At 62.2% G+C, this 57671-nt stretch carries 46 protein-coding genes and 1 pseudogene (2 of these 47 only partly in view); 29 read left to right on the top strand and 18 right to left on the bottom strand.

Annotated elements, in window-relative coordinates; all coding sequences use genetic code 11:
- The 4 genes from MJP36_RS12955 to MJP36_RS12940 all read left to right on the top strand — a co-directional run.
- Nucleotides 1-468 carry the 3' portion of an ATP-binding cassette domain-containing protein gene (locus tag MJP36_RS12955; protein ID WP_244385494.1) on the top strand. It extends 273 nt beyond the left edge of the window, so only the last 468 of its 741 coding nucleotides appear in the window; its start codon lies beyond the left edge, outside the window; its stop codon occupies nucleotides 466-468.
- On the top strand, nucleotides 465-1256 hold the full coding sequence (locus MJP36_RS12950; RefSeq protein WP_244385493.1) for an ABC transporter permease: 792 nt from the start codon (nucleotides 465-467) through the stop codon (nucleotides 1254-1256). Before MJP36_RS12955 ends, MJP36_RS12950 begins: the two co-directional genes overlap by 4 nt.
- A 99-nt stretch (nucleotides 1257-1355) precedes the next feature.
- Nucleotides 1356-1895 carry a PQQ-dependent catabolism-associated CXXCW motif protein gene (locus tag MJP36_RS12945; protein ID WP_244385492.1) on the top strand — a complete coding sequence of 180 codons (540 nt, stop codon included), beginning with the start codon at nucleotides 1356-1358 and terminating at the stop codon, nucleotides 1893-1895.
- 23 nt (nucleotides 1896-1918) lie between these two features.
- Nucleotides 1919-2584 carry a response regulator transcription factor gene (locus tag MJP36_RS12940; RefSeq protein ID WP_244385491.1) on the top strand — a complete coding sequence of 222 codons (666 nt, stop codon included), beginning with the start codon at nucleotides 1919-1921 and terminating at the stop codon, nucleotides 2582-2584.
- Nucleotides 2585-2767: 183 nt separating this feature from the next.
- Here MJP36_RS12940 and MJP36_RS12935 read toward each other — a convergent pair.
- The 5 genes and pseudogenes from MJP36_RS12935 to MJP36_RS12915 all read right to left on the bottom strand — a co-directional run.
- Nucleotides 2768-4378: pseudogene (locus tag MJP36_RS12935) on the bottom strand (PAS domain-containing hybrid sensor histidine kinase/response regulator); the annotation flags it as partial.
- A gap of 277 nt (nucleotides 4379-4655) precedes the next feature.
- Nucleotides 4656-5798, bottom strand: a complete 1143-nt coding sequence (nosP, locus tag MJP36_RS12930) for a nitric oxide-sensing protein NosP (protein WP_244385490.1) — start codon at nucleotides 5796-5798, stop codon at nucleotides 4656-4658.
- Between the two features lie 201 nt (nucleotides 5799-5999).
- Nucleotides 6000-6812 carry a sulfite exporter TauE/SafE family protein gene (locus tag MJP36_RS12925; RefSeq protein WP_161549224.1) on the bottom strand — a complete coding sequence of 271 codons (813 nt, stop codon included), beginning with the start codon at nucleotides 6810-6812 and terminating at the stop codon, nucleotides 6000-6002.
- Nucleotides 6813-8057 carry an NAD(P)/FAD-dependent oxidoreductase gene (locus MJP36_RS12920; protein ID WP_244385489.1) on the bottom strand — a complete coding sequence of 415 codons (1245 nt, stop codon included), beginning with the start codon at nucleotides 8055-8057 and terminating at the stop codon, nucleotides 6813-6815.
- A gap of 50 nt (nucleotides 8058-8107) precedes the next feature.
- Nucleotides 8108-8443, bottom strand: coding sequence for an ArsR/SmtB family transcription factor (locus MJP36_RS12915; protein WP_060756802.1), 336 nt, complete (start codon nucleotides 8441-8443; stop codon nucleotides 8108-8110).
- 94 nt (nucleotides 8444-8537) lie between these two features.
- Here MJP36_RS12915 and MJP36_RS12910 point away from each other — a divergent pair, with 94 nt between their 5' ends.
- Nucleotides 8538-9401: an MBL fold metallo-hydrolase gene (locus MJP36_RS12910; protein WP_244385488.1), complete on the top strand. Its 864-nt coding sequence runs from the start codon at nucleotides 8538-8540 to the stop codon at nucleotides 9399-9401.
- Nucleotides 9402-9408: 7 nt separating this feature from the next.
- On the opposite strand, the gene MJP36_RS12905 is transcribed toward MJP36_RS12910, so the two are convergent.
- The 3 genes from MJP36_RS12905 to bkdR form a co-directional block, all read right to left on the bottom strand.
- Nucleotides 9409-10626 (bottom strand): HD-GYP domain-containing protein, encoded by a 1218-nt coding sequence (locus MJP36_RS12905; protein WP_244385487.1) that lies wholly within the window; start codon nucleotides 10624-10626, stop codon nucleotides 9409-9411.
- A 34-nt stretch (nucleotides 10627-10660) separates the two neighbouring features.
- Entirely contained in the window at nucleotides 10661-12286 is a 1626-nt protein-coding gene (locus MJP36_RS12900) for a methyl-accepting chemotaxis protein (RefSeq protein ID WP_161549227.1), read from the bottom strand.
- A gap of 177 nt (nucleotides 12287-12463) precedes the next feature.
- Nucleotides 12464-12946, bottom strand: a complete 483-nt coding sequence (bkdR, locus tag MJP36_RS12895) for a Bkd operon transcriptional regulator BkdR (RefSeq protein ID WP_060756806.1) — start codon at nucleotides 12944-12946, stop codon at nucleotides 12464-12466.
- Between the two features lie 195 nt (nucleotides 12947-13141).
- Between bkdR and MJP36_RS12890 the strand changes: the two genes are divergently transcribed.
- The 6 genes from MJP36_RS12890 to MJP36_RS12865 all read left to right on the top strand — a co-directional run bounded on the left by MJP36_RS12890 (nucleotide 13142) and on the right by MJP36_RS12865 (nucleotide 19749).
- Complete coding sequence (locus tag MJP36_RS12890) at nucleotides 13142-14377, top strand: 3-methyl-2-oxobutanoate dehydrogenase (2-methylpropanoyl-transferring) subunit alpha (RefSeq protein WP_060756807.1); 1236 nt, start codon at nucleotides 13142-13144, stop codon at nucleotides 14375-14377.
- A gap of 1 nt (nucleotide 14378) precedes the next feature.
- Nucleotides 14379-15437, top strand: coding sequence for an alpha-ketoacid dehydrogenase subunit beta (locus MJP36_RS12885; RefSeq protein WP_090370010.1), 1059 nt, complete (start codon nucleotides 14379-14381; stop codon nucleotides 15435-15437).
- Nucleotides 15438-16700: a dihydrolipoamide acetyltransferase family protein gene (locus MJP36_RS12880; protein ID WP_244385486.1), complete on the top strand. Its 1263-nt coding sequence runs from the start codon at nucleotides 15438-15440 to the stop codon at nucleotides 16698-16700.
- Between the two features lie 4 nt (nucleotides 16701-16704).
- Nucleotides 16705-18084 (top strand): dihydrolipoyl dehydrogenase, encoded by a 1380-nt coding sequence (gene lpdA / locus MJP36_RS12875; protein ID WP_244385485.1) that lies wholly within the window; start codon nucleotides 16705-16707, stop codon nucleotides 18082-18084.
- A gap of 194 nt (nucleotides 18085-18278) precedes the next feature.
- Entirely contained in the window at nucleotides 18279-19298 is a 1020-nt protein-coding gene (locus MJP36_RS12870; RefSeq protein WP_090370004.1) for a branched-chain amino acid aminotransferase, read from the top strand.
- A gap of 172 nt (nucleotides 19299-19470) precedes the next feature.
- Nucleotides 19471-19749, top strand: a complete 279-nt coding sequence (locus tag MJP36_RS12865; RefSeq protein ID WP_244385484.1) for a hypothetical protein — start codon at nucleotides 19471-19473, stop codon at nucleotides 19747-19749.
- Between the two features lie 40 nt (nucleotides 19750-19789).
- Here the strand turns inward: MJP36_RS12865 and MJP36_RS12860 are convergent, their stop codons facing one another.
- On the bottom strand, nucleotides 19790-20677 hold the full coding sequence (locus tag MJP36_RS12860; RefSeq protein WP_161549232.1) for a GNAT family acetyltransferase: 888 nt from the start codon (nucleotides 20675-20677) through the stop codon (nucleotides 19790-19792).
- A gap of 216 nt (nucleotides 20678-20893) precedes the next feature.
- Between MJP36_RS12860 and ctlX the strand changes: the two genes are divergently transcribed.
- The 7 genes from ctlX to MJP36_RS12825 all read left to right on the top strand — a co-directional run bounded on the left by ctlX (nucleotide 20894) and on the right by MJP36_RS12825 (nucleotide 26820).
- On the top strand, nucleotides 20894-21820 hold the full coding sequence (ctlX, locus tag MJP36_RS12855; RefSeq protein WP_104994232.1) for a citrulline utilization hydrolase CtlX: 927 nt from the start codon (nucleotides 20894-20896) through the stop codon (nucleotides 21818-21820).
- 11 nt (nucleotides 21821-21831) lie between these two features.
- Nucleotides 21832-22878, top strand: coding sequence for an ornithine cyclodeaminase (locus tag MJP36_RS12850; RefSeq protein ID WP_244385483.1), 1047 nt, complete (start codon nucleotides 21832-21834; stop codon nucleotides 22876-22878).
- 244 nt (nucleotides 22879-23122) lie between these two features.
- A complete protein-coding gene (locus MJP36_RS12845; protein WP_060756814.1) occupies nucleotides 23123-23902 on the top strand; it encodes an ABC transporter substrate-binding protein in 780 nt (259 codons plus the stop codon).
- A gap of 170 nt (nucleotides 23903-24072) precedes the next feature.
- A complete protein-coding gene (locus MJP36_RS12840; protein WP_244385482.1) occupies nucleotides 24073-24774 on the top strand; it encodes an ABC transporter permease in 702 nt (233 codons plus the stop codon).
- Complete coding sequence (locus tag MJP36_RS12835; protein ID WP_244385481.1) at nucleotides 24771-25484, top strand: ABC transporter permease; 714 nt, start codon at nucleotides 24771-24773, stop codon at nucleotides 25482-25484. The genes MJP36_RS12840 and MJP36_RS12835 overlap by 4 nt, the downstream gene beginning before the upstream one ends.
- Before the next feature lie 3 nt (nucleotides 25485-25487).
- Nucleotides 25488-26318 carry an ABC transporter ATP-binding protein gene (locus MJP36_RS12830; RefSeq protein WP_178126877.1) on the top strand — a complete coding sequence of 277 codons (831 nt, stop codon included), beginning with the start codon at nucleotides 25488-25490 and terminating at the stop codon, nucleotides 26316-26318.
- 4 nt (nucleotides 26319-26322) lie between these two features.
- On the top strand, nucleotides 26323-26820 hold the full coding sequence (locus tag MJP36_RS12825; RefSeq protein ID WP_060756818.1) for an Lrp/AsnC family transcriptional regulator: 498 nt from the start codon (nucleotides 26323-26325) through the stop codon (nucleotides 26818-26820).
- Between the two features lie 304 nt (nucleotides 26821-27124).
- Here MJP36_RS12825 and MJP36_RS12820 read toward each other — a convergent pair whose 3' ends face one another.
- The 4 genes from MJP36_RS12820 to MJP36_RS12805 all read right to left on the bottom strand — a co-directional run bounded on the left by MJP36_RS12820 (nucleotide 27125) and on the right by MJP36_RS12805 (nucleotide 31205).
- Nucleotides 27125-27949 (bottom strand): TIGR03915 family putative DNA repair protein, encoded by an 825-nt coding sequence (locus tag MJP36_RS12820; RefSeq protein WP_060756819.1) that lies wholly within the window; start codon nucleotides 27947-27949, stop codon nucleotides 27125-27127.
- Entirely contained in the window at nucleotides 27946-29166 is a 1221-nt protein-coding gene (locus MJP36_RS12815) for a putative DNA modification/repair radical SAM protein (RefSeq protein ID WP_060756820.1), read from the bottom strand. Before MJP36_RS12815 ends, MJP36_RS12820 begins: the two co-directional genes overlap by 4 nt.
- 100 nt (nucleotides 29167-29266) lie before the next feature.
- Nucleotides 29267-30604 carry a lysine N(6)-hydroxylase/L-ornithine N(5)-oxygenase family protein gene (locus MJP36_RS12810; RefSeq protein ID WP_244385480.1) on the bottom strand — a complete coding sequence of 446 codons (1338 nt, stop codon included), beginning with the start codon at nucleotides 30602-30604 and terminating at the stop codon, nucleotides 29267-29269.
- A gap of 118 nt (nucleotides 30605-30722) precedes the next feature.
- Nucleotides 30723-31205, bottom strand: coding sequence for a sigma-70 family RNA polymerase sigma factor (locus tag MJP36_RS12805; RefSeq protein ID WP_090369987.1), 483 nt, complete (start codon nucleotides 31203-31205; stop codon nucleotides 30723-30725).
- A gap of 253 nt (nucleotides 31206-31458) precedes the next feature.
- Between MJP36_RS12805 and MJP36_RS12800 the strand changes: the two genes are divergently transcribed.
- From MJP36_RS12800 to MJP36_RS12770, 7 genes are all read left to right on the top strand, one after another.
- Complete coding sequence (locus MJP36_RS12800) at nucleotides 31459-32631, top strand: efflux RND transporter periplasmic adaptor subunit (protein ID WP_060756823.1); 1173 nt, start codon at nucleotides 31459-31461, stop codon at nucleotides 32629-32631.
- A 1-nt stretch (nucleotide 32632) separates the two neighbouring features.
- Nucleotides 32633-34603, top strand: coding sequence for a MacB family efflux pump subunit (locus tag MJP36_RS12795; RefSeq protein WP_244385479.1), 1971 nt, complete (start codon nucleotides 32633-32635; stop codon nucleotides 34601-34603).
- The gene (locus tag MJP36_RS12790) at nucleotides 34596-36002 is read left to right on the top strand and encodes an efflux transporter outer membrane subunit (protein WP_244385478.1); all 1407 of its coding nucleotides are present in this window, start codon (nucleotides 34596-34598) and stop codon (nucleotides 36000-36002) included. The genes MJP36_RS12795 and MJP36_RS12790 overlap by 8 nt, the downstream gene beginning before the upstream one ends.
- A gap of 104 nt (nucleotides 36003-36106) precedes the next feature.
- Nucleotides 36107-36862: an alpha/beta fold hydrolase gene (locus MJP36_RS12785; RefSeq protein ID WP_104994237.1), complete on the top strand. Its 756-nt coding sequence runs from the start codon at nucleotides 36107-36109 to the stop codon at nucleotides 36860-36862.
- Nucleotides 36863-36933: 71 nt separating this feature from the next.
- A complete protein-coding gene (locus MJP36_RS12780) occupies nucleotides 36934-37797 on the top strand; it encodes a LysR family transcriptional regulator (protein WP_060756827.1) in 864 nt (287 codons plus the stop codon).
- Nucleotides 37798-38126: 329 nt separating this feature from the next.
- Nucleotides 38127-38804: a sterol desaturase family protein gene (locus MJP36_RS12775; RefSeq protein ID WP_090369976.1), complete on the top strand. Its 678-nt coding sequence runs from the start codon at nucleotides 38127-38129 to the stop codon at nucleotides 38802-38804.
- Nucleotides 38801-39901, top strand: a complete 1101-nt coding sequence (locus tag MJP36_RS12770; protein WP_244385477.1) for an SMP-30/gluconolactonase/LRE family protein — start codon at nucleotides 38801-38803, stop codon at nucleotides 39899-39901. Before MJP36_RS12775 ends, MJP36_RS12770 begins: the two co-directional genes overlap by 4 nt.
- A gap of 51 nt (nucleotides 39902-39952) precedes the next feature.
- Here the strand turns inward: MJP36_RS12770 and MJP36_RS12765 are convergent, their stop codons facing one another.
- The 4 genes from MJP36_RS12765 to MJP36_RS12750 form a co-directional block, all read right to left on the bottom strand.
- The gene (locus MJP36_RS12765) at nucleotides 39953-41395 is read right to left on the bottom strand and encodes a hypothetical protein (RefSeq protein WP_244385476.1); all 1443 of its coding nucleotides are present in this window, start codon (nucleotides 41393-41395) and stop codon (nucleotides 39953-39955) included.
- Nucleotides 41396-41547: 152 nt separating this feature from the next.
- Nucleotides 41548-42612 (bottom strand): lipocalin-like domain-containing protein, encoded by a 1065-nt coding sequence (locus MJP36_RS12760; protein WP_244385475.1) that lies wholly within the window; start codon nucleotides 42610-42612, stop codon nucleotides 41548-41550.
- Nucleotides 42602-45064, bottom strand: a complete 2463-nt coding sequence (locus tag MJP36_RS12755) for an ABC transporter permease (RefSeq protein ID WP_244385474.1) — start codon at nucleotides 45062-45064, stop codon at nucleotides 42602-42604. Before MJP36_RS12755 ends, MJP36_RS12760 begins: the two co-directional genes overlap by 11 nt.
- Nucleotide 45065: 1 nt before the next feature.
- Nucleotides 45066-45734 carry an ABC transporter ATP-binding protein gene (locus tag MJP36_RS12750; protein ID WP_244385473.1) on the bottom strand — a complete coding sequence of 223 codons (669 nt, stop codon included), beginning with the start codon at nucleotides 45732-45734 and terminating at the stop codon, nucleotides 45066-45068.
- 276 nt (nucleotides 45735-46010) lie between these two features.
- Between MJP36_RS12750 and pmrG the strand changes: the two genes are divergently transcribed.
- From pmrG to MJP36_RS12735, 3 genes are all read left to right on the top strand, one after another.
- Nucleotides 46011-46691, top strand: coding sequence for a lipopolysaccharide core heptose(II)-phosphate phosphatase PmrG (gene pmrG / locus MJP36_RS12745; protein WP_425226335.1), 681 nt, complete (start codon nucleotides 46011-46013; stop codon nucleotides 46689-46691).
- A gap of 190 nt (nucleotides 46692-46881) precedes the next feature.
- Nucleotides 46882-48537 (top strand): lipid IV(A) 4-amino-4-deoxy-L-arabinosyltransferase, encoded by a 1656-nt coding sequence (arnT, locus tag MJP36_RS12740; protein WP_104994243.1) that lies wholly within the window; start codon nucleotides 46882-46884, stop codon nucleotides 48535-48537.
- A 26-nt stretch (nucleotides 48538-48563) separates the two neighbouring features.
- On the top strand, nucleotides 48564-50093 hold the full coding sequence (locus MJP36_RS12735; protein ID WP_161549244.1) for an ArnT family glycosyltransferase: 1530 nt from the start codon (nucleotides 48564-48566) through the stop codon (nucleotides 50091-50093).
- A gap of 283 nt (nucleotides 50094-50376) precedes the next feature.
- Here MJP36_RS12735 and MJP36_RS12730 read toward each other — a convergent pair whose 3' ends face one another.
- Nucleotides 50377-56646 (bottom strand): non-ribosomal peptide synthetase, encoded by a 6270-nt coding sequence (locus tag MJP36_RS12730; protein WP_244385472.1) that lies wholly within the window; start codon nucleotides 56644-56646, stop codon nucleotides 50377-50379.
- A 484-nt stretch (nucleotides 56647-57130) separates the two neighbouring features.
- On the opposite strand from MJP36_RS12730, the gene MJP36_RS12725 reads away from it, so the two are divergent.
- A protein-coding gene (locus tag MJP36_RS12725; protein ID WP_244385471.1) for a helix-turn-helix transcriptional regulator crosses the window boundary here: on the top strand, nucleotides 57131-57671 show its 5' portion. 254 nt of this gene lie beyond the right edge of the window; 541 of the gene's 795 nt are visible here — the first part of the coding sequence; the start codon lies at nucleotides 57131-57133; its stop codon lies off the right edge, out of view.

Genomic DNA, 57671 nt, shown 5'->3' with positions numbered 1-57671 from the left:
AGCGTGGAACAGAACCTGCGTTATCACGCCGCGCTGCATGGCCTGTCGCGTCGCGAGGCGGCCGCACGGGTCGACGCCGAGCTGGCTCGCCAGGCCCTTGGCGAACGTCGCCGGGAGCGGGTGCGCGAACTCAATGGCGGCCACCGGCGCCGGGTGGAAATCGCCCGCGCACTGCTGCACGGGCCGCGCCTGCTGTTGCTCGACGAAGCCAGCGTGGGCCTCGACCCGGCCAGCCGGCTGGCGCTCAACCAGCACGTGCGCAGCCTGTGCCTGGACCAGGCAATCAGTGTGTTGTGGACCACCCACCTGCTCGATGAAGTGCGCGCCGAGGATGCATTGCTGATCCTGCATCAAGGCCGCTTGGTGGCCAGCGGGCAGGTCGACACGCTGATACGCGAACAAGGCGGCGACCTGGGCAGCCTGTTCGCCCGCCTGACACGCCCCACGCCGACGGGAGCTTTGGCATGAACGCTTACTGGCAATGTCTGCGCGGCATCGTGTTGCGCGAATGGCTGCGCTTTGTGCTGCAGCGCACGCGCTTTCTCAGCGCCCTGGTGCGCCCGCTGCTGTGGCTGCTCGTATTCGCCGCTGGCTTTCGCGCCGCCCTGGGGATCTCGGTGATCGAACCCTACGACACCTATATCCCCTACGAGGTGTACATCATTCCGGGGCTGGCCTGCATGATCCTGCTGTTCAACGGCATGCAAGGGTCGCTGGCGATGGTGTACGACCGCGAAATGGGCAGCATGCGGGTGCTGCTCACCAGCCCGTTGCCGCGCACGTTCCTGCTGTGCAGCAAACTGATGGCGACCGCGTTGATTTCGTTATTGCAGGTGTATGGGTTCCTGGCGATTGCCTGGGTCTACGGCGTGCAACCGCCGGCCATGGGCCTGTTGCTGGCGTTGCCGGCGTTGCTGCTGGTGGCCCTGATGCTCAGTGCCCTGGGCCTGTTGCTGTCGAACGCGATCCGCCAGTTGGAGAACTTCGCCGGGGTGATGAATTTTGTGATTTTCCCGTTGTTCTTCCTGTCGTCGGCGCTGTACCCGCTGTGGAAGATGCGCGACTCCAGCGAGTGGCTGTATTGGTTGTGCGCAATCAACCCGTTCACCCATGCGGTAGAACTGGTGCGTTTTGCCTTGTACGAACGCTTCGCCCCCCTGGCCCTGGCGGTGTGCCTGGGGCTGACCCTGACGTTCGCGCTGCTGGCGGTACTGACGTTCAACCCTCAGCATGCGGCCCTGCGCAAGAAAGGCTGAAAACTACTACTTTGGTACTGGTTTTCGTGTCTATCGTCGCATTCCCAAGGGCTCGGGACTGGCGTGTAATGGCGGCATAACGATAAGGACTACCCTGCCATGCTGCCCGCTCGATTGCCCCTGTTGGCCCTGTTGTGCCTGTTTGTCGCCCGCGCCCAGGCCGACACGCCGCTGTTTTCCGCCGACGGCATGCGCATCAGTCTGTATCGCAGCCCGACTCCCGAGCAGGTGAACGGCGCAACGACCCTCGACACGCCGGCCCTGCAAGCCCTGCTCACCCAGACCCCGCCACCGGTGTTGATCGACGTTTACCGCCGCCCCTGGCTGCAAGGCCGCTTCATTGAAGACCAGCCTCACGCCAACCTGCCCGGCAGCCACTGGCTGGCCAATACCGGCGACGGCGACCTCACGCCTGAGTGGCAGGGATATTTCGTGCGCCACTTGTACCGCTACACCGCCGGCGACCTGACACGAGCGCTGGTGTTCTATTGCCGCTCCGATTGCTGGTTGAGTTGGAACGCGGTAAAACGAGCCGCCGACCTGGGCTATACCTCTGTGTACTGGTATCGCGACGGCCTGGACGCGTGGGAAGCGGCAAACCTGCCGGTGGCAACGGCACAACCAGAACCCTTCCAATAATCAGAATAAAAAGGTGAACGGCCATGTACAAAATCCTGATTGCCGACGATCACCCGCTGTTTCGCGAAGCGATCCACAACGTCATCAGCGATGGTTTCCCCGGCAGCGACATCATGGAAACCGCCGACCTGGACAGCGCCCTCGCCCTGACCCAGGGCCACGATGACCTCGACCTGATCCTGCTGGACCTGAACATGCCGGGCATGCACGGCCTCAATGGGCTGATCAACCTGCGCAACGAGTCGCCGACCATCCCGGTGGTGATCGTCTCGGCCGAGCAAGACAAGCAGATCGTGCTGCAAGCCATCACCTATGGCGCGGTGGGCTTCATCACCAAGTCCTCGCCGCGCCAGCAAATGACCGAGGCGATCCAGCAGATCCTCAACGGCAACGTATACCTGCCGTCGGACATCATCCGCACCCAGAAAAACACCGGGCAACGGCGCATGCACGACAACCCGGGCTTTGCTCCGGAATTGCTGCAGGCGCTGACACGCAAGCAATTGCTGGTACTGGAGCGCATGACCAAGGGGGAGTCGAACAAGCAGATCGCCTATACCCTGGAGATCGCCGAGACCACGGTGAAGGCCCATGTGTCGGCAATCCTGCGCAAGCTGAATGTGCACAACCGCGTCCAGGCGATCCTCAGTGCCGGGGACATTGATTTCGGCTCATACCTGCGCCGCTGACCTTGTAGTGAGCGGGCTTGCCCTAATGCTAGTCAGTTAAGGATTAACGCGGTCACTGTGGGAGGGGGCTTGCTCCCGATAGGCCGCGCAGCGGCCCCAACCCCAAACACCTTTGGTTCACTGCAACACCGCATCGGTCTTGTTGGGGCGGCTGCGCCACCCGGCGCGGGGCAAGCCCGCTCACTACAAGGCCGGGCCGAGCAGGTGGCTCATGGCGGTCTTGAGTTTCATGGGGCGCACAGGCTTGTGCATCAACGTGTACCCCAACTCACGGATCTGCAGCTTCAACTCATTGCTGTAGTTGGCGGTGATCATCATGGCCGGGATCGCACTGCCGCGCCGGGCGTTGATGCGGGCCACGGCGTCCACCCCGTTCTGATCGTCGTCCAGGTGGTAGTCGGCGATCAACAGGTCGGCCTCGGCGTGGTAGTTATCCACCTGCCGCGCCAGGTCCTGCTCCGACAACGCCGTGATGACCCGGCAGCCCCACCCTTCCAGTAACGTGCGCATACCGGCGCAGATCGCCGCGTCGTTATCCAGCACCCACACCCGCGCACCTTGCAGGCGCTCCAGCAACGGTTCGCTCATCGCCGCCATCGGCAGTGGCCTGGGCGCGGTAGCGCTGAGCGGCACCTCCACCGCAAACATCGAACCCTTGCCCGGCCAGGACCGGACGCTGATGCGATGACCGAGTATCCCGGCGATCTTTTCCACGATCGCCAGCCCCAGGCCCAACCCCCGGTCCTGATCCGGGCGCTGCACATCGCCGCGCTTGAACTCCTGGAAAATCTCCTCCAGGCGCTCCTCGGCAATGCCCATGCCGCTGTCCCACACCTGGATCGACAACCGTTGCGGGTGGCGCCGGCAACCGAGCACTACGCGGCCTTTATAGGTGTAGCGAAGCGCGTTGCTCAACAGGTTGCGCAAGATCCGCGCAAGCAACTGGATATCACTGCGCACCAGCGCCGAGCAGCCGATAAAGCGCAGTTCCAACCCTTCGGCGCGGGCCAACTGGGTGTACTCGGCAGCCAGGTTGTCCAGCAGTTCACTGAGGGCAAAAGGCGCGATGTCCGCCTTGATCACGCCGGCATCCAGCTTGGAAATATCCACCAAGGTGCCCAGCAGGTTCTCCACGTCTTCCAGGGAGTTGCTCACGTTACGCACCAGGGTTTCGCTGGGGCGTTCGAGCAAGGCGCTGGTAAACAGCCGAGCGGCATTGAGCGGTTGCAGCAGGTCATGGCTGACGGCGGCGAGGAATTTGGTTTTCGACAGGTTGGCCTGCTCGGCCTCCAGCTTGGCTTCGCGCAGGCGGGTCTCCATGCGCCGCCGTTCATCGATCTCCTTCAAAAGCTGGTCGTTGAGTGCGGTCAGTTCCGAGGTGCGCTGGGCGACGCGCTGCTCCAGATGTTGATAGGCCTGGTGCAAGGCTTCGGCCGTGCGGCGGCGCTCGGTGATGTCGCGGATCAGCACGAAGATCCCGACCACTTCGCCCGTGGCCAACACGTTCGGCACATAGGAACGCAGCATGTAGCGTTCCTGGTTATTGATATTGGTTTCGGCGAATTCGAAGGTCACGCTCTCCCCGGCCAGGGCGCGGGCGACATACGCGTCCAGGCGCTGGCAATGCTGCTCGCTGTGCACTTCGCGCAGGCTTTGCCCGAGCATCATGCCGCGCGGCCAGCAGTACCACTCTTCATACACCTTGTTGGTGAATTCGTAGACCAGGTCGGCATTCAGGTAGCCGATCAGGGCGGGCACGTTGTCGGTGATCAAGCGAATCCAGCGCTCGCTTTCCTGCGCCTTCTGCGCCGCGATCTGTTCGCCGCGCAAGGTTTCGGCGCGCAGCCGGGCGTTGATCAGCAAATGGTTGCTGGCCTTGAGTTCGGCCATCGCCTGGTTGAGTGCATCGGTGCGTTCGCGTACTTGCTCGGCCAACACCACCGAATGCTGGAAGGTGGTGTATGGGCTGTTGCCCTGGGGCAGGCCCGACTCGATGCGCTCGATCAGCGCCGCATTGATGCGCGCCAGCTTGTGGTTGTCCTGTTGCAACCGGGCCACCTGGGCGAGCAGTTCAGCGTCGGCCTCGGGCAATGGCGACCCCGGTGAAGGTCTGGTTGATGTGCATGCCATTGAACTGTTCTCCGTAGGTGTTGAAGCCCATCACCCGGTGGTCGCGCAGGAACGTGCCGATCAGCTCCAGGTCGCCGTTGTCTTCCAGCTCCAGGCGGCGCAGGAAGCAGTCGCAGCCGATGGTCAGCAGCAGCTCGCCGAGACGCGATTGAAGGCCGTCGAACAAGGTTTCCAGGTTGGGCAGGATCGGCCCTGGTGTCATCGCGGTGAGCACGATGCCGTTTTCCACCGCGCAGTAGAAACTCAGGCTCAGGTCGTCATGCACCTGCTGGATCGCGCGCACGTAGTAATAGTCGTGGATACGTACCGCCAACGGGTGCGCAGCGAAGATGCGGTGGTCAAGGTCGGCCACCGCGACGCCGATATGGCGCGCGTACTCTTCGGCGGCGGGCTCGGCGTTGAGCTCGAACACGCGACGCGACGGGCTGTCGGCGCCAGTCACCACCAGTTTCTCGGTACGCGGCTGGATGTGGTGGGTGGTGAACACCTCGAAATCCAGCCAGGTATTGACCAGCACCACCACCGCCGCTCCGCTGTGGAAGACGCCGTTGAAGTACACGTGGGTATGCAGGAAATTGTCATCGCCGGCCGAGCCGCCGAAGTGCGGGATATCGCCCAGGGCGGCGCTGAGGGCAGCCAGTACCATTTCTTCGCGGCTAGACAGGCCGTCGAGCAAGGTCAAGGCGAACGTATTGCCCTTGATCGGCGCCAGGGTGTTGCTGCGACAGCCGCCGACCAGGCGCTCGACCATGTCCTGGGCGTTGATCAGGCTGAAGTGTTCCACGTGGTCGATCAGTTCGGTGGCGATGGAGAAATGCGCGTGGTTGAAGCCTATCGCGGTGATGCAGTTACGGCCGTAGCCCTGGGGCGTGATCTCGCCCGCGCTGGTGCAACCGACCACGCGCACCGTGCCGAAGCATTGCTGCAAGGCGTTGCCCAACGCCTGCAGATCGTACGACGCCGAGCAAAAAAACAGCACAAACCCCAGGTACGGATGCAGCAGCTGTCGCGCCAACTCTTCGGCGGCCTGCCCGGCATCCATGGCCTGGGACATGGCACTGACTACGCCTTCACTGTTGTACATCGTGTGCTCCCCCTCTGAGGCATGAGTGTACGAAGGGTCGGGGGTGGCACCTATGCTACTTGGGTACTGGGTGGGGGGATGCGATGGGATAAGGCTTGCAAGCGCGCACGCTGCCTTTGGGGGCAAAGCGCGGGTGCTTTGGGCGGGCCACGGGTGCCCGGCAAGTTGGGTGTAAGACGGGCCCGGTCGCAGGCCCGCCACTCAGGACGTAAGACCGGCCTTGAACAACATGCCAACCGCGACCAGGACGCACAGGCCGGCAAAACCCACCTGCAAGGCGCGCGCCGGAACCCGCGCGCACAGGCGCCGACCGACCAGCATGCCGACGATACTGGCAGCGATGAACACCCAGCCCAGCGGCTCGATGCGCACACCCGCGTGGAACGCGCCCGCCACACCGATCAGCGAGATCAGGCTGATCACCATCAACGACGTGGCGACGATGCCACGCATCTGCACATCGGTGAGTTGCTTGAAGGCCGGTACGATCAGAAAGCCGCCGCCCACGCCCAGCAGGCCCGACACCGCCCCGGTCACAGCGCCCAGCGCCGCCAGCGTGGCGCTGCACTTGGCGGTCCAGGCCAGGCGCCCGGTCTGCTGGTTGAGCATGCAGTTTTTCTGGCCCCAGGACGCGCTGCCATGATCACTCGGCCCGGCCGCGGTTTTTTCGCGCTGCAACATGCGCCAGGCCACCAGCCCCATCAACCCACTGAACAGCGCCATCAGCAGGTGTTCCGGCAGTTGATGGGCGAGGAACACCCCCAAGGGTGAAAACAGCCCGCCGAGCACCGCGATCAGCAACGCGGCGCGATAGCGCACCAGGCCATGGCGCAACCCATCGATCGCGCCGACGGCCGCAGCGGCGCCGACGGCGAGCAGCGATACCGGCGCGGCCTGGGTCATGCTCAAGCCCAGCCCCAGGACCAACGCCGGCACCCCGAGGATCCCGCCGCCCGCGCCGGTCAAGCCCATTACCACGCCCATCAGCAAGCCCAACACACTGGCCAGCAGCATTCAGTCCACCTTGCTCAGGCGGGTCAGCCATTCACGGCCCTTGAGCATGCCGTTCCAGTAGAACCACGGCAGCAGGGTCGCCTTGAGGAACCACATCGAGCGCCGCGCCCGGGTCGGGTCGAGGGGAAAAGTCGGCAGCAGCTTGCCGCCGTAGCCGAATTCGGCCAGCACCACCTTGCCCTTCTCCACCGTCAGCGGGCAGGAACCGTAGCCGTCATACTTGAGCGGCAGCGGTGCCTGCTTGCGCAGGGCCAGCAGGTTTTCGGCGACCACCACGATTTGCTTGCGCACCGCCGCGGCGGTCTTGGCGTTGGTGGTGGAGCACACATCGCCCAGGCCGAAGATATGCGGGTAACGCAGGTGTTGCAGGCTGTGCGGGTTCACTTCGCACCAGCCGGCGGCATCGGCCAGGGCGCTGTGGCGGATAAAGTCCGGCGACACTTGCGGGGGCACCACATGCAGCAGGTCGAAGGTTTTTTCCTGGAGCGTGACGTTACCCTCGGCGTCTTTGACTTCAAACCAGGCCGTGCGGGCCGGGCCGTCGACTTTCACCAAGTTGGAATTGAACGCCAGCCGGGCGTTGTACTTTTCCACGTACTTCATCAACGGCGGAACAAAGGTCGCCACGCCGAACAACGCCGCACCCGCCAGATTGAACTCCACCTCCAGGCTGTTCAGGCGGCCCTGCTTGAGCCAGTGATCGCAGGACAGGTACATGGCCTTCTGCGGCGCACCCGCGCATTTGATCGGCATGGCCGGCTGGGTAAAGATCGCCTTGCCGCCCTTGAGTTGCTGCACCAATTGCCAGGTGTAGGCGGCATGTTCATAGCTGTAATTGGAGGTTACGCCGTTCTGGCCGAGGGTCGCTTGCAGGCCCTCGACCTTCTCCCAGGCCAGGCGCAGGCCGGGGCACACGATCAGGTTGTTCCAGGTCACGCGCTGGCCGCTGTCGAGCACCAGGGTCTGTGCGTCCGGCAGCAGTTCGGTGACGGCGGCCTGCACCCAGGTGACGCCATTGGGCAGCACGTCGGCCAGGGGGCGGCGGGTCTTTTTCACGTCATAGGCACCGCCGCCCACCAGGGTCCAGGCCGGCTGGTAGCTGTGGTGAGCGTTCGGTTCAATCAGGATGATGTTCAGCTGTGGGTCGCGCTTGAGCAGGCTGGCCAGCAGGCCGATGCCTGCCGAGCCGCCGCCGATGACTACGATATCGCCACTGATGGTTGGGCCACAGTGTTGGTCATTCATGGTCGATCGCCTTCTTGTTGCATGCACACAAGGGTCGCTGCCGGATGGCGTCACGCCCAGCTTTTCATGACCGCGCCGCAGTACAGCCCGGACAGGGTTTTCATCACTTGAATCACTTCGTGGCTGGCCAGGCCGTAGAAAATGTATTTGCCTTCCCGACGGGTAGCGACCAGCCCTTCATCACGCAGGATGCCCAACTGTTGCGACAGGGTGGGCTGGCGTACGCCGGTCATGGTTTCCAGCTCGCCGACGTTGCGTTCACCTTGGGTCAACTGGCAGAGAATCAACAAACGATCCTCGTTGGCCAGCGCCTTGAGCAACGTGCAGGCCTTGGACGCCGATGCACGCAACTGGGCGACTTCGCCTTCACTCAACGTAGATTCCATTTGCCTCAGGTCCTTTGTGTCACTTAAGCTCAAAACATTATGTGTAAATGTAAAGTGATTGTAATCACTTTTTTCAGCATCAGGGACAGCCGTCATGTCAGCGTTGATTCAATCCTTTCTGGACGAGGCGTCGTCGACCTACACCTATGTCGTCTATGAAGCCGACGGCGGACCCTGCGCCATCGTCGACTCGGTGCTCAACTACGACCCCGCGTCCGGGCGCACCGATACGCGCCAGGCGGACAAAGTGATCAGCTTTGTACGGGAACACCACCTGCAGGTGCAGTGGCTGCTGGAAACCCATGCCCACGCCGATCACCTGTCCGCCGCGCCCTACCTGCGCCGGACCTTGGGCGGCAAGATCGCCATCGGCCAGTGCATCAGCAAAGTACAGGGCGTGTTCAAGAACCTGTTCAACCTGGAGCCGGAGTTTCGCGCCGATGGTTCACAGTTCGATCATCTGTTCGCGCCGGATGAAATCTTCTCTATCGGCGGGCTGAAAGCCCAGGCGCTGCATGTGCCCGGTCATACACCGGCCGATATGGCTTACCTGATCGACGAGCGCCTGATCCTGGTGGGCGACACCCTGTTCATGCCCGACGTGGGCAGCGCCCGCTGCGACTTCCCTGGCGGCGATGCGCGGCAGTTGTATGCGTCGATGCGCAAGCTGTTGGCCTACCCAGCGGATACCCAACTGTATGTATGCCACGACTATCCGCCTGCCGGTCGGGAGCCCAAGTGCCTGACGACCGTGGCGGAACAACGCGCGGGGAATATCCATGTGCATGACGGCGTGGACGAAGCGGCGTTTGTAGCCATGCGCACCCAGCGCGATGCCGGGCTGGGCATGCCGACGCTGCTGTTGCCGGCGATCCAGGTAAATGTGCGGGCGGGTAACCTGCCGCCCGCAGAAGATAACGGTGTGGTGTACCTGAAGATTCCACTCAACCAGCTCTGAAGTGCACTCATTCGAAGTACGACGACCGGGAGGGTGCGAGCCCCGACCACAATTCGTCGACATGCTTGAAGCCCCAGTCTTCGGCGTTTTCACGGCCGATGATCTTGTCCGGTTGCTCAGCCAGGTTGACCACCGACTGAGGAATCGGCAAACGTGAACGCACCGAAAAAAACACTTTGACCTTGGGCGCCAGCAGCGACTTGGAGCTTTGTTCGACCACCACGCCAATGCGACCACTTTCCAGGCGCACCAAGGCGCCAACAGGGTAAATGCCTACGCACCGAACAAATGCCTGGAACACCCGCGCATCAAAATGGCCCTTCCACTCCGCCATTCTCTGGATCGCTTCGGCGGGGCCCCAGCCTTGCTTGTAAGGGCGATCAGAGGTGACCGCGTCATACACGTCACACACCGCCCCCATCTGGGCGAACAGACTGATCTGGTCCTGCGCCAGCCCATTGGGGTAACCGCTGCCATCATGTTTTTCATGGTGATGCAGGCACACATCCAATACCAAGGCGCTGATCTGCGGGCATAACCGTAACATCCGAGCGCCTTCCTCCGGGTGCCGGCGTACCGTGCCGAATTCCGTCTCGGTCAATTGGGCGGGCTTGTTCAAAATATCCTCGGGAATCGCCATTTTCCCTACGTCATGAAACAACCCCGCCAGCCCCGCTTCCTGGACCAACTCGGGCGAAAGCTCCAACTGCCGCGCCAGTGCGATCATCAAGCCACTGACGGCGACGGAATGCATGTAGGTATACTCATTGGCCTTTTTCAGGCGCACCAGGCTGAGCAAGGCATGGGGGTGACGCAGCACGGAGTGGGAGATCTCCTCCACCAGGCTCGCCACCTGACGCACATCCACCGCCTGCCCCATGCGCAGGTCGCTGAACATACGGATGACGGCACGTTTGGCGACCGCACACACCTTCACCGCACGAGCTATCTCGGCCTTCATGTCCACCGGAGTCGCCACCACCGGACGCACTGTGCCAGGGGTTTTGAGGGTACCCGCGGCCGGTCGAACGCGCGGTGGCTCATCGCAGCCCTTGGCCGTGTCGATCCAGACCCGCCGCACCTGCGACATCAGCAACCGCTGCAGGTCCTCCTCGCGCTCCAGTAAAAAGCTGCTTCTCCAGAACCCGTGGTCGATCCATGGGCCCTCCAGCTTATGAATGTGCATGCCCAGAATCACCCGTGAGCACGGAATGCACTTCAACATTTGTCCATCCCCCAACGCCTGACTGCCCCCGCCATCAACTCACGGAGAACTTCGCCACGATCTGTTTCAGATCCACTGCCAGTCGCGACAGTTCCTGACTGGCGATGGACGTCTGGCCGGCAGCCGACGAACTCTGGATGGACAGGTCGCGGATGCTGATCAGGTTCTGGTCAACCGAACGCGCCACCTGGGCTTGCTGTTCCGAGGCGGTCGCGATCATCAGGTTGCGTTCGTTGATGTCGCTAATGGCTTGGGTGATCTGGGTAATGGCCACGCCGGCTTCATGGGCAACCTTCAAGGAATCCACCGCCTCGTCGCGATTGAGCGCCATGGACGCCACCGCCTCGCTCGAGCAGCTCTGGATCCTGGCAATCATCTGTTCGATTTCCTGGGTCGACGTTTGCGTTCTATGGGCCAACGCCCTGACTTCGTCGGCCACGACCGCAAAGCCTCGCCCCTGCTCCCCAGCCCGTGCGGCCTCAATTGCCGCATTCAAGGCGAGCAGATTGGTTTGCTCGGCAATCGAGCGGATCACTTCGACCACCCGGGCAATGTCCTGTGCCTGCTTGGCCAGCCCTTCGACTTCCACCCCGGTCTGCTGCACCGTGGAACTCAATTTCTCAATCGATGCGATGGTTTGCGTCACACGCTCCTGGCCCACTTTGGCCGAGCGCTGGGAGTCTTGCGTCGACTGGGAGGCAGACACCGCATTCCTCGCGACTTCTTCTACCGCCGCGGTCATTTCATTGACCGCCGTGGCAGCCTGATCAGTCTCCATACTCTGGCGCTCAATGCCGGCGGTGGACTCGCGAGTGATCGCACTCATTTCCTCCGCTGCCGAAGCCAACTGGCCGGACGCTTCGGATATATGCTGCAGGGTGCTTTTCAGGTTCATTTGCATGGCGGCGGTCGACTTCTGCAGGTCGGTCAATTCGTCCTTGCCGCTGATGGCAATGGCCAGGCGCAGATCACCGTCGGCGATTTTGCCGGTCGATATCAACAACTCGCGCACCGGGTGGATGATGCTGCGGGTAAACAGCCGCGCGACTGCCACGGTGATCAGCACCGAGCAGACCATCAGCACCCAGGTAAACAAGCGGGCGGTCTCATGTTCACGCGCAGCGAATTGCACCGTTGACGTGGAGCCCTGTTCATTGATTGCTATCAACTCGTCCAGGGCCTTCTGCGCCTGAAGCCCAATCGGGCCGTTGACGTCACGCAGATACACCGCCATCTGCTCAGGAGAAAAGCTGGAAGCCTGGGCCAGGAACTCATCCATTTTCTGGCTGTAGCTCTTTATGTTGGTCAGCACTTCGTTGTACTTGGCTTGTTCCTCAGGGCTCGACACCATGGGTGCATAACTGTCGGCGACTTGCAGCGCCTCATCGCGCACGGCCTTGACCTTTTCAAGGGAAGCGGGGTCCTTGGCGCCGTATTCCATGGCATAACGGCGCAAATCGAGACGTAGCTTGTAAAAAGCGGTGTCAATCTTGCCCGCCAGGCGAATGCTGGGAAGCCAGTTGGTATCTATTTCGACCGTTGACGAATACACCTGATCGACTTTTATGAGGGTCATTGCGCCTTGTATCAACAGCAGGAAACAGACCACACCGAAGCACAGTGTGGTACGAAAATTCAGTTTCAAGGATCTCATGGACATGCGGCTCACCCTTCCCTTGGCCGCGTAGGACGCGGCCTGACGAGTACGACTGTGTACAAGTGAAGGTGAAAAAAGTGTGACTGTCCAAGTCGTTTTTTATTGAAACCGCCCAATAAAAAAGTGCGATTATTTACTTAGCTAAACATCAAAAAAACCAGCTCTTGCGGTTATTAACCGTCACACCATCAGCCCATCCCGCGGCAATGGCAGCGCCGTTTTATACCGCACTTGTTTGAGGGCGAAACTGGAACGGATATTGGCTACGCCCGGCACCTTGGTCAGAAAGTCCATCATGAAACGCTCCAATGACTGGATCGTCGGCACCAGCACCCTGATCAGGTAGTCCGGATCACCGGCCATCAGGTAACACTCCATCACTTCCGGACGGTCTGCAATCGCCCCTTCGAACTGCTGCAACGCCAGTTCATTCTGCTTTTCCAGGCTGACATGAATGAACACATTCACGTGCAGCCCCAGCAGGTCGGCGTCGAGCAACGTGACCTGCTCGCGAATCAGCCCCAACTCCTCCATCGCCTTCACCCGGTTGAAACACGGCGTGGGCGACAGGTTCACCGAACGCGCCAGGTCGGCGTTGGTGATGCGAGCGTTCTCCTGCAATGCATTGAGAATGCCGATATCGGTACGGTCCAGTTTGCGCATGAGACAAAATCACCTGTTTATTATGTTTATGTAGTTTTTTTATCCGCAAATGATCTCGGGTGCAATGAAACAGAGATAAATATTCTTCTACGCCACGCCTATGATTGTTGTAGGACAAGATTTCTCCTACCCGGAGTCTGACTGTCAGCTAGCGCGCCCACTACAAGAAATTCACAAGATAGAGCGTAGAAAGCCATGACCCAGCAGTACGAACCGCTGCGCCTGCACGTTCCCGAACCCTCGGGCCGCCCAGGCTGCAAGACCGACTTTACCTACCTGCGCCTGAACGACGCCGGCCTGGTGCGCAAACCCGCCATCGACATAGAACCCGCTGACACCGCCGACCTGGCCAAGGGCCTGATCCGTGTGCTCGACGACCAAGGTCAGGCGCTTGGCCCGTGGGCCGAAGACGTCTCGGTCGAGATCATGCGCCGCGGCATGCGCGCCATGCTCAAGACGCGGATTTTCGACAACCGCATGGTGGTCGCCCAGCGTCAGAAGAAAATGTCGTTCTACATGCAAAGCCTCGGTGAAGAAGCCATCGGCAGTGCCCAGGCCCTGGCCTTGAACATCGACGACATGTGCTTTCCCACCTACCGCCAGCAAAGCATCCTGATGGCCCGCGAAGTGCCGCTGGTGGACCTGATCTGCCAACTGCTGTCCAACGAGCGCGACCCGCTCAAGGGTCGCCAGTTGCCAATCATGTACTCGGTGAAAGATGCCGGTTTCTTTACTATTTCCGGCAACCTCGCCACCCAATTCGTACAAGGCGTGGGCTGGGGCATGGCCTCGGCGATCAAGGGCGATACCAAGATCGCGTCGGCCTGGATCGGCGACGGCGCCACCGCCGAGGCCGACTTCCACACTGCTCTCACCTTCGCTCACGTGTACCGTGCGCCCGTGATCCTCAACGTGGTCAACAACCAGTGGGCCATCTCCACCTTCCAGGCCATCGCCGGCGGTGAAGCCACGACCTTCGCCGGACGCGGCGTCGGCTGCGGTATCGCCTCACTGCGCGTGGACGGCAACGACTTCATCGCGGTGTACGCCGCCTCCGCCTGGGCCGCCGAGCGTGCGCGGCGCAACCTGGGGCCGACCCTGATCGAATGGGTCACCTACCGCGCCGGCCCGCACTCGACCTCCGATGATCCGTCGAAATACCGCCCCGCCGATGACTGGAGCCACTTCCCACTCGGCGATCCGATTGCGCGCCTCAAGCAGCACCTGATCCGGATTGGCCAGTGGTCCGAAGAGGAACATGCGGCGGTCAGCGCCGAACTTGAAGCCGAAGTGATCGCCGCGCAAAAACAGGCCGAACAGTACGGCACCCTCGCCGGCGGCCAGATTCCAAGCGCCGCGACCATGTTCGAAGACGTCTACAAAGAGATGCCGGAGCACTTGAAGCGCCAGCGTCAAGAGTTGGGGATCTGACATGAACGATCACAACAACAGCATCGAATTGGAAACCGCCATGACCACCACCACCATGACCATGATCCAGGCCCTGCGCTCGGCCATGGATGTGATGCTTGAACGTGACGACAACGTGGTGGTGTTCGGCCAGGACGTGGGTTACTTCGGCGGCGTGTTCCGTTGCACCGAAGGCTTGCAGAACAAGTACGGCAGTTCGCGGGTGTTCGACGCGCCGATCTCGGAAAGCGGGATTATCGGCGTGGCCGTGGGCATGGGTGCCTATGGCCTGCGCCCGGTGGCCGAGATCCAGTTCGCCGACTACGTCTACCCCGCCACCGACCAGATCATCTCGGAAGCTGCGCGCCTGCGTTATCGCTCGGCCGGCCAGTTCACGGCGCCGCTGACCATGCGCATGCCCTGCGGCGGTGGCATTTACGGTGGCCAGACCCACAGCCAGAGTATCGAAGCGGTGTTCACCCAGGTCTGCGGCCTGCGCACGGTGATGCCCTCCAACCCTTATGACGCCAAGGGCCTGCTGATCGCCTCGATCGAAAACGATGACCCGGTGATCTTCCTGGAGCCCAAGCGCCTGTACAACGGCCCGTTCGATGGTCATCACGATCGTCCGGTCACGCCGTGGTCGAAACACCCGCAAGCACAAGTGCCGGATGGTTACTACACCGTGCCGCTGGACGTGGCCGCCATCGTGCGTCCGGGCTCTGCGGTGACCGTGCTGACCTACGGCACCACCGTGTATGTGTCCCAGGTCGCCGCCGAAGAAACCGGCATCGACGCCGAGGTCATCGACCTGCGCAGCCTGTGGCCGCTGGACCTGGACACCATCGTCAAGTCGGTGAAAAAGACCGGCCGTTGTGTGGTGGTGCATGAGGCCACGCGTACCTGCGGTTTTGGTGCCGAGTTGGTGTCGCTGGTGCAAGAGCATTGCTTCCATCACCTGGAAGCGCCGATCGAACGCGTCACCGGTTGGGACACCCCCTACCCGCACGCGCAGGAGTGGGCGTATTTCCCAGGGCCGTCTCGAGTGGGCGCGGCGTTGAAACGGGTCATGGAGGTCTGAATGGGCACGCACGTTATCAAGATGCCGGACATTGGCGAAGGCATCGCAGAAGTTGAACTGTCGGTCTGGCATGTGAAGGTCGGCGACCTGGTGGTTGAAGACCAGGTGCTGGCGGATGTGATGACCGACAAGGCGATGGTGGACATTCCCTCGCCAGTACACGGCAGGGTGATTTCCCTCGGTGGCGAACCGGGCGAGGTCATGGCGGTGGGCAGTATCCTGATCAGCATTGAAGTGGAAGGCGCGGGGAACGCCAAGGACGCGCCGGCAGCGGCGGAGCCGGTCAAGGCGGCGCCCGCCCCCGTTGTCGAGGCCAAGCCGGCACCCGTTATCGTTGAAACCAGGGCGGCGGCCAAGCCTGCGGCCGCACCCGTCGCCCGCGAAGCCGGTGAACGCCCCCTGGCCTCCCCTGCCGTGCGCAAACATGCACTGGATGCGGGTATCCAGTTGCGTCTGGTGCAGGGCACGGGCCCGGCCGGCCGGATCCTGCACGAAGACCTCGACGCTTACCTGCAACAAGGCACAGCGCAGGCATCGACAGCCGCCAACCCCTACGCCGAACGCCACGACGAAGCACAGATCCCGGTGATCGGCATGCGCCGCAAGATCGCCCAGCGCATGCAGGATGCGACCCGCCGCGCCGCGCATTTCAGCTATGTGGAAGAAATCGACGTCACCGCTCTGGAGGAGTTGCGCGTGCACCTCAATGAGAAGCACGGCGCGACTCGCGGCAAGCTGACCCTGCTGCCGTTTATCGTGCGTGCGATGGTGGTGGCACTGCGCGACTTCCCGCAGATCAACGCACGCTACGACGACGAAGCCCAGGTCATCACCCGCCTTGGCGCGGTGCATGTGGGCGTCGCCACGCAGAGCGACGTGGGTTTGATGGTGCCGGTGGTGCGTCACGCCGAGGCGCGCAGCCTGTGGAGCACTGCCGAAGAAATCGCGCGTTTGGCCACCGCCGCACGCAACGGCAAGGCCAGCCGCGATGAGCTGTCCGGTTCGAGCATTACCCTGACCAGCCTGGGCGCATTGGGCGGCATCGTCAGCACCCCGGTGCTGAACCTGCCGGAGGTGGCGATTGTCGGCGTCAACCGCATGGTCGAGCGGCCGATGGTGATCAAGGGCCAGATCGTGGTGCGCAAAATGATGAACCTTTCCAGTTCCTTCGATCACCGTGTGGTCGATGGCATGGACGCGGCGCAATTCATCCAGGCCATTCGCGGCCTGCTCGAACAACCCGCCAGCCTGTTCCTGGAGTAAGGGCATGACTCAGACATTGAACACCACGCTGCTGATCATTGGCGGCGGCCCCGGCGGTTATGTGGCGGCGATCCGCGCCGGCCAGTTGGGCATCCCGACCATTCTGGTGGAAGGCCAGGCCCTGGGCGGCACTTGCCTGAACATCGGCTGTATCCCGTCCAAGGCCCTGATCCATGTGGCCGAGCAGTTCCAGCAAACCGTGCACCTCAGCCAGGGTTCGCCGTTGGGTATCGAAGTGGATGTGCCGACCCTGGACATCCGCAAAAGCGTGGAATGGAAAGACGGTATCGTCGACCGCCTGACCACCGGCGTCGCCGCATTGCTGAAGAAGCACAAAGTGCAGGTGATCCACGGTTGGGCCACGGTGGTGGACGGCAAGACCGTCGAGGTGGGCGAGCAGCGTATCCACTGCGAACACCTGCTGCTGGCCACCGGCTCGAAAAGCGTCAACCTGCCGATGCTGCCGATTGGCGGCCCGGTCATCTCCTCCACCGAAGCCTTGGCGCCCACCCGTGTGCCCAAGCGCTTGATTGTGGTCGGTGGCGGGTACATCGGCCTGGAGCTGGGGATTGCCTACCGCAAGCTCGGCGCCGAGGTCAGTGTGGTCGAGGCGCAAGAGCGCATTCTGCCGGCCTACGACGCCGAGCTGACGCAACCGGTGAACGAATCCCTCAGGCAGTTGGGCGTGAAGCTGTACCTCAAGCACAGCGTCACCGGTTTCGAGCAAAACCGCCTGCAAGTGCGTGATCCGAATGGCGACACGGTGTCGCTGGAGACGGATCAGGTGCTGGTGGCCGTAGGTCGCAAACCCAACACCCAAGGCTGGAACCTCGAAGCGCTGAATCTGGACATGAACGGCGCGGCGATCAAGGTCGACCAGCATTGCCAGACCAGCATGCGCAACGTGTGGGCCATCGGCGACCTGAGCGGCGAGCCGATGCTGGCGCACCGGGCCATGGCCCAGGGTGAGATGGTCGCCGAACTGATCAGCGGCAAACACCGCGAATTCAACCCGGCGGCGATCCCTGCCGTGTGCTTTACCGATCCTGAATTGGTGGTGGTCGGCAAGACCCCGGATGAGGCCAAGGCGGCGGGCCTGGATTGCATCGTGTCGAGCTTCCCGTTCGCGGCCAATGGCCGGGCCATGACCCTGGAGTCGAAAACCGGCTTCGTACGGGTGGTGGCACGGCGTGACAATCACCTGATTGTCGGTTGGCAAGCCGTGGGGGTCGGTGTGTCCGAATTGTCCACGGCCTTCGGCCTGAGCCTGGAAATGGGGGCGCGCCTGGAAGACGTGGCCGGCACCATCCATGCTCACCCGACCCTGGGTGAAGCGGTACAGGAAGCGGCGCTGCGGGCCTTGGGGCATGCCTTGCACCTTTGACCGGAACGGTTTCCGTGGCGAGGGAGCTTGCTCCCGCTGGGGTGCGAAGCGCCCCCAAATGCTGGCGACTGCTACGCAGTCGAGCGGGAGCAAGCTCCCTCGCCACCATCAGCCCGCTCCCACACACAGCCAGAATGCAGTATTGTTGTGCCCATTCAGAAAAAAACCGACTTGACCAGAGATTAGAGGGTGTCATGGGTAACGAGAGCATCAATTGGGACAAGCTGGGTTTTGACTACATCAAGACCGACAAGCGGTTTCTCCAGGTCTGGAAAAACGGCGAATGGCAAGAAGGCACCCTGACCGACGACAACGTGCTGCACATCAGCGAGGGCTCCACCGCCCTGCACTACGGCCAGCAGTGCTTCGAGGGCCTCAAGGCCTACCGTTGCAAGGACGGCTCGATCAACCTGTTCCGCCCGGACCAGAACGCCGCCCGCATGCAACGCAGCTGTGCACGCCTGCTGATGCCGCATGTACCGACCGACGTGTTCATCGAAGCCTGCAAGCAAGTGGTCAAGGCCAACGAGCGGTTCATCCCGCCGTATGGCAGCGGCGGCGCGCTGTACCTGCGCCCGTTCGTGATCGGCACCGGTGACAACATCGGCGTGCGCACCGCGCCGGAGTTCATCTTCTCGGTGTTCTGCATCCCGGTCGGCGCCTATTTCAAAGGTGGCCTGACGCCTCACAACTTCCAGATCTCCAGCTTCGACCGCGCCGCGCCACAAGGCACCGGTGCCGCCAAGGTCGGTGGCAACTACGCCGCCAGCCTGATGCCAGGTTCCGAAGCGAAGAAATCCGGCTTCGCCGACGCGATCTACCTGGACCCGATGACCCATTCGAAAATCGAAGAAGTCGGTTCGGCGAACTTCTTCGGGATCACCCACGACAACCAGTTCATCACGCCGAAGTCGCCTTCGGTACTGCCAGGCATCACCCGCCTGTCGCTGATCGAACTGGCCAAGACCCGCCTGGGCCTGGAAGTGGTCGAGGGCGAAGTGTTCATCGACAAACTGGATCAGTTCAAGGAAGCTGGTGCCTGCGGTACCGCCGCCGTGATCTCGCCCATCGGCGGTATCCAGTACAACGGCAAGCTGCATGTGTTCCACAGCGAGACCGAAGTCGGCCCGATCACCCAGAAGCTCTACAAAGAGCTGACCGGTGTGCAGACCGGTGATGTTGAAGCGCCGGAAGGTTGGATCGTCAAGGTTTGAAAATGACCTGAACGTTCCGTTTCAGAAAAGGCCCGTTCCCCTCTTTCGGTGGATGGGCTTTTTTTATGTTGTGAAGCACTGGATACCCAATCACCTGTGAAGTCTGACAGTAGACAGTAAAAATCGGCGCGCCTAACTTGGGTCTCCCTTCTAAACCAAGCAGGAGCCTATTATGGCGATCTATGAATTACGCGTTTCGGCAGAGGATTTCGAGAACGACGGTAGCAAGGAAATCGTTATGGAAACGTACATTAACGGCGATCTGGATTGGGCGGTTTACACGTCGTCCAGCAAACACGACGGTAACTACGACACCGCCTCGGCGCCGGATGACGTCGACGGCGATGGTGACTACGATGACGATGACAAGGCGCATTACCTCCATGTCGCCAACGCTTTCGCCAAAATGACAGCCTATGCCATGAAGAAACGAAAAAAGGCGAAAAAATAAATATCACCCGGCATGATCAGGTTGCCGTCGATCATGCGCCTCAACCGTTGATGTTTTCCGTAATCTTCTTGCCCATGCTGATCCTCGGTTCCACCCCATACCCCAGCGCCTCGTAGAACCCCACCACCGCATCATTACCGCCGGTGATCTGCAGGTTGATCTTCATGCAGCCCAACGCCGTCAACGCCTGCTCCGCATAACGCACCAGCGACGACCCCAGGCCATGCCGCCGATAGTCCGCGTGCACCGCCACCGAATACAGCCAACCACGATGGCCGTCGTAGCCGGCAAGCACAGTCCCAATCACGGCCTTTTTGTCTGTCGCGACGAAGAACAACCCATCATTGACCGCCAGCTTCTTATCGATCGCCAGGCTCGGCAGGTTATGCGCAGTGTCATAGCCAAACGCCTCCTGCCACAACGCGATCACCTGTGCGCGGTGCTGACGGTCACGGTACAGCCCGATGGGGTGGCGTGATAACAGGGTTTTCTCCATCACCAGCGTGCGCTCGTTGCCGTGGTAAACGTCGCGCACCGTATGAAACCCCAGCTTGGTGTAGAACGGCTCGGCGGTCAGCGAGGACGGCACGCTCAGGGTCGTCACCCCGGCTTCGCGGGCACGCAGTTCGATTTCAATCATCAATAGCCGGCCAATCCCCTGCCCTTGCAGTGCCGGGTTGACGAACACCGAGCGCACCACATTGGCGTCGAGGGCAGCGGTGGCGACGATCATTTGATCCTGGACCGCCACCAGCACCACGCGGCGCTTGAGCAGCTCCAGCACGGCATCCGGTGTGAAGTTGCTCGCCACGCGGGCGATCACATCCGCCGGGTAATCCCGTGCATTGCTGCTGTGCAAGGCGGCGAGGATGACCTGGCTGATGCCTTCGGCATCTGAGGCTTGAGCGAGACGAACGGCGGTAGACATGATTCCTCCTGCCTGACACGGCTATGACAGACGCCACAATACCAATGTCGCACCGCCCCTCCCACCGTTTGAGCGCATTTCACTCCAACAGCCGATTCGGCTGCCACACCCCGCCTTTCAGCTTTCCCGGCTGGGCCACCTGGTTGTTTCAGCCGGGATTCACCCAGCACAACGCACAAAATAGCGTCAACGCTCACCCCATGGATTTCGTGCCCCATGCAAACCACCAACACCGTCCTGATGATTCGCCCGGCGCGCTTTGCCTTCAACCCGGACACCGCGATCAACAACCGCTTCCAGCGCCCACCCCTCGACCCGTCAGGCGTGCAGCACAAAGCGCTGGAAGAGTTCGACGGTTATGTCGATACCCTGCGCCGGCATGGCGTGGAGGTACTGGTGGTGCAGGACACGCCGGCGCCCCACACGCCCGACTCGATTTTCCCGAATAACTGGTGGAGCAGCCACGCCGACGGCAGCCTGGTGCTGTACCCGATGGAAGGCCAGAACCGACGACTGGAACGCGACAAGGGTGTGTTGCAAATACTGGAGCAGCGTTTTGCAATCCACCACACCATTGACCTCAGTCACCTGGAACAACAGAACATTTTCCTCGAAGGCACCGGCAGCATGGTGCTCGACCGCCAGCACCGCATCAGCTACGCCTGCCACTCCGGGCGCACGCACCAGGACGCCCTGCGCCAGTTCGCCGAACGCCTCGACTACCGACTGTGCGTGTTCCACGCCGTGGACCGTCACCAGGCGCCGATCTACCACAGCAACGTGATGATGAGCGTCGGTCGCGACCTCTCGGTGGTGTGCCTGCAGGCCCTGCCCGACGCCACTGAACGCCAGGCCCTGGAACGCTCCCTGCGCGACACCGGCAAAGACATCCTCAGCCTCGACTTCGACCAGCTCGAAGCCTTCGCCGGCAACATGCTCGAAGTGCATGACCGTGACGGCCAGCCGCTGCTGGTGATGTCCGCCAGCGCCTGGGGCGCGCTGCAACCGGCACAGCGCCAGCACGTGGAGCGCCACACGCGCCCCGTGGTGGTGAACATCGACAACATCGAACGCATCGGTGGCGGCAGTGCCCGCTGCATGCTGGCGGAAGTGCACTTGCCTGCCCGCCCCTCATTTCAATAAGGAGTCTTGCCATGACCCGTTACATCGACGTCAACGACCTCTGCTACCTGGTCTCGCAGAAGGGCCTGCCCACCTGCATCAGCGAAATGGCCGAGTACATCCGCGCCGACTACCTGCGCTGGCCGGATTTCGAAAAATGCGCACGCCTGGCCAACCACTCGCCGGACGGCGTGATCGAGTTGATGCCGGTGTCCGACGCCTCGCTGTACGCCTTCAAATACGTCAACGGTCACCCGAAAAACACCCTGGCCGGCCTGCTCACGGTGATGGCCTTCGGTGCCCTGGGCGATGTGGATACCGGCCAGCCGGTGCTGCTCGCGGAAATGACCCTGACCACCGCCATCCGCACCGCCGCCACTTCGGCACTGGTGGCGCGCTACCTGGCCCGCGACAACAGCCGCAGCATGGCGTTGATCGGCAACGGCTCACAAAGCGAATTCCAGGCCGTGGCGTTCCACGCCATGCTCGGCATCAATGAAATCCGCCTGTTCGATATCGACGCCCAGGCCACCGCCAAACTCGCCGCCAACCTCAAGGCGTTCCCGGCGATCAAGGTGATCCTGGCCGGCAGCGTGGCCGAAGCGGTCAAAGGTGCGGACATCGTCACCACCGTGACCGCCGACAAGGCCTACGCGACGATTCTCACCGACGACATGATCGAACCGGGCATGCACCTGAATGCCGTGGGCGGCGATTGCCCGGGCAAGACCGAGCTGGACCGACGTATCGTCGAGCGCGCCCGGGTGATCGTCGAGTACGAACCGCAGAGCCGCATCGAAGGCGAAATCCAGCAAATGCCGCAAGATTCGCCGGTCACCGAACTGTGGCAGGTGATCAACGGCCGGCAGCCAGGCCGCGAGAACGCGCGCCAGGTCACCCTGTTCGATTCGGTGGGCTTTGCCATCGAAGACTATTCGGCGCTGCGCTATGTGCTGGATGTGGCCAAGGCCCTGGAGGTTGGCCGTGAACTGGAGCTGGTGCCGGACCTGGCCGACCCGAAAGACCTGTACGCACGGCTGGCCCAACAACCGGCGGCACAGCAGAAAAAGCGCGCCTGAGACCGCTCTGGCCTGCCGCTTCACGCCCGAGGCAGGCCAGAATTTCAGCTTTGACAAGCCGATTCAGCCCGTGCAACAGCCGATTCCGCTGCATTGCACTTTTTAACAGCGCAATTTGCGCTTTATGCAGGGGGTAAACGACACAAAAAACGCACCATCATGGAGCATTCTCTGCGCCGACGAGAAGGATGTTTCAACTTTATGACCGCCCCTGACATCAATTACAAAATATAGGGACTCCACCATGACTTCACTGCGATCACTCTTCGCTGCATTGCTGTTGCCACTGTGCGCCACCGCCGCCCATGCGCAAGATTGGAAAGAAATCCGCTTCGGCGTGTTCCCCGAGTATCCCCCCTTCGAGTCCGTCGCCGCCGACGGCAGCCTGCAAGGTTTCGATATTGAATTGGGCAATGCGATCTGCGCCAAGCTCGAGGTCAAATGCACGTGGGTGCATAACGAATTCGACGGCATGATCCCGGCCCTGCGAGCGCGCAAGTTCGACGCAATCATGTCGTCCATGGCCGTGACCCCGGCCCGCGAGAAGGTCATCGACTTCAGCGACCGGCTGTTCCTCAGCCCGACCTCGGTGATCACGCGCAAAAGCGCCGACTTCGGCGACACCCCGCAATCATTGAAGGGCAAACAAGTGGGCGTGCTGCAGGGCTCGCTGCAGGAAGCCTATGCCCGTGCGCAGTTGGCCAAGCTGGGGGCGCAGATCAAGGCGTACCAGTCCCAGGAGCAGAACTACGCCGACCTGCAAAACGGTCGCCTCGATGCCACCCTGACCGACAAGCTCGAAGCCCAGCTCAACTTCCTGTCCAAGCCCGAAGGCGCCGACTTCAAGACCGGCCCGGCCTTCAAGGACCCGACCCTGCCCCTGGATATCGCCATGGGCCTGCGCAAGAACGATCAGCAGTTGCGTGAGCTGATCAACAAAGGCATCGCCGCGGTGCAGGCTGATGGCACCTATGCGCAAATCCAGAAGAAGTACTTCGGCGATCAGGACATCTACCACGAGTGATGCCAACCCCGACCCTGTGAGAGAAGGCTTATGTGGGAGGGGGCTTGCCCCCGATGAGGACATGCCAGTCGACACATGCATTGACTGACCCACCGCTATCGGGAGCAAGCCCCCTCCCACAGAAGCCCGCTCCCACGAGGGTATGTCCGGGCCCTTTAGAGACCTCCCCCATGAACGAATTCCTCAATCTGCAGGGCTACGGCCCGATGCTGGCTCAAGGCGCGTGGATGACGCTCAAGCTGGCGTTCCTGGCACTGGCCCTGAGCCTCACCCTCGGCCTGATTGCCGCCGGCGCCAAACTGTCCAGCGCCCGATGGCTGCGCGTGCCGGCCACGCTGTACACCACGCTGATCCGCAGCGTGCCGGACCTGGTGCTGATCCTGCTGATTTTCTACAGCTTGCAACTGTGGCTCAACGACCTGAGTGAAGTGTTCGGCTGGGACTACTTGGAAATCGACCCGTTCACCGCCGGGGTGATCACCCTGGGCTTTATCTACGGGGCGTATTTCACCGAAAACTTTCGCGGTGCGATCCTCAGTGTGCCGGTCGGCCAGTTGGAGGCCGCGACCGCCTATGGCTTGAGCCGCTGGCAGCGTTTTCACCTGGTGCTGTTCCCGCAATTGATGCGCTTCGCCCTGCCGGGCCTGGGCAATAACTGGCTGGTGCTGCTCAAATCCACGGCACTGGTGTCGATCATCGGCTTGTCGGATCTGGTCAAGGCCGCCCAGAACGCCGGCAAGACCACTAACGAACCGTTGTATTTCCTGATCCTCGCCGGCCTGGTCTATCTGGTGATCACCACCTTGTCCAACCGCGTCCTCAAGCGCCTCGAACGACGCTATAACCTCGGCATCAAGGGGATGGCACGATGATCGAACTGTTCCAGCAATACGGCCTGGCCTACCTGTTCAGCGATGGCACGGGCCTGTCCGGCGTAGCCATGACCTTGTGGCTGTTTATTGTCTCGGTGGTGCTGGGCTTTGCGCTGTCGATACCCTTGGCACTGGCTCGCGTTTCGGAGCACTGCTGGTTGCGATGGCCGGTGGAGGCCTACACCTACCTGTTTCGCGGCACACCACTGTATATCCAACTGCTGATTTGCTACACCGGGCTGTACAGCCTGGAAGTGGTGCAGGACAACGCGCTGCTCAACCAGTTTTTCCGCAATGCGCTGAACTGCACCCTGCTGGCCTTTGTACTCAACACTTGCGCCTACACCGTGGAAATTTTCGCCGGAGCGATGCGCAATATTCCCTACGGTGAAATCGAAGCGGCGCGCGCCTATGGCCTGCACGGCTGGCGGCTCAATCTGTTTGTGGTGGTGCCGGCGGCATTGCGTCGCGCATTGCCGGCCTACAGCAACGAAATGATCCTGATGCTGCACGCCACCTCTCTGGCGTTCACCGCCACCGTCGCCGACATCCTCAAGGTGGCCCGCGACGCGAATGCCGAGACGTTCCTGACGTTCCAGGCATTCGGCATCGCCGCCCTGCTCTACATGCTGCTGTCCTTTGCACTGGTGGGCCTGTTTCGACTGGCCGAACGTCGCTGGATGCGCTTCCTTGTTTCTACCCGAGGCTAACCCATGAATCAGTCCGCACAGGCCCTGGCCGCTTACCCGCTCGATGTACCCGTTGCCACACCCGCAACCGCGGCTATCAAGCTGCAAGTCGAAGGCATCCACAAACGCTACGGCGAACACGAAGTGCTCAAGGGCGTGTCCCTCAACGCCCGCAACGGCGACGTGATCAGCCTGATCGGCGCCAGCGGCTCGGGCAAGAGCACCCTGCTGCGGTGCGTCAACTTTCTCGAACAGCCGGACGCCGGGGTGATCACCCTGGACGGCATCAGCCTCAAAATGCAGCCCGGCCGCGCCGGCACCCGCGCGCCCCACCCGGCGCAACTGCAAAACCTGCGCACACGCCTGGCCATGGTGTTCCAGCACTTCAATCTGTGGAGCCACATGACGGTGCTGGAGAACATCACCATGGCCCCGCGCCGGGTGCTGGGCGTCAGCGCCGCCGAGGCGCAACAACGCGCGCGTCTGTACCTGGACAAAGTCGGCCTGCCGAGCCGCGTGGCAGATCAATACCCGGCATTTCTGTCGGGTGGCCAGCAGCAACGCGTGGCCATTGCTCGGGCGCTGGCGATGGAGCCCGAGATCATTCTGTTCGATGAACCGACCTCGGCGCTGGACCCAGAACTCGTAGGAGAAGTCCTCAAAGTCATACAGACGTTGGCCGAGGAAGGCCGTACCATGCTGATGGTCACCCACGAAATGGGCTTCGCCCGCCAGGTGTCCAGCCAAGTGCTGTTTTTGCACCAGGGGCGGGTCGAGGAACAAGGCGGAGCCGACATCCTCGATCACCCCAGCAGCGAACGCTTGCAGCAATTTCTTTCCAACCGTTTGAAGTGAACTCATGGATACCAAGGCCAACGGACCCCATTCTTCCCCTGCGCTGGATCGCATCGATGAAGCGATCATCGATGTATTGCGCCACCAGGGGCGCATCACCTACGAAAAGCTCTCGTCGCTGGTGCACCTGACGCCCAGGCCCTGCCTGGAACGGGTGCGCAAGCTGGAGCGACGCGGGGTGATTCGCGGGTACGGGGCGATCATCGATGTACAGATGGTCTCGCCGGGGTTGTCGCTGCTGGTGCTGGTAGCCTTGTCCAACCAAAGCGGGCGCTCGGCGCAGAAGGCGTTCGAGGCCTGCGTCAAAGCCTGCCCGCAGGTGTTCGAATGCCAGTTGATCAGCGGGCCGTTCGACTACAGCCTGCGCATGCGCTGCCGCGATATGGAGCATTACCGGGTGCTGACCGAGACCTGGTTGAACAACGATGAGTTGCACATCGACAAGTTGGTGGCACATCCGGAGTTGGCGGTGGTGAAAAACACCGCCATCGAGCTGACCTGATGTAGTGAGCGGGCTTGTCCTAATCCAGTCAGTTAAGGATTAATGCGGTCACTGTGGGAGGGGGGCTTGCTCCCGATAGCGGTGGGTCAGTCGATAAACTGCTGACTGGCACACCCTCATCGGGAGCAAGCCCCCTCCCACAAGTTATTCATCGTCCGTTCTATCGCTTAACTGACAGGCATTAGGGCTTGCCCCGCGCTGGGGGGGCGAAGCCGCCCCAACAAGGACGCCGTGGTGTTTCAGGAATACCCAGGTGTGCGGATTTGGGGCGGCTGTGCCACCCAGCGCGGGGCAAGCCCGCTCACTACAAGGCAATGCGTTTGCCGGGGCGGGTGCTGATCGGCGCGGCCTGTCCGTCCTTCTGTTTGCCCGTTCGCGCTTCGCTGATCAGTCCCGGTATCAATTTGCCCTCCGGCAGGTTCTTCCAGAACCGACTCGGCAAGTGCCCTTCCATGACTTTGGGGTTCAAGCGCGCCGGGTTGAAGATATGGCTGTAGTAGGTCAGCCACATGTCGCTGTGCGGGTCTTCGACAGTCTGCGCCAGTTGCCGCCACGCCTCGGGGCATTCGCGTTGATGAATCAACTGCTCGCCGTCGTAGTACACCCCGTCCAGAGGCGTGGCGATCATCCAGCGATGGCGCCCCATGCGTCCGATAAAATGCTGGCTGGCACTCTCGAGAATGTCATGGGCCGGCTCATGCCAGGCGACGTACTCCGGCAACTGCGGCCCCGCCTCGGCCGGCAGTGCAATGAACCGTACAAAGGCATGCAGGTGATGGGCTTCACGGCTCACCTGCTTGATCCGCCGCTGCAACTCGCTGCCCAACTTGTCCCCCGCCAGCATCGCCGTTCGGTCACCATGGCTGACCCGCCATAGCACTTCGTACAGCAGGCTCCAGCGCTGGTCACCGTGGTAACGGGCCGCCGACTCCAGCAACACCAGCAGTGCCTTGGGAATGCGCGCCTGGAACGGCCCCAGCCCGGCAGGGATCGGTTCATCGGTGGCAAACAGGTCCGCCACCTCTGCCTCGCCCCAGCTCACCTGGCTCGGGTCGACCTGATGGCTGAGCAACCAGCGCGCCTGTTCGCGCCAGGTGCTGAACAGGTTGTCGCATTCCAGGCTGATCATCCCCATAACCCCATTTGTTGCGGCTGCGGACGGTCGCGCAACTGCTCGCGCAGCAGCACACTGCTGCTGTCGGCCTGTTGCGGGTGATAGTCACTGGTGATGAAGAACGGCTTGGCCTTGGCCAGCACGCACCGCATGCGCGCCAGGTCTTCGAAACGGATCTTGCGTTCACGTCGCAAGTCCACCAGGCGCTGGGTGGTGCGCAAGCCAATGCCGGGGATGCGGGCGATCAACGTGGGTTCGGCGCGGTTCAGGTCCAAGGGGAACACTTCGCGGTTGTCCAGGGCCCAGGCCAGCTTGGGGTCGATATCCAACGCCAGGTGGCCTGGGCCTTCAAACAGCTCGTTGGCGCTGAAACCGTAGCTGCGCAACAGGAAGTCGGCCTGGTACAAGCGGTGCTCGCGCATCAGCGGGGGTGCGGCCAGGGGCACGCTTTTCGGGCTGTTGGGAATGGGGCTGAACGCCGAGTAATAAACGCGGCGCAGCTTGAAGTTGCCATACAACGCCTCGGCGCCATGCAGGATGGTGCTGTCGTCAGTGTCATCGGCGCCGACGATCATCTGCGTGCTCTGCCCGGCCGGGGCAAAACGCGGCGCCCGGGGCTCATTGAGGACGGTCTGCTCGCCGGTGTAGATGGTGCGCATCGCCTGCTTGATCGAGCCGATCTGTTTCTCCGGTGCCAGGGTTTGCAGGCTGGCATCGGTGGGCAATTCGATATTCACGCTCAGGCGATCCGCATAGCGCCCCGCTTCGGCGATCAGCGCCGGGTCGGCTTCGGGAATGGTCTTGAGGTGGATATAGCCGCGAAAGTCATGCTCTTCGCGCAGCAGCTTGGCCACGCGCACCAACTGTTCCATGGTGTAGTCGGCCGAACGGATGATGCCGGAGCTGAGAAACAGCCCGCTGACGCAATTGCGCCGGTAGAAGTCCAGGGTCAGGGTGACCACCTCCTCCGGGCTGAAGCGTGCGCGGGGCACGTCGCTGGAGCGGCGGTTGACGCAGTACTGGCAGTCGTAGAGGCAGAAGTTGGTCAGCAACACCTTGAGCAACGACACGCAGCGACCATCCGGGGTGTAGCTGTGGCAGATGCCCATGCCATCGGTGGAACCCAGCCCGGCCTTGCCCTCGGAACTGCGCTTGGGCGCGCCACTGCTGGCGCAGGAAGCGTCGTACTTGGCGGCGTCGGCGAGGATGCTGAGTTTTTCGATCAACTGCATGGAGGGCTACCGATACTGGTTTTTTGTACAGTATCAGGAGCCGGACGGCGTTGCCAGTACCGTCTGTAGGAGCGAGCGTGCTCGCCCCTACGGCAGACGATCAGCTCGCGGTGGCGAGGAGCAGGTCCTGCACCGAACGCCCTGTGCCACGATGGCGGTCATGCTCGAACAACGAGCTCGCAATTTCGTCCGCGCGAATCGGCAGTACCGACAGCAAGGTATCGCTCAAGCCATGGCTGGCCTGGCTGAAGCCCTGGATGTAGACGCCCGCCTTGCAACGTTCATCGGTGATGATGCGGTAATCGCGGGCCACTTCGAAGTCGCCCATATAGGCTTGCAACGGCGCCAACAGTTCGCGGTGTTGCTGGCGCTCATACCCCGTGGCGAGGATGACCGCGTCGTAGTGGTTGACGCTGGTTACGCCGCTGGCGTTGTCGCGCAGGATCAGTTCAATGCCCAGCGCGCTGGCGCTGGCTTTCTCCACCACGGTCAGGGGGCGGAACGCCTGGCGGGCGATGCCGGAGACTTTCTGGCGGTAGAAGATGCCGTAGATACGCTCGATCAGGTCCAGGTCCACCACCGAGTAGTTGGTGTTCTGGTACTCGGCAACCAGCCGCTCGCGTTCGGCACCGACTTGCTGGAACACCAGGTCGGTAAAGGCCGGCGAAAACACTTCGTTTACGAACGGGCTGTCATCGGCGGGCTTGAGTGCCGAACCGCGCAGGATCATGTCGACCTGCACCGACGGGAAGCTGTCGTTCAAGTCGATAAACGCCTCGGCTGCACTCTGGCCACCGCCGATGATCGCAACGCGCATCGCCTTGCCTTCGACACAGGGCTGGGTGGCCATGCGCTCCAGGTAGTGAGAGTGGTGGAACACACGGCCATCATCCTTGAGGCCCTTGAACGCTTCGGGCACGCGCGCGGTGCCACCAGGGCTCACCACCACGTTGCGGGTGGTGCGTACATGCTGCTCGCCCAGCGCATCGCGGGAAATCACACGCAGCGCTTCAACCTGCTGCTGGTGCAGGATCGGCTCGATCGCCAGCACTTCCTCGCCGTAGCGCGCCTGGGCCTGGAACTGCCCGGCGACCCAGCGCAGGTAGTCGTTGTACTCCATGCGGCACGGATAGAAGGTGCCCAGGTTGATGAAATCCACCAAACGGTCGTGGGCTTTCAAGTAATTGACGAAAGAGTAAGGGCTGGTGGGGTTGCGCAAGGTCACCAGGTCTTTGAGGAAGGAGATCTGCAACTCACTCTGGGTGACCAGGGTATTACCGTGCCAGCGATAGTCGGCCTGTTTGTCGAGAAACAGTACGTCCAGTTTGCCCTGGGCCTTTTCGCGCTCCTGCAGGGCGATGGCCAGCGCCAGGTTCGAAGGGCCGAAACCGATACCGATCAGGTCGTGAACCGCAGCCGAAGCAATTGCCTGTGTCATTCCAGTGTCCTCTGGATAAGCCCCTGGCGGTGGGGCGGGAATACCTTCGCGACCCGCACATCAGGTCGTGTGTTGATAGGAAACGAGGACAGTGAAATAAAATTTAACTGATCAGCGATCAGTGTGCTTCCCACTCGCGCATTCGCACCCGGCAATGCTTCATGGCATTGACGATGTGCTTTTCCACCAGGGCGCGGGAAATGTTCAGGCGCTCGGCGATTTGCAGGTGAGACAAGCCGTCGAGTTTGCGCAGCAGGAAGCTGTCGCGGCAGGCGGCCGGCAATTCGGCCAGGGCACGCTCGAGCATTTCCAGGCGTTGCCCGCGGTCGTGACTGATGTGCGGCGAGTCCGTGGCGAAACGCTCTTCGCTGTCCAGCACCTCCAGGGGTTCGGCCTGACGCAGGGCATTGCGTCGATGGCCGTCGATCACCAGGTTCAGTGCCGTGCGGTACAGAAACGCGCGCGGCTGCTCGATCGGCGTGTCACTGGAGCGTTCCAACACCCGGACATACGCGTCATGCACCACATCCTCGGCCACCTGGCGGTTGCCCAGCTTGGCGTTGAGGAAACACACCAGCTCGCGATAGTAGTTTTCCAACATGACTCCCGACAGACCCGTGGCGGCATTAGGTGCGCGCACCGGCAAGTGCGACTGTTCAGTGATAGCAGTTTGAGAGCGTGCAATTTATAGTAATTCTCATCTACTTTTAAACAGCTCTCGCCTCAACGGTCATTTTTTTTCTTCACCGAACCTGTAACTGCTTGTGTAACCGGCTAAATCTCCGGCCAATTTCCTCGTTTAACTGTCAGCTCTGCGCGACTGCGCCCCGATCTTGACTGGCTGGAACACAAGCATGAAACGCCCTCGACCTGCCCGACGCGCCCTGCTTATCGCAGCGTGCCTGATTCCCATCATCGCGGCCGCAGCCTGGCAGGCCCTTCCCCCGGGCCGTGACACTTACGCGACCGTCACCGTCACCCGCGGCAGTATCGAAAACAGCGTCACCGCCCTCGGCACCTTGCAACCCCGGCGCTATGTCGACGTTGGCGCCCAGGCTTCCGGGCAGATCCAGAAGATCCACGTAGAAGCCGGTGATCAGGTCAAGGCCGGCCAACTGCTGGTGGAGATCGACCCGTCCACGCAAAAAGCCAAGCTCGATGCCAGCCGCTACGCCATCGAAAACCTCAAGGCCCAGTTGCAGGAACAAACAGCCCAGCATGCCCTGGCACGCCAGAAGTACCAGCGTCAGCAACGCCTGGCCGCCGGCAACGCCACCCGTGAGGAAGATGTGCAAACCGCCCAGGCCGAACTGAGTGCCACCCAGGCGCGGGTCGAGATGTTCCAGGCACAGATTCGCCAGGCCCAGGCCAGCCTGCGCAGCGACGAAGCCGAGTTGGGTTACACGCGGATCTTCGCGCCGATGGATGGCACCGTGGTCGCCGTGGACGCACGCGTCGGCCAGACGCTCAATGCCCAGCAACAAACACCCTTGATCCTGCGGATCGCCAAGCTGTCGCCGATGACGGTGTGGGCTGAGGTTTCAGAAGCCGACATCGGCCACGTCAAGCCCGGCATGACGGCCTACTTCACCACGCTGAGCGGCGGCAATCGACGCTGGACCAGCACCGTGCGACAGATCCTGCCGATCCCGCCCAAGCCCCTCAATGAGACCAGCCAGGGCGGTGGCAGCCCCAGCAGCACGAGCAAAAGCGGGAGTGGCCGTGTGGTGCTGTATACCGTGCTGCTGGATGTGGACAACGCCGACAACGCGCTGATGGCCGAGATGACCGCCCAGGTATTTTTCGTCGCCGGCCAAGTCAAGGATGCGCTGACCGTGCCCGTCGCCGCCCTGCAAGGCACCGCCAGTGCCGACCGGCAGATCGCCCGAGTCGTGGCGAAAAACGGCGCTATCGAAGACCGCGAAGTCCGCCTGGGCATCAGCGACCGCCTGCGTGTCGAGGTGCTGGACGGCTTGCGCGAAGGCGAGCACCTGTTGATCGGCCCGGCCGACGGCAACGGGGGCTGAGTTGAGCACGCCCCTGATCGAACTCAAGCACATCCGCAAATCCTACGGCGGCGGTGACAGCCCGCAAGTCGACGTGCTGCGCGGCATCGACCTGTCGATTCATGCCGGGGAATTCGTCGCCATCGTCGGTGCGTCCGGTTCCGGCAAATCCACGTTGATGAATATCCTCGGTTGCCTCGACCGCCCCACCGAAGGCGAGTACCTGTTCGCCGGGGAAAATGTCGCGCACCTGGACAGCGACGCCTTGGCCTGGCTGCGCCGCGAGGCGTTCGGGTTTGTGTTTCAGGGCTATCACCTGATCCCGTCGGGCTCCGCCCAGGAAAACGTCGAGATGCCGGCGATCTACGCCGGCATCAGTGCCGATGAACGCCATGCGCGGGCCTATGCCCTGCTCACTCGCCTGGGCCTGGCCGAGCGCACCGGCAACCGTCCGCACCAGCTTTCCGGTGGCCAGCAGCAACGCGTGTCGATTGCCCGGGCACTGATGAATGGCGGGCATATCATCCTCGCCGACGAGCCCACCGGCGCCCTCGACAGCCACAGCGGCGCCGAGGTGATGAACCTGCTGGACGAGTTGGCGAGCCAAGGCCACGTGGTGATCCTGATCACCCACGACCGTGATGTGGCCGCACGCGCCAACCGTATCATCGAGATCCGCGACGGCCTGATCATCAGTGACTCGGCCGAAGCCGACAGCCCCGCCCCCACTCTTACGACCGGCGCCCTGCAAGCGGTGGACCTGCGCCAGCGCCTGGCCGACGGCGCCGAACACAACGGCGCCTGGAAGGCCGAGCTGCTCGACGCCGTACGGGCGGCGTGGCGGGTGATGTGGATCAACCGATTTCGCACGGCCCTGACCTTGCTGGGGATCATCATCGGCGTCGCCTCGGTGGTGGTGATGCTGGCGGTGGGCGAAGGCAGCAAGCGCCAGGTGATGGCGCAAATGGGCGCATTCGGCTCGAACATTTTGTATGTCAGTGGTTCGTCGCCGAACCCGCGTACACCGCTGGGCATCATTACCCCGCAGGACGTGGCGGCGCTGGCCACGCTGCCGCAGGTCAAGCGCATCATGCCGGTCAACGGCGCCGAAGCCGGCGTGCGCTTCGGCAATATTGACTACATGGCCTATGTGGGCGGCAACGACACGCAATTCCCGGGCATTTTCAACTGGCCGGTCGTGGAAGGCAGCTACTTCACCGAAGCCGATGAACGCAACGCCGCCACGGTGGCGGTGATCGGCGCCCGCGTGCGCGACAAGTTGTTCAAAGGTTTGATCAACCCCATCGGCCAATACATCCTGATCGAAAACGTGCCATTCCAGGTGGTGGGCGTACTTCAGGAGAAGGGCTCCAGTTCCGGCAACAAAGACAGTGACGACCGCATCGCCATCCCCTACTCCGCCGCCAGCATCCGCCTGTTTGGCAGCTACAACCCGGAATACGTGGTGATCGCCGCCGCCGACGCCAGCCGGGTACACGACGCCGAGCAGGCCATTGACCAATTGCTCAAGCGCCTGCACCACGGCAAGCCCGACTATCACCTGACCAACAACGCCGCGATGATCCAGGCCGAAGCGCGCACGCAGAACACCCTGTCGCTGATGCTGGGCTCGATTGCCGCCATTTCGTTGCTGGTGGGTGGCATCGGCGTGATGAACATCATGTTGATGACCGTGCGCGAACGCACCCGTGAAATCGGTATCCGCATGGCGACCGGTGCGCGCCAGCGCGACATCCTGCGCCAGTTCCTCACCGAGGCGGTGATGCTCTCGGTGGTCGGCGGCCTGTGCGGTATCGGCCTGGCGCTGCTGGTGGGCGGCGTGTTGGTGCTGGCGCAGGTGGCGGTGCAGTTTTCCCTGGTGGCGGTGGCGGGTGCGTTTGGCTGTGCGCTGGTCACCGGTGTCGTATTCGGCTTTATGCCGGCCCGTAAAGCAGCCCGGCTCGATCCGGTTAAGGCGTTGACCAGTGAATAAACCCTTCCCGCTATCCGTGCTCAGCCTGTGCCTGGCGCTCAGCGCCTGCGCCGGCAGCCCGCCGGCCGTGGACAACGGCATCGCGCCGCCGACTGCCTGGCAGTACGCGGAACGTGAGGCCGCGCAAGCAAGCAACCAGCGTTGGTGGACGCAGTTTGGCAGCGTGTCACTCAACCGGCTGATCGATCAGGCGCGCCGTGACAGTTTCGACGTGGCCGCCGCCATGGCACGGGTGCGCCAGGCCCAGGCCAGTGCCGTAATAGCCGGGGCGCCGTTGTTGCCTGAAGTTAAATTCAACCTGAGCGCCAGCCGTGAAAAACTGCTGCACGGCAGCGGTAACTCGTCGCTGGATGCCACCGAAAACAACAACACCGTGGACAACTTCGGCGCCAACCTCACCGCCAGTTATGAGCTGGACTTCTGGGGTGGCCGCGCCGCCGCCCGGGACAGTGCGCTGTACACCCTGCGCGCCAGTGAGTTCGACCAGGCCACCGTGGAACTGACGCTGCTCAGCAATGTGGCCGACCGCTACGCGCAAACCCTGGCCGCACGCCAACGCCTGCAGATCGCCGAGCTGAACCTGGCGAATGCGCGCAACGTGCTGAACCTGGTGCAAACCCGCTTTGACTCAGGCTCCGCCACCGCCCTGGAACTGGCCCAGCAGAAAAGCCTGGTGGCCAGCCAGCAGCGGCAGTTGCCGTTGATCCAACAACTGGCCGAGGAATCCCGGATTACCCTCGCCGCGCTGCTCGGCCAGCCGGTGCAAACCCTGGACCTGGGCAGCGAAGCGTTCCAAAGCCTGACTTGGCCGGCCATCGGCGCCGGGGTGCCCAGCCAGCTATTGAGCCGCCGTCCCGATCTCGCCCAGGCGGAAGCGCAACTGGCGGCGGCCAGTGCCGACATCACGGTGGCCCGCGCGGCGATGCTGCCCACCGTGACCCTGGGCGCGACCCTGGGCTCGGGCTCGTCCAAGGCAGAAGAGATTCTGCGCAGCCCGTTCTACAACCTGACCTCCGGGCTGGTCGCACCGATTTTCAACCATGGCCGTCTGACCGCCGAACGCGACAAAGCCCGCGCGCGCCAGGATGAGCTGCTGCAGGCTTACCGAGGCGCGATCATCAACGGCTTTGCCGATGTGGAAAAAGCCCTCAGCAGCATCACGCGCCTGGACCAGCAGCGCCAGTGGCAAGCCGAAGAACTGCAACAGGCCCAGACGGCCTTCCAGATCTCGCAAAGCCGCTACCAGGCCGGCGCGGAAGACCTGCTGACGGTTCTGGAAACCCAACGCACGCTGTACGCCGCCCAGGACTTGAACGTGCAACTGCGGCTGTCGCGCGTGCAAGCCAGCATTGCCTTGTACAAAGCATTGGGTGGCGGATGGAGTACAGATATCCGATAAACGAAACTCCTGTTTCTTACACAAACCGTTTTCTCTGCCTACATTTTATGACCCCAGGTCCTTGGTAAAAAAGCCGCCATCACATGGCTGCCCGGGACCTCTCGATGAAACCCAGTGTTCTTGTAACCAGCCTGGCGGGTGCGTGCTTGTGGCTGATGGCAGCAGTGCCCCATGCGCAACCGCTGATCGCGCCCACCGCGATTGAGTGGCTGCTGGACTGCCCCCTCCCGGCTTTTGAACGACTGGATCCCGAGGTGCTTGAACGCACCCAATGCGGCCAGGTGAGCGTCCCGCGCGACCACGCCGCCCCCGCACGTGGCCGTGTGCGCCTGAACCTCACCCGCGTCGGTGCGCGGCAACCGCTCAACCGTGAAGGCGTGGTCTTCATCCAGGCCGGCGAGCCGCAAACCGCCAAGCGCACCACGTTTGCCCAGCAGTTGGCCAGCCGCTGGGAGTCTTATGCCACCCCGGCCTATCGCACACTGGTCGACCGCTATGATGTGATCGAATTGAGCCTGCGTGACCTCAACGCCCCGAACGCAATCGAACAGGCCGCGCGAGACCTGGAGTATGTGCGCGAACAATTGGGCGAGGCCCAACTGCATTATCTGGGCAACGCCCAGGGCACCCGGCTCGGCAATCGTTACGGCGCGCTGTTTCCCGAGCGCGTTGCACGCATGGTGCTGGTCAACACCCGGCCGGGAGAACCGGGCGTTGCGGGTGTCGAGCAGTTGCGGCTCAAGGAGACGGCCCGATCCGGCAGCGATGGGTGTGTGGCCCGTTGGCTGGGGGATTTTCTGGTTTATGGCAAGCACCCGCCGCCTTCGGCGCGTTGCCTCGACACTGGCCATTGGGAGTAACCCCACGACAGCGTGCGTTGACCTGCCGCTGATCAGTTCTACAATGCCCCCATTCTTTCCCGGGAGCCTTCATGGATATCGAACTGGCACGCACCTTCCTCGAAATCACCCGCTGCGGCAGCCTGGCCGCCGCAGCCGAGAAGTTGCACGTTACCCAGACCGCCATTACCGCCCGGGTCAAAAGCCTGGAGAGCCAGTTGGGCAGCACGCTGTTCGTGCGCAATCGCGCCGGTGCGCGGTTGACCGCTGATGGCGAGGCGTTTGTGGTTTACGCCAACCAGTTGCTGCAAACCTGGGAAGCGGCGCGGCGCGACCTGCCGTTGCCCGACGGCTATCGCAACGTGCTGCATATCGGTGGCGAGGTCAGCCTGTGCACCCCGTTGATGCTCGGCTGGGCGCGGGTGCTGCGCGAACAGATTCCGGGGTACGCGCTGCGTACCGAAGTACGCGAAGGCGACTACCTGCTGCGTCAATTGGAATTGGGCGTGCTGGATGCCGCCCTGGTATTCCAGCCGCAATACTGGCCGGGTTTGCAGGTGGAGCAGGTGCTGGAAGAGAAACTGATCCTGGTGCAACTGGTGAGCAAGCCTGCGCCGTACGTGTATATCGACTGGGGCCCGGGCTTTCGCCAGCAGCACGACGCCGCCCTGCCCGACAAGGCGCGTGCCGCCTTGAGCTTCAACCTCGGGCCACTGGCGCTGCAATACATCCTGGAAAATGGCGGCGCCGGCTACTTCCGCACCCGCGTCGTGCAGAGCTACCTGGACAGCGGCGTGATGCAACGCGTGCCCAAGGCGCCGGAGTTCAGTTTCCCGACTTACCTGGTGTATTCACGGGCGCGGGATTCGGCGGTGTTGCAACAGGCGCTGGAACTGTTGCGCGGGGTGGTCAAGGTCGAAAGTGACTGGTCGCAGCGCTGGGACCCATTGATGTGAGTCAACCAATACCTGTAGCTGACACACCGCAATCGGGGGCAAGCCCCAATGCCGGTCAGTCAAGCGATAGAGCGGACAACGGGTAACCTGTGGCGAGGGAGCTTGCTCCCGTTGGGCCGCGTAGCGACCCCAGCTTTGGGTTTGAAAAGACTGGGCCTGCTGCGCAGTCCAGCGGGAGCAAGCGCCCTCGCCACAGTGACAGCGTTGCGCCTCAACTGACCGGTTGGGCAAGCCCCTCCCACACTCCGATCGCGTCACCTGCAAAAACTCGCACAATTTCGAGCACCAACTAAGCTGACGTTCCAACAAAAAACACCGAGCTGCCCACCATGGCCCATCCCACCGAAGCCTTCCGCGCCCGCTACCGTGCCGGAGTCAGCCGCCATTACCACCCCTGGCTGCACGCCGGTTTCGTGTTGGGCTACGGCATTTTCTGCATCATCCTGGCCGGGGCCTCCCTCGAGCGTATCAGCCCGCTTGAATGGCTGACCGTCCCGCTGACGCTGGTGTTCTTCAACCTCTGCATCTACCTGGTCCACCGTCACCTGGGCCATCACAAGCACGCCTTCGCCCGGCTGTTCTACGCACGCCATACGGGCGATCACCACAGTTTCTTCACCCCCGGCTTCATGACCTACAGCAGCCCCAGGGACTGGCGCGTGATCCTGTTCCCGGCCTGGCTGATCGTGCTGCACAGCCTGGTCATCACCCTCCCCGCCTGGTGGTTGCTCCAACCACTGAACCCCAACGTCGCCGGGCTGTTTGCCGCCTGCATGATCCTTGGGTATTTACTTTACGAAGTGTTTCACGCCTGCGAGCACCTGCCCGTTGCCCATCCCATCGCACGCCTGCCATGGGTGCGCCAGATGCACCGGCTGCATGCCCTGCATCATCGCCGCGAGTTGATGCAGGGGCGTAATTTCAACATTGTGCTACCGCTGATGGACTACCTGTTCGGCACCCTGCATTGGGAGCCGGCCCCCCACGACAACCAGGAATCGTCATGAGTACCCGTCCCAAAAAACTGCGTCATCTACTGTTCGTGCTGGTTCTGGCGGTGATCGCTTTTCTGTTGCTGATGCCGACCAAAGTCCAGCCGGTCAACTGGACGCCGCCCAAGGCACCTTCATTGAAAGACGGCGTGTATGCCGAAAACCAGCGGCTGAAGCATGTCCAGAAAGTCGGCGCACAAAACATCCCCGGGCCCGAGGCTTTGGTGCTGGATGCGCAGGGTTTGCTGATCAGTGGCTTGCATGACGGACGGATCATTCGTACCGCGCCCGACAGCCAGACCCTGGAAGTACTGGCCAATACCGGTGGGCGACCGCTGGGCATGGCGCTGCACCCGGATGGGCGCTTGATCATTGCCGATGGCATCAAGGGCCTGCTCGCCCTGGATGGCGCCCGCCAACTCACGACCTTGAGCACCAGCGCCAATGGCGTGCCCTTGGGTTTTACCGATGACGTGGTCGTGGATGCCGAAGGACGTTATGCCTACTTCAGCGACGCGTCGAGCCGCTGGGGTTACGGCCAGGATGGCGAAGCGGTGATTGAGCACGGCGCTGACGGGCGCCTGCTGCGTTATGACTTCAGCCACGGCACCACCGAAGTGCTGCTCGATCACCTGCAGTTCGCCAACGGCGTGGCGTTGGGCCCGGACGAAAAATACGTGCTGGTCAATGAGACTGGTGCCTACCGCATCAGCCGCTATTGGCTCAAGGGCGAACGCAGCGGCAGCCACGACCTGTTTATCGACAACCTCCCCGGCCTGCCGGACAACCTCAGCTTCAACGGTCACGAGCGCTTCTGGGTCGCCCTGTATTCACCGCGCAACGCTTTGCTGGATGCTTTCGCCGGCTATCCCTCACTGCGTAAAGTGATGGTGCGTGCCCTGATGGTGGTACCCAAGCCCGTCGAGCGCAAAGCCTTTGTGCTGGGGCTGGATACCGAGGGCAAGGTGATCGCCAACCTGCAGGATGGCAGTGCGGGCAACTATTCGCCCATCACCACCGCGCGGGAATATGGCAACTGGTTGTACCTGGGTTCGTTGACGAACACGAGCCTGGCGCGCCTGCCCCTGAAATTGGCACTCAACGCCGAATGACAAAAAAGGGGCAGCCCGCCAAGGCTGCCCCTTCTGATTGACGCCGTTGGATCAGTGAATAATGGTCTGGGTGCAGATATGCCCCAGGCTCACGTATTGCACATTGTTCCCGCCCACGCCCACACCGGGGAACTCGGCCAGCTCGATGCGCCAGCCACCCTGGTTATAGGTGGTCGCCCACTTGTATGGAACGCCGGTGCTGCTGTCGTTGATCACGGTGCTGTAATCACCGAAGCAGGTACCGATGTTGGCTGAAGCTTGGGACACGCCGGCGCTGTTGGTGGTCGCGGTGTAGTCGACCCAGCGGTAGTTCAAGTCGATGAAGTGGTTATCCACGCGCAGCACCGGGGTGACACCGAGCAGCGGCGCACCGGTGGAGTCCGACCATTTGGTCGACCAGTTCAGCACGCGAGCGGTTTGCGTGGCCAGCGGCATCTCACTCACCGGCACCCGCACGATGTTGTCACCCTTCACGTCGTGCGTATCCAGACGGGGCGTGGAACCCAGGCTCAGTTGATAATACTTGCTCGGGTCCTGCGCCACGGCCGGGTTGGCACGTACCCGCACCTTGACCGTGGTGCCGGGCGCAACGCTCGGGTAGGTAGAGGTGGAACCGGCCGGTACAGGCACCCAATTCACCCCGTCGAAGCGATCGAAGATCCACTGGTTGCGGCTGCCGCTTTCATCGCCCGCCAGGTACATGCTCACGCTCTGGCCACGCACGGCCTTGAAATCGAAATAATCGACATCGCTGGCGTTGTCGAGGTTGCCACTGACCTTGTTCATCGAGTCCGGCAACACAAACGCAGTTTGCGCGGTGTCGTTGGGTTCGAAGGCGTCGATATTGGTGTCTACCGCCACGCCGAAACTGAACTGCGCGTTGTTGGCGGTCTTGGCCAGCATGAACCAGTAGTAATCACCGGCCGGCAGGATGCCGGTCAGGTATTCATCGGCGCTGTCTGGGTTGTCGGACGTTGCCACCAACTGCGGGTTGCCCTGGCCGTCATCCACGAACAGGCTCAGCGACATATCGGCACCGGCGCTCTGGTCGATCAACTGCACCACCGCCCGCGCGTTTTGCGGCAGGTTGAAGTGGTAGGTGAAATCCTGGCCCGTCTGCACTTGGTCAATGGTGTAGAGGGTGTTGATGTCCAGGGTCGGAAACAGCGGTACAAAATCGGCAACGGCCGCGCTTTTCAGCTGAGCCTGGCTCGGCTTTTTCAACTCGCCGACGGCGGTGTTGAACGGTGCGGCTTTGGCGTTCTTGGTCACCGCCTTGGCCTTGCTCTTCATCGCGTCCAGCAGTTTTTGCCGAAGCTCGGCCGAGACCGGCACCGCCTCGATCTTGCCGCCAGGTTTGAGCGCGTCAACCACAGCTTGGTTGACCGTACCAGGGGTCAGTTTAGGAAGGGTTACGTCGGCCAGGGCAGAGGCCGAGGTGAAGCAGGCAGCCATCATGGCCGCGCCCAGGATCAGGCTTTTTTTCGATTTCATTTTTTATCCATCCATAGTTAAAAAATTGAAGCTCAGGTGACGGGTGACGTCCTGTCACCTGGAATGGACTGTAGGATAAAACTGTATGGATGTACAGTATTTTTCTGAATGCATCGTAGGAGGCTTTCCTTCGAACTTGCAGGAGACTTCACTCAATACCCGGTCATCTCCAGATACCCCGCCCCACCCTCAAACTTCACCGGCCCTTCCCAGTACGGAATACTCAGGTTCATCCATGCCTTGGGGTTGACCGCTTCAAGGGTGATATCCAGCTGTTTGCCGGGGATTTTCAGCGACCAGCGTGTGGGAATCCGGCGCCCGTCGATGTGGGTGGTGTTCAGCGGGGTGAGTTGGATATCGGCGTTGTGCAAGGTCTGGGTGCGGCCCTGTGAATCGATCCAGGTGCCGGTCAGGTAACCCGCGCCGTCTGTTTGCCGAACGCGGAACACCATCAGCTGTTCGCCTCGGTCCAGGTGCAGGGAGAACCAGTCCCAGCCGGTCTGGCTGGCGGCCAGGGGTTGGCTGCTCCATTCGCGATCAAGCCAGGCGGGACCGCTGACCTGATAGGTTTTGCCGTCGAGGATGACGCGGCCGTCAGCCATGAAAAACGGTTGGCTGTAGTAGTAAGAGGCTTGGCCCTGGTCGGATTTGCGGCTGTAGCCGTTGTCGCCTTGCAGCACCAGCGGGCGTTGGCTGGTCAGGTGCAGGTCGTAGGCGAATTGCGCACCACTGGCCTTGAGCTGCATCTCTGCCAGCGCGCTTGCCACGCCAGGGCGAGTGGCGAAGTTCCAGTCGTCGATCCAGGCGCTGAACGGCACGGCCTGGGCGCCCGCCTGGCCGACGCCGCCGCGGGCGAAACGTTCGGCGGCGTAATGCCGGGTGGCGGAGGTGACGGCGGCGTGGCCGAGCCAGATCGTCGAGTCGTGCCAACCCGGCTCGGTGTGGCCTGCTTTCAAGGCGTTGCGAAACAGCGTCCATTGCACGCCGAACACATTGCCTTGCGCGTCCTTGAGGTTGGCGGTGACGTACCACCACTCGATGCGAAAGCCTGGGTGGGGGCCGTGGTCCTCGGGAAAGCTGAAGACCTTGCCGGGCACCACTTGGGCAAAATCCGCCGCATCGCTACCCAGGCCGGCGAAACTTTCTTCGGGCGCGGGGGCTTTATCGCACGCACTCAACAGGAGCAACGCCGCCCACAGCCACGCTCTAATCTTCATCGGCAAAGGTCCTCAATAAGTCCGCCGGGCGGCTGCGATACAACTGCCACAGAGGCCAGGCCGACGCCAGCAACGTCGCGAACAGCGCCAGCCCGAGCAACTGCGCGAGCTGCCCCGGAAACACCTGCAACGGCAGGCGCCAGCCGAACGCCTGCACGTTGATCACTGCATCCAGGCACCACGCCAGCAGCAGCCCCAAGGGCAATGCCAGGATCAACGTGAGTACCGCCAGCAACCAGGTCTGGCCCAGGTTGAGCAACATCAGTTGCCTGCGTGTCACCCCCAGCGCCCACAACGGTGCAAGCTGGCCCAGGCGGCTTTGGCTCTGGGTCAGCAGGCTGATGAACAGCGCCACGCCGGCCACCCCCAGGGTGAGGCTGTTCAGCGCGGCGGTCGCCGCGAAGGTGCGTTCGAAGACCTGGCTGGACCAGCCCTTGAGTTGCTGTTGGTCAACGATGCGGCTGTCGTCGAGGCCAAATTCGCGCTGCACCGCCTGCACCAGCGGCGTCACGTTGTGCGGTGCCACACGCAGGTTGAAGCGTGCAGGCGACAGCGTCGGCCAATGCGCCAACAGGTGCTGGGCATTGACCAGCACATGGCCCTTGGGGTTGCCGTAGTCGGCGTAGATCCCCACCACTTTGGGTGACCACAGACTCTGCGGCGTGGGGATATCAACGGCGTCGCCCAACTGCACGTGCAGGCGCCGCGCCAATTGTTCGCTGAGCATCAGGCTGTCGTCCTGGTGCAAGTGGTTCCAGGGTTCGTTCACCGCCTCCAGCAACGGCCAGTGCTGGCGATAAGTCGGGTCATCGACCACGCCGAACACATCCGCCGGCCAGCCTTGCAATTGCACCGCGACCTGCCAGGTGGGCAGCACTGTCTGCACCAGCGCCTGTTGCGCCAGCCAGGTGCCCAGTTGCGAAGCCTGGGCCGGGGTTTGCGGGTTGATGTACAGCTCGGCGGTCAGGCGTTGTTCCAGCCAGTTGTTGAAAGTATGGCGAAACCCCGAGGTCATGGAACCCGCGCCAATGTTCGCCGCCAGGGCCAACAGCAATGCCATCAGTGCCAGGCTCAAGGCCGGCAGTTGCTGGCGACAATCGGCGAGAAACCACTGGCCGAGCACGGAACGGCTGCGCCCCAGCACGGCCTTCAGTACCCCATTGAGCAGCACCGGCAATCCCAGCGCGGCGCCCAGCAGCAAGGCCGCCATCAGCACAAAGCCGGCGGCCAGGCTGTCACCCAACCACAGCGCCAGCAGTGCGATCAGCAGCGTCGCCGCCGCGACCCAACCCTGGCGTCGCAGCCAGCGCCCATGGGCCTCATGCCAGGCTTGGGCATTGGCCAACGCCAACAGTGGCAAGCGCGCCGCCCGCCACAGGCTGCCGGCCCCCGCGAGCAAGGCCCCCATCAGGCTCAAGCCCAACCCGCTCAACCACCACGCCGGGCTCAGGCTCAGTTGCCCCGCCACTTCGGCGCCATACAGCCCACGCAAGCTGGCGGCCACATCCGGCAGCAACAGGCTGGCCAGCAGATACCCGCTGGCAACGCCCAGTACACCGCCGAATAACGACAGCACGCCAAGTTCCACGCCGAGGCTGACGAGTAACATCCGCGCGCTGACCCCACAGGCGCGCAAGGTGCGCAGCAGGCCACGGCGCTGTTCCAGGGCCAGGCCGATGGCGGCGTGGACGATAAACAAGCCCACGACAAACGACAAAAAACCCAGTGCGTCGAGGTTCAGGTGAAAGCTCTCGGTCAGGCGTGCGAGGTTGTTGTCTTCACCTTGCTTGAGCTGCAATGGGACCGGGGGCGTGGGATGGGTTGCGGCGAAGTGCTTGTCCAACAACAAACGCGAGAGTCGCCCGGGCATCGCCAGCAACGGTTGGGCAAACCCGATATCGGTCAGCAGCATGCCGGGGGCCATGTCCGGCTGCACCTGTAACGGCGGCAGCGCTTGCCCGTCTGCCGTCAGCGGCTGCGCGCCCTCGTGCAAGCCGAGCGCCTGCAAGGTTTGCGCGGCAATCCAGGTGCGCCCCGGCGGCTCGAAGAACGCGAGCATTTGCGCCTGGCTCAAGTGTTGCCCGGCCACGCTACCACTGCCGGGCAACGACAACGGTTCAATGCCCATCAACTGCAGGCGCTGGCTTTCATGCCCCTTGAGCACCACGCGCCCCTGCACCACCGGCGAAACCGGCCAGCCGGCACGGCGCAGTTCGGCGAACAATGTCTGCGCAAAACCGCTGCCGTCCAACGCGCTCAAACTGGCCTGGGGTTCGCCGCCGATCAGTTGGCTGGCGCGGGCATAGCTGTCCCGCGCCTGACTGTTAAGCGCCTGCACCCCAGTCAGTAACGCAGTGGCCAGCCACAAGCCGGTCAACACGCTGAAGAACTGCACGGGATGACGCCGCCAATGGCTCAGCAGTGCGCGCAACGCCCAATAAAACACGGCCATCTCAACGGGCGTCCGCGGGCACGACGCGGCCGCGATGCAACACCACCTGGTGCTCGAGCCGTGCAGCGATGCGTGGGCTGTGGGTGACCATCAACAGGCTGGTGGGGCTGTCACGCAGCAGGTCCAGGAGTAATTGCAGCACCTCATCGCTGGTGGCTTCATCCAGATTGCCGGTCGGCTCATCGGCCAGCAGCAAGCCTGGTCGAGAGGCCAGCGCCCGTCCCACCGCGACCCGTTGTTGCTGGCCGCCGGACAATTGTTCGGGGTAACGCTTGAGCAAATCGCCCAGGCCCAGGCGCTCTACCAACTGCGCCTGCCAATGCGGATCAAAACGCCCAGCCAGACGCGCCTGGAACGCCAGGTTGTCCTCCACGCGCAAACTGCCGATCAAGTTGAATTGCTGGAACACCAGGCCGATTTCGGTTCGACGCCACTGGGCCAGTTGCCCTTCACTGAGTTGCTCCAGGCGCAATCCACCGACCTCAATCCTGCCCGCGTCGACGCGATCCAGGCCGGCTATCAGATGCAGCAAGGTACTTTTTCCACTGCCCGACTCGCCCATCAACGCCAGGCTGCTACGCTCAGTCAGGCATAGGTCCACCCCCGCCAGCACCGTCAGCGGTCCCTGGGGCGTGGCGTAGTTTTTGCGAACACCTTGCACCTGCAACATAAGAACGCTCGTTTGAAGGACTCCAAACGAGAATAACGGCTGCCTGCATGCCTCACGCAAATTTTTCACATGGATTTCACTGCTTGCCCACCCTCACCTCTCTAAATTGCCCGCCAAGCGTCAACTGCCGGCAACTTTTTAGTTACCGCCATCGACTCTTCTTAATATCTAAGTGTTCAGCTAAAAGACAGCAGCCCTGTGACAGGCTTTTGCTCCATGACGGGCATCCGCCGATTAGTTGCGCCTGTTTTTTACAACACAATAATAGTGACGATGGTGAACAGCGTGGCTGACGTAACCCTGAGCAAATCCCAATCCAATGGGGCAATGTTAAAGCGCTGGAAAAAAGCTCGATTGTCATTGGCCTGTGTCGCCGTTATCGGCCTACTGCTGGCCGGCTTCCTGTTCTGGCCAACAACCCCTGTTGACCTTGGCGTCGGCAACCGCCTGGTGACCTCCGGGGTCCTGGCCAGTTGGCGCAACGGCGACCTGATCGTACTGGTACGCCATGAAGAGCGCTGCGATCGCTCCAGCAACCCGTGTTTCGGACCGGCCGAAGGCCTGACGATCAACGGCAGCCAACAGGCGACCGCCCTGGGCAAAGCCTTCAATACCCTGGGCATGGAAAATACCGATGTGCTCGCCAGCCCCGCGACGCGCACCGCACAGACCACGCAATTCATGTTCGGCAAGGCCACATTGTCATCGACCCCTTCGGCCATCTGCGGCAAAGCCATGGGCGAAGAATTGCTCACTCATAAACAGCCTGGCCGCAACTTGATCATGGTGACCCACAGTGGCTGCATCAGCGATCTCCAGACAGAGCTGGGTTACCCCCACGCCGATGCGGCCGAGTATGGCAGCGCACTGTTTGTACAGGTCTTGCCAAACGGCAAGCTCAAGGCGGTGGGTTCGATGAAAACTGAGGAATGGGCGGCGGCTCTGAAACAACTTTAAATACACTTTTTTACATATTCGCACCTGTTGTGTTCAGCCAAACGACAGCCCTCTTCTGGCATGTTTAATCGCGCCCGTTAGTTAAGGACGTTATGACTTTCCCCCACAGCTTAGTGAACATTGTGATGCTTTGTTCTATGAATTCATTACACTCGTGGCCCTCCATTAAACGTCAAGGAGCGACGTGTTCATGACCCGGTTGAAACCTCTGCCGCTGTTTTTGCTCGGCTTCGCCATTTTCTTTTTGTTGCCGCTGGGCTTGCACGGCCTGTGGATTCCGGACGAGACCCGCTACGGCCAGGTGAGCCAGGAAATGCTCATGAGCGGCAACTGGGTATCGCCGCACTTCATGGGGTTGCGTTATTTCGAAAAACCGGCCGGCGGTTATTGGCTGATCGCCATCGGCCAGGCCGTGTTTGGCGAAAACCTGTTCGGTGTGCGCATCGCCTCGGTGCTCACCACGGGCCTGAGTGTGTTGCTGGCCTACTTGATCGCCCGCCGCCTGTGGAATGACCCACGCAAGAGCTTCGCCTGCGCCCTGCTCTACATGAGCTTTGGCCTGGTGGCCGGCCAAGCGGGCTACTCCAACCTCGATCCCCAATTCACGTTCTGGGTCAACCTGAGCCTGGTTGCCCTGTGGTTTGCCCTGGACAGCCGCACTACTCGCGGGCGGCTCGGCGCCTGGGCATTGCTGGGCGTCGCCTGTGGCATGGGCTTCCTGACCAAGGGTTTCCTGGCGTGGCTGTTGCCGGTCCTGATCGCCGTGCCATACCTGGTGTGGCAGCGTCGTGTAGGCGAGCTGTTGCGCTATGGCCCGTTGGCGGTGCTGGTCGCCGCGTTGGTGTGCTTGCCCTGGGTGTTGGCCGTTCATGTGCAGGAGCCTGACTTCTGGCGCTTCTTCTTCTGGCACGAGCACATCCGCCGCTTCGCTGCCGACAACGCGCAGCATGCGCGGCCGATCTGGTTCTTCCTGCCGATCATGGTGGTGGCGTGCCTGCCCTGGTCGGCGCTGTTGCCGGCCACCCTGCTCAAGACCTGGAAGGAAAAAGGCCAGCCGGCGATTGCCTTCCTCGCCTTGTGGATGTTGCTGCCGCTAGCCTTCTTCAGCCTGAGCAAGGGCAAGCTGCCGACCTACATCATGCCGTGCCTGCTGCCCCTGGCCCTGTTGATGGGCCACGCCTTGATCGACCTGGTCAAGCAAGGCAAGACACGTTCGATCCTGGTCAATGGCGTGGTCAACGCCCTGATCGGCCTGACGGCGATGGTGGCGCTGATCTACCTGCAAGTCAGCAACCCGGTGTACGGCAACAGCCATGCCGAGATGTTCAGCCTGTCCCTGACCTTCATCGTGCTGCTGGGCTGGATTCTGGCCAACCTGCTGCAAGTGGTGCGCCCGCTGACCTTGTGGGCGATGCCGGCCCTGGGCATTGGCTTGCTGGTGGCGCTGTTGCCGGCGGGCATGCCGGCAATGATCACGGATAACGAAATGCCCGACCAGTTCGTGGCGGAGCATCTGGATGAGTTGCAACAAACCCATGCTTTGCTGAGCAACGAATTGGGCTCTGCGTCGGCGTTGTCGTGGCGCCTGCGTCGTCCGCAGGTGATGATTTATGACACCGAAGGCGAGTTGCGCTACGGCCTGCGCTATGACGATTCAGTGCACCGCAAGGTCGACCTGGCCAGTGTCCAGGGCTGGTTGGCCGATGCACGTAAACAAGGCTCGGTCGGCGTACTGATGCGGGTCAAGAACACCAGTGAACATCTCGAGGAAGGGCAATTGCCACCCGGTGGCAAACGCTATCGCAAGGGCGACCTGCTGATGATCATCTACCCACAACAACCTTGATGCAGTGCCTGCCACGGGAATAACCGATGAATTTCTGGAAAACCGAACGTGGCGCGCTGGTGCTGCTGCTGAGCGTTTCCGCCCTGCTCCTGCTGCTGGGGCTGGGCGCACGCGAGCTGTGGGGGCCGGAAACCCGCTGGGCCAACATCGCCTTGCAGATGTTGCAAAGTGGCGATTACTTCGACCCCTACCTCAAGGGCATGCCGTATTACGACAAACCCCTGCCCTCCTATTGGCTGATCACCGGCTTTGCCAACTTGATGGGGGGCCTGGGCCCTTGGTCGTTGCGCCTGTCGTCAGTCATCTCGGCCTGGTTGAGCATCTGGCTGGTGTACCTGATCGGTGAACGCCTGTTCCGCAAAGGCACCGGGCTGATTGCCGGCTGGATGCTCGCGACCACGTTCTACTTCCTGTTCTGGGCCCGCGTGGCCACGGCGGATGTGCTGACGGTGTGCGGCGTGCTGGCGGCAGTGTGGTGGTACTGGCGCGGGCCGGATGACACTCGCCTGGGACGCTATACCGTGTTCTTCCTGCTGCTGGCGGCGACCTCGCTGTTCAAAGGCTTGATCGGTTTTGTGCTGCCGGGCCTGGTGCTGTTGCCGCACCTGCTCAGTGAGCACCGCTACAAGCGCCACCTCAACCTGCGCCTGGTGGCAGCCATCGTCATCGCCGCAGCGTTCTACGCCATTCCGTTTGTGTTGTCCCACCTCTACGGCGCACCGACCTACGGCGCCAGCGGCCTGGAGCTGGTGTTTCGCGAAAACGTGGTGCGCTTCTTCGACCCCTTCGACCATATGGGACCGATCTACACCTACCTGATCTACCTGCCGGTCTACACCCTGCCCTGGGCACCTTGCTGGGTGCTGGGCCTGTGGCTGGCCGTGCGCAACTGGCGCCAGACGCCAGCCAATGTGCGCTGGCTGGTGTGGGGCCTGGGCCTGCTGTTCGTATTCTTCACCGCCAGCGGCAGCCGCCGCAGTTATTACGTGCTGCCGCTGGTGCCGTTTGCGCAGTTGCTGGCCGCCTGGTGGTTGAGCGAGCGCCTGGAGAAAAAGCCGGCCCGTTGGCCGCGCTGGCAAAAAGGTTTCGGCTTCACCGCAGGCTTGCTGCTGTTGGTACTGGGTGTGATCTACCCCTGGACCACCGGCAACGGCGGCGTAACCCGTTTCGCCGAAGACGTGCAAGCCGAGGCCGTCAAAACCGCACCGTGGAACCAATGGCAAATGGTGTTGGTAGAAGTCGACAACAAGCTGCCAATGTACTTGCAGAACGGCAGGCAAAACGGCGCCAAACCCTTCTACTACGTCAGCGAAACCCAGGACTTCCCGCGCCAGGGCGACAGTGCCGCGTTCATGGCCTGGCTGAAAAAAACCAGCGGCCAGGACTTCGATCCGCAACGCACAATCATCGTCGCCCAGTATTCCAAGGAAGACCCGACGCCGCTGGCGTTTTTGGGGGCGGACCATCAGGTCATCACCACCCAGCCGGACAATGGCGAACGGCTGTTTCAGAAGCGTTCGGGGGGCAGTGTGGCGTTTGTTCCTGCGCCTCAGTAGCACGTCATGGTGATTGCCATGACCACTCGGTTCGAATGATCGAATGAATGATATGTGAGAGGGCTTGCCCTAATGCCTATCAGTTAAGCGATAGAGCAGGCGATGGATAACCTGTGGGAGGGGCGGTGCGACGATTCGACTTGCTCCCGATGGACTGCGTAGCAGGCCCATTTTTGAGGCCGCTGCGCGGCCTATCGGGAGCAAGCCCCCTCCCACAATGACCGCGTTAAGCCTTAACTGACAGGCATTAGGGCTTGCCCCCTCCCACACTGCATGCCAATCCTCAGATCCGGCGACGACGGTTGAGCTGGGGGATGGCAGTTTGGGGGGCTTCCACGCACTGCACACTGGCCGTTGTACGGGCCGCCAGTTGCGCCAGGGTCGGCTGGCTGAACAAGCTGCGTGCATCCACCTCCAACCCGGCCTTGCGCAAGCGTGCCACCAGACTCACCGCCAGTAAGGAATGCCCGCCCAGCTCAAAGAAATGGTCGTGGCGCCCTACCCGCTCGAGTTTCAAGACGTCGGCCCAGATGCCCGCCATCACGGTTTCCACCTCGCCCTGCGGCGGCTCATACGCACGGCTGACCACGGCATCCAACCCCGGCTCCGGCAGGGCCTTGCGGTCGAGCTTGCCGGCGGGGTTGAGGGGCAATTCACTCAATTGCACAAAGGCGGCCGGTACCATGTATTCCGGCAATCGCTCCAGCACATGGGCACGCAAGGCCTCCAGGCTCGGCGCCGGGGCGCGCAGGGTGAAATAGGCGACCAGGCGTTCATCGCGAATCAGCACCGCTACTTCACGCAGTGCCGGGTGCGCCGCCAGGCAGGCTTCAATTTCGCCCAACTCCAGGCGCACGCCGCGCAGCTTGACCTGAAAGTCATTGCGCCCCAGGAACACCAGGTTGCCGTCCGGCAGGTAACGCACCAGGTCGCCAGTGCGATACAACCGATCACCGGGTACGAACGGGCTGTCGATAAAGCGCTCGGCGGTCATTTGCTCCAGCCCCAGGTAGCCTCGTGCTACGCCGACGCCGCCGATATGCAGCTGACCGCTGACACCCAGCGGCACCGGCCTGTCGTGCTGATCCAGCACATAAAGGCGGGTGTTACTGATGGCCCGCCCGATCGGCAACTGCAGGGCAGGCACCGGCGCATCGGGTTGCAGGGTCCAGATGCAGCTGTCGACCGTAGCTTCGGTGGGGCCATAGACGTTGTGCAAGCGCACCTGGGGCAAGCGCGCCCGGACGCTGCGGGCCAAGGCTTCGGTGAGTTCACCACCGCCGCAAAAGACGTCGGTGAGGCTGCTGCACAACGCCGACGCTTCCAGTTCGAGAAATTGCTGCAGCATGGCCGGTACAAATTGGATCACGGTGATGCGCTGCGTGCGAATCACCTCAGCCAGGTAAGCGGGGTCGCGATGGCCGTCTACCCGTGCCAGCACCAGGCGCATGCCATGGGTCAACGGCCAGAACAGCTCCCACACCGAGCCATCAAAACTGAACGGAGCCCTTTGCAGCAAGGCGCCTCCCGCAGCGTCCGGACACAATCGGCAAGCCCACTGCATCAGGTTGCACAGGCCGTGATGCTCGACCATCACGCCCTTGGGCGTGCCGGTGGAGCCGGAGGTATACATCACATAGGCCAGGTTGGCGGCGCTCAGGCCGGGAACCAACGGGTTGCCGGTCGGTGCGTGGCTCCAGGCACAACGGTCGAAGTCGATGACCGGGAGCGAGACTTCACCCAATAACTCGCGCGTAGCCGCGTGTACCAGCAGCGCTACGGGTTGACTGTCTTTGAGCATGTAGGCCAGGCGTTCGCTTGGAAAGCCCGGGTCCAGCGGCACATAGGCGCCACCGGCCTTGAGAATCGCCAGCAAGCCCACGACCAGTTCCAACCCGCGCTCGACGCACAACGCTACCCGCGAATCCGCTTGCACCCCACGCTCGCGCAGGTGAAAAGCCAATTGGTTGGCGCGCTCGTTGAGCTCGCGGTAGGTCAGTTGGCCGGCATCGGCCTGCACCGCAATGGCCTGCGGGGTGTGTCGCGCATGGGCTTCAAACAACCCTTGCAGGGTGGCAGTCGTGGGGTAGTCGACGTGACCGGGGTTGAACTCCACCAACAGCTTGCGCAACTCGCTGGCGGGTAACACCGGCACCTCGCTCAAAAGCGTTTGCGGGGCGTGCTCAAGTGCCTGCGCCAGCCCGTTCAATACGGTGTCGAGATAGTCCAGCAAACGCTCGGCACCGACCTCGCGTGGCGCCATCGCCTTGAGGTGAAAACCGCTCGCGGTATCGTCCACGCTGATCATCAGCGGATAACTGACGATGTCTTCACTGCTGACCAGGGCGACGCCCGGCACCAGGTCAAAGTCCTTGTCGCCAGGGGTATGCCGATAGTTGAGCAGACTGTTGAATAGCGGCGTCACGCTGCTGCAACGTTGCGCCAACGCCAGGGACGCTTGCTCGTGAACGAGCAAGGCGCTCAATTGCGCATGGGTGTCGCCCAACGCCTCGACCACGGTCTTGCCGGCCAGGCAGGCCCGCAACGGCAAGGTATTGATAAACATACCCAGTGCACGGTCAGCGCCCTCGCCCGCCTGCAAGCGGCCCAGCAGCACCGTACCGAACACCACGTCATCGCGGCCGGATACGCAACCCAGCACCTGGGCCCACGCCAAGTGGAACAGGCTCGCGGCGCTCACACCCAGCGCACTGGCCTGCGCCCGCAAACGCCGGTTGAGGGGGTCCGTCACCGAGCGTTCGAAGGCTTCGATTTCAGTGCGGTCCAGCTGATGTTCCTGTAGACCGAACGCCAGGGTCGGCTCGCTGACATCCGCCAACCGCTCGCGAAAAAACGCCTCGTGAGCGGCCTGCTGCGCCGCACAGCGACTCTGTGCCACGACGTTGCGATAAGGCACCGGCGGCGCAAGCTGCGCCTGTTGCCCGAGCATGTGGGCGCGGATTTCGTTGCCAAGGACCGTCATCGAGGTAGCGTCATTGACCAGGTGATGGAAGCGTAACCTGGCCGTCCAGCCTTGCTGCCGAGGGTCTTCGGCATACTCCAGGGCCATCAGCGGCGCCTGGCGCAAGTCCAGGGGCTCACACTGTTCACGCAGTGGTTCGACGCGCAAGTGAGCCTGGCGCCACACCACTTGCATCGGCTGCTCAAGGGCCTCCCACACCAGGCTGGTGCGCAGGATGTCGTGGCGGTCGATCACCTGTTGCAGGGCCTGGGCAAACGCGTCCAATTGCTCGCGCCGGGCAAAGCTGAATATCGCGTGTTGCTGGTAGGGGTCGTGTTCGTCGGTGATGTGGTGGTAGAGCAAGCCTTCCTGCAGCGGCGCCAGCGGGTAGATTTCCTGCACATTGGCGGCGCCTCCCGGAATACCGGCAACGATGCGCTCCAGACTCGCCTGGTCCAGCTCGGCCAGCGCGAGCATGTCCGGGGTGATCTGGGTGCAGTGCGCTGCAATCCGGTTGGCCGGTACCTCGCTGTCACTGCCGGCACTCGCCGCCGCCAGTGCGGCCAGGGTCGGCTGGCCGAACAGCACCTGCACATCGGCCCGCAACCCGGCCTGGCGCATGCGCTGCACCAGTTGCACCGCCAGCAATGAATGCCCGCCCAGTTCGAAAAAGTGGTCGTGACGCCCGACCTGTTGCACGTGCAAAAGGTCGGCCCAGATCTGCGCCAGGGTGGTTTCGACACCCTCATGCGGTGCCTCGAACGCGCGCGTGATGAAAGCAGCCTGGGTCGGCGCAGGCAGCGCTTTACGGTCGAGCTTGCCATTGGCGGTCAGGGGCAACCCGTCGAGCTTCACGTAGGCCGCGGGCAGCATGTAGTCCGGCAGCGACCCTTGCAGATGCGCGCGCAACGCGTCGATATCGACCGGATGCCGCGCAACGAACCACGCCAGCAATTGCCCCTCGCGATACAGCACCACCGCGTCCTGAACCGCCGGATGCATGGCCAGGGCAGATTCGATTTCCCCCAGTTCAATACGCACGCCACGGATTTTCACCTGGTCGTCGTTGCGCCCCAGGTATTCAAGGTTGCCATCAGGCAACCAGCGCGCCAGGTCGCCGGTGCGGTAGAGGCGACCCTCGCCGAAAGGGTTATCGAGAAAGCGCTCGGCACTCAGTTCGGGACGGTTCAGATAGCCACGCGCCACGCCTTTACCGCCAACGTACAACTCCCCCGTCGCGCCGACGGGCACCTGGCGCTGTTGCGCATCGAGCAGGTACACGCGGGCATTGGCAATCGGCCCGCCGATATGCAGCGGCCGGCCCACTTCGACACGCCCGCTGGTGGCGACCACCGTGGCTTCAGTGGGGCCATAGTTGTTGACCACCTCGAAGGTTTGCGCTCGGCTGTACGTGCGCAGACGGTCGCCACCAATCAACAGGGTGCGCAGGGTCGGGTGTTCCAGCTGCTGGCTGAAGGCGTACTCGGCCACCGGCGTGGGCAGGAAGCATACGTCCAGAGGTTGCGCACGCCACCAGTCGAGCAAGGCATCAATGTCTTCAGCCCCTTCCTGGGGCGGTGGCAGGTGCAGCGTCGCGCCCACACACAGCGCCGGCCAGACCTCCCAGGCCATCGCGTCAAAACCGAACCCGGCCACGCTGGCGGTGTGGCTGCCGGCCCGTAGCTTGAACGCCTGGCAATGCCAGTCCACCAGGTTGGACAGGGTGTGATGCTCGACCATCACGCCCTTGGGCAACCCCGTGGAACCGGAGGTGTAGATCACATAGGCCAGGTTCGACGCGCCGGCCGCCCCCCGCGGGTTGTCGCCCAAGTGCACCGTCGGCCGATCAAGCAACAGAACCGGCACGTCCAGGGCTGGCAGCCGATGCAGCAGAGCGTGCTGGGTCAGCACGGCCACCGGGGCACTGTCCTGCAACAGGTAGTTCAGACGCTCGGCGGGATGGGCCAGGTCTATCGGCACATAGCAGGCGCCGGACTTGAGGATCGCCAGCAGCCCCACCAAGGTATCCAGGCCACGTCGGGCCACGATCGCCACGCGATCATCCGGCTCCACACCGTGCGCCAACAGTTGATGGGCCAAGGCATTGGCCTGCTGGTTGAGCTGCTGGTAGCTCAGTTGCCGCCCTTGGCACACCGCCGCGACGGCCTGGGGCGTAAGTGCCACCTGGGCTTCGATACGCCGGTGCAGGGTCTGCGGCGTGGTATTGGGCTGCGCGGTGGCATTCCAGCGTTGCAGCTGTGCCTGTTCGGCCGGCGTCACCAATGAGAACTGCGCGAGCGTCAACTCGGTGTTTTCCAGCCCCTGTTCCAGCAGCCAGGTGAAGCGCTGCGCCAACGCCTGTACCTCGTCGTGCTGGAAGTACGCCTCGTTGTAGACGCAATGCAGGCACGCCGTGTCCTGGTAGCGGTTGCTGCGCAGATGAATGGCGATCGGCAACGGTTCGTGATGGTTGGAGACCTTGATCGCCCGGGCCTGGACCTGGCCATAGCGCAGGTCATGGTCGTCCTGTTCGAAGGACACCGACAGGTCGAACAACTGGCCGCGATCGGTGCGGCGCAGGCCCAGTTCGCGGTTCATTTCACTCAAGGGGAAACGCTGGTGGCGAAAATCCCGCTTGAGCTGATCGCGCACACCGCGCACCAGTGCGCTGAACGGCAACTGCTCACTGAACTGAAAACGCACCGCACTCACCTGAGTGAACAAGCCCACCGTGGAACGAAACCGTGCGTTGGAACGATTAAGAATCGGCAGTCCCACCACCCAGTCATCACGCTGATGGGTGCGGGTGAAATACACATACAGCGCGGCCAGCAACACGTGAAACGCCGAGGCCTGGTAATGGTTGGCCACGCGTTCCATACGATCGAGCAGCGACACCGGGAAGGGTTGCAGCAAGGTGTTGCTCGGTGACGGGGTATTCAACCGGGGGGTGAGCAGCGGCTCGGGCAGCAGTTGGTATTTGTCCAGCCAGTAGTCCCGGTCACGGGCGTAGCGAGCGGATTGATGGTAGTGCAGGTCAGCCTCGATGAAGTCGATATAGGACGGCGCTCGCAGCTCAGGTGACCGGCCGTGCTGCAGGTCGGTGTACAGCCGAGCCAGGGATTGCAGCATCTGGCCAAAGCCCCAACCGTCGAGGATCAGGTGATGGGCCTGAGTGCCCAGGCGATAGTGATCATCGTCCAGCTTGACCAAAAAAAAGCGAAACAGCGGCTCGCCGGTCATGGCGTAGGGCCGAGACATCGTGGCCTGCATCAGGGCCTGGGTCGCCGCCTTGGGGTCGGGCAGCGCAGAGAAGTCATGCAGCGTCACTTCGGTCGTCAAGGCGGTGGCGAAGGTTTGCCGGGGCAAGCCATTGCCATCGCTGTGCAGTTGCGTACGCAACGCATCGTGCTTGGCCACCAGCAACTCGACGGCACGCTGGATCAAACCCGGCACCACCGGGCCTGCAAAATCGACATAACCGCCGATGTTGTACAGCGGCGAGTCGCCCACCCGCAGCTGGTCGAGCCAGATGTCTTGTTGGGCGGCGGTGAGGGGGTAACTGACCGGCAGGCTGTCGAGATACTTCATAAGATCCTTCTCATGGGGTCAACACTGGCCGCGCAGGAAGTCCATTACGACGAATTGTCCGGATTGGAGCACGCAGGGCCGGGCACGTCTGTCACCCCAAACCCGGACATTCCTGCACGCCAACGGACCTCGCTGATGGTTCATTACTGAAACGATTAAAGCTCTGTAGGACATTGGCTATATCCGGCCGATGTCACTTGTCTAAAATTTCTATTTAAAATTAATATTTCACTTAAATATCAAGTAGTTAAATAACTCTAAAAATCACCTCCGGCTTTTTTCTGTCGGAATACACCTTCAGAAACGTCGAATTAATGACACCGTTTTTATGGCAGGTTGTGTCCCTCGTTTCCGCTACATACGTAGGACAATTCGCTATGGCTAAATAAAATCTCGAACTCCGAGCTGCGTTCAATGAGTACGGCACGTCCCTCCAGACCCGGGGCGTCCGTTGACGGTTTTCGACATCAAGGATGAGATGGCTATGAGTCTGCCCCGTAGTATTGGCAACACGGAAAACCCGCATTTCTATGCTGAATTGGGTGAGTTGATTTCCAACAGCGGCCACACGAGCTTCGCCGCCAACATGCTGCACCTGTTGGACAAGTGGGTACCGATTCACTTGGTGGACCTGAGTGAATGGACCCTCGATGAACTGCGCGACAACGTGCTGGATATCACGTTGCTGGGCAGCGCCGGCCTGCAACAAGACCTGTGCGCGCCCCAGCCCTTGCAGCCGCTCAAGGATCATCCGCTGCTGCGCGAGATGCTGCGCATGCAAGACCCGCTGCTGATCCAGTTGAAGGCCAAGGCCGACAGCACTCATCCGCTGGGCACCTCGCACCAGTGCAACCTGGTGTCGCGCCAGGGCAATCGGCGCTGTGTGATTTCACTGTATCGCCAAGCGACCCAGCGTGGATTTTCCCTGGCCGAATTGTCGTTTCTCAAGAGTCTGTCAGACACCTTGCTACCGCTGATGGAGCGGCATGCGCAACTCCTGCGCCAGGCACCCGACACCGAGGCCG

Origin of the sequence: Pseudomonas palleroniana (assembly GCF_022836895.1) — a bacterium.
GTDB classification, from domain to species: Bacteria; Pseudomonadota; Gammaproteobacteria; order Pseudomonadales; family Pseudomonadaceae; genus Aquipseudomonas; species Aquipseudomonas palleroniana.
The sequence above is the reverse complement of the archived record's forward strand: the minus strand, read 5'-3'. Positions and strand labels throughout refer to the sequence as shown.

Coding starts and splice junctions, on each gene's coding strand:
- MJP36_RS12950 (WP_244385493.1), top strand. CDS start 465: ATGAACGCTTACTGGCAATGTCTGCGCGGCATCGTGTTGCGCGAATGG.
- MJP36_RS12945 (WP_244385492.1), top strand. CDS start 1,356: ATGCTGCCCGCTCGATTGCCCCTGTTGGCCCTGTTGTGCCTGTTTGTC.
- MJP36_RS12940 (WP_244385491.1), top strand. CDS start 1,919: ATGTACAAAATCCTGATTGCCGACGATCACCCGCTGTTTCGCGAAGCG.
- nosP (WP_244385490.1), bottom strand. CDS start 5,798: ATGTACAACAGTGAAGGCGTAGTCAGTGCCATGTCCCAGGCCATGGAT.
- MJP36_RS12925 (WP_161549224.1), bottom strand. CDS start 6,812: ATGCTGCTGGCCAGTGTGTTGGGCTTGCTGATGGGCGTGGTAATGGGC.
- MJP36_RS12920 (WP_244385489.1), bottom strand. CDS start 8,057: ATGAATGACCAACACTGTGGCCCAACCATCAGTGGCGATATCGTAGTC.
- MJP36_RS12915 (WP_060756802.1), bottom strand. CDS start 8,443: ATGGAATCTACGTTGAGTGAAGGCGAAGTCGCCCAGTTGCGTGCATCG.
- MJP36_RS12910 (WP_244385488.1), top strand. CDS start 8,538: ATGTCAGCGTTGATTCAATCCTTTCTGGACGAGGCGTCGTCGACCTAC.
- MJP36_RS12905 (WP_244385487.1), bottom strand. CDS start 10,626: ATGTTGAAGTGCATTCCGTGCTCACGGGTGATTCTGGGCATGCACATT.
- MJP36_RS12900 (WP_161549227.1), bottom strand. CDS start 12,286: ATGTCCATGAGATCCTTGAAACTGAATTTTCGTACCACACTGTGCTTC.
- bkdR (WP_060756806.1), bottom strand. CDS start 12,946: ATGCGCAAACTGGACCGTACCGATATCGGCATTCTCAATGCATTGCAG.
- MJP36_RS12890 (WP_060756807.1), top strand. CDS start 13,142: ATGACCCAGCAGTACGAACCGCTGCGCCTGCACGTTCCCGAACCCTCG.
- MJP36_RS12885 (WP_090370010.1), top strand. CDS start 14,379: ATGAACGATCACAACAACAGCATCGAATTGGAAACCGCCATGACCACC.
- MJP36_RS12880 (WP_244385486.1), top strand. CDS start 15,438: ATGGGCACGCACGTTATCAAGATGCCGGACATTGGCGAAGGCATCGCA.
- lpdA (WP_244385485.1), top strand. CDS start 16,705: ATGACTCAGACATTGAACACCACGCTGCTGATCATTGGCGGCGGCCCC.
- MJP36_RS12870 (WP_090370004.1), top strand. CDS start 18,279: ATGGGTAACGAGAGCATCAATTGGGACAAGCTGGGTTTTGACTACATC.
- MJP36_RS12865 (WP_244385484.1), top strand. CDS start 19,471: ATGGCGATCTATGAATTACGCGTTTCGGCAGAGGATTTCGAGAACGAC.
- MJP36_RS12860 (WP_161549232.1), bottom strand. CDS start 20,677: ATGTCTACCGCCGTTCGTCTCGCTCAAGCCTCAGATGCCGAAGGCATC.
- ctlX (WP_104994232.1), top strand. CDS start 20,894: ATGCAAACCACCAACACCGTCCTGATGATTCGCCCGGCGCGCTTTGCC.
- MJP36_RS12850 (WP_244385483.1), top strand. CDS start 21,832: ATGACCCGTTACATCGACGTCAACGACCTCTGCTACCTGGTCTCGCAG.
- MJP36_RS12845 (WP_060756814.1), top strand. CDS start 23,123: ATGACTTCACTGCGATCACTCTTCGCTGCATTGCTGTTGCCACTGTGC.
- MJP36_RS12840 (WP_244385482.1), top strand. CDS start 24,073: ATGAACGAATTCCTCAATCTGCAGGGCTACGGCCCGATGCTGGCTCAA.
- MJP36_RS12835 (WP_244385481.1), top strand. CDS start 24,771: ATGATCGAACTGTTCCAGCAATACGGCCTGGCCTACCTGTTCAGCGAT.
- MJP36_RS12830 (WP_178126877.1), top strand. CDS start 25,488: ATGAATCAGTCCGCACAGGCCCTGGCCGCTTACCCGCTCGATGTACCC.
- MJP36_RS12825 (WP_060756818.1), top strand. CDS start 26,323: ATGGATACCAAGGCCAACGGACCCCATTCTTCCCCTGCGCTGGATCGC.
- MJP36_RS12820 (WP_060756819.1), bottom strand. CDS start 27,949: ATGATCAGCCTGGAATGCGACAACCTGTTCAGCACCTGGCGCGAACAG.
- MJP36_RS12815 (WP_060756820.1), bottom strand. CDS start 29,166: ATGCAGTTGATCGAAAAACTCAGCATCCTCGCCGACGCCGCCAAGTAC.
- MJP36_RS12810 (WP_244385480.1), bottom strand. CDS start 30,604: ATGACACAGGCAATTGCTTCGGCTGCGGTTCACGACCTGATCGGTATC.
- MJP36_RS12805 (WP_090369987.1), bottom strand. CDS start 31,205: ATGTTGGAAAACTACTATCGCGAGCTGGTGTGTTTCCTCAACGCCAAG.
- MJP36_RS12800 (WP_060756823.1), top strand. CDS start 31,459: ATGAAACGCCCTCGACCTGCCCGACGCGCCCTGCTTATCGCAGCGTGC.
- MJP36_RS12785 (WP_104994237.1), top strand. CDS start 36,107: ATGAAACCCAGTGTTCTTGTAACCAGCCTGGCGGGTGCGTGCTTGTGG.
- MJP36_RS12780 (WP_060756827.1), top strand. CDS start 36,934: ATGGATATCGAACTGGCACGCACCTTCCTCGAAATCACCCGCTGCGGC.
- MJP36_RS12775 (WP_090369976.1), top strand. CDS start 38,127: ATGGCCCATCCCACCGAAGCCTTCCGCGCCCGCTACCGTGCCGGAGTC.
- MJP36_RS12770 (WP_244385477.1), top strand. CDS start 38,801: ATGAGTACCCGTCCCAAAAAACTGCGTCATCTACTGTTCGTGCTGGTT.
- MJP36_RS12765 (WP_244385476.1), bottom strand. CDS start 41,395: ATGAAATCGAAAAAAAGCCTGATCCTGGGCGCGGCCATGATGGCTGCC.
- MJP36_RS12760 (WP_244385475.1), bottom strand. CDS start 42,612: ATGAAGATTAGAGCGTGGCTGTGGGCGGCGTTGCTCCTGTTGAGTGCG.
- MJP36_RS12755 (WP_244385474.1), bottom strand. CDS start 45,064: ATGGCCGTGTTTTATTGGGCGTTGCGCGCACTGCTGAGCCATTGGCGG.
- MJP36_RS12750 (WP_244385473.1), bottom strand. CDS start 45,734: ATGTTGCAGGTGCAAGGTGTTCGCAAAAACTACGCCACGCCCCAGGGA.
- arnT (WP_104994243.1), top strand. CDS start 46,882: ATGACCCGGTTGAAACCTCTGCCGCTGTTTTTGCTCGGCTTCGCCATT.
- MJP36_RS12735 (WP_161549244.1), top strand. CDS start 48,564: ATGAATTTCTGGAAAACCGAACGTGGCGCGCTGGTGCTGCTGCTGAGC.
- MJP36_RS12730 (WP_244385472.1), bottom strand. CDS start 56,646: ATGAAGTATCTCGACAGCCTGCCGGTCAGTTACCCCCTCACCGCCGCC.